This is a genomic window from Bacteroides sp. OF03-11BH, assembly GCF_003604005.1.
In the GTDB taxonomy this organism is placed as follows: Bacteria; Bacteroidota; Bacteroidia; order Bacteroidales; family Bacteroidaceae; genus Bacteroides; species Bacteroides ovatus.
In genome coordinates this window covers 115,343-162,672 of record NZ_QTMW01000012.1, presented here as the reverse complement: position 1 = coordinate 162,672, position 47,330 = coordinate 115,343, and the positions used below count along the sequence as shown (strand labels likewise).

At 42.3% G+C, this 47,330-nt stretch carries 32 protein-coding genes and 2 pseudogenes; 13 read left to right on the top strand and 21 right to left on the bottom strand.

Annotation, left to right across the window (positions count from 1 at the left end; genetic code table 11):
* Positions 1-437 precede the first annotated feature (437 nt).
* The 9 genes from DXA54_RS11750 to DXA54_RS11710 all read left to right on the top strand — a co-directional run bounded on the left by DXA54_RS11750 (position 438) and on the right by DXA54_RS11710 (position 12,550).
* Positions 438-1,028, top strand: coding sequence for a V-type ATP synthase subunit E family protein (locus DXA54_RS11750; protein WP_120079536.1), 591 nt, complete (start codon positions 438-440; stop codon positions 1,026-1,028).
* 11 nt (positions 1,029-1,039) lie between these two features.
* On the top strand, positions 1,040-1,882 hold the full coding sequence (locus DXA54_RS11745; RefSeq protein ID WP_004297637.1) for a DUF2764 domain-containing protein: 843 nt from the start codon (positions 1,040-1,042) through the stop codon (positions 1,880-1,882).
* 17 nt (positions 1,883-1,899) lie between these two features.
* Entirely contained in the window at positions 1,900-3,660 is a 1,761-nt protein-coding gene (locus DXA54_RS11740) for a V-type ATP synthase subunit A (protein WP_004303858.1), read from the top strand.
* A 29-nt stretch (positions 3,661-3,689) separates the two neighbouring features.
* Positions 3,690-5,018 (top strand): V-type ATP synthase subunit B, encoded by a 1,329-nt coding sequence (locus DXA54_RS11735; protein ID WP_004297639.1) that lies wholly within the window; start codon positions 3,690-3,692, stop codon positions 5,016-5,018.
* 107 nt (positions 5,019-5,125) lie between these two features.
* The gene (locus tag DXA54_RS11730) at positions 5,126-5,731 is read left to right on the top strand and encodes a V-type ATP synthase subunit D (RefSeq protein ID WP_004297640.1); all 606 of its coding nucleotides are present in this window, start codon (positions 5,126-5,128) and stop codon (positions 5,729-5,731) included.
* On the top strand, positions 5,728-7,545 hold the full coding sequence (locus DXA54_RS11725) for a V-type ATP synthase subunit I (RefSeq protein ID WP_004303856.1): 1,818 nt from the start codon (positions 5,728-5,730) through the stop codon (positions 7,543-7,545). The genes DXA54_RS11730 and DXA54_RS11725 overlap by 4 nt, the downstream gene beginning before the upstream one ends.
* 74 nt (positions 7,546-7,619) lie before the next feature.
* A complete protein-coding gene (locus tag DXA54_RS11720) occupies positions 7,620-8,084 on the top strand; it encodes a V-type ATP synthase subunit K (RefSeq protein ID WP_004297644.1) in 465 nt (154 codons plus the stop codon).
* A gap of 202 nt (positions 8,085-8,286) precedes the next feature.
* Positions 8,287-9,948: a glycogen/starch synthase gene (locus DXA54_RS11715; protein ID WP_120079534.1), complete on the top strand. Its 1,662-nt coding sequence runs from the start codon at positions 8,287-8,289 to the stop codon at positions 9,946-9,948.
* A gap of 37 nt (positions 9,949-9,985) precedes the next feature.
* A complete protein-coding gene (locus tag DXA54_RS11710) occupies positions 9,986-12,550 on the top strand; it encodes a glycosyltransferase family 1 protein (protein ID WP_004297649.1) in 2,565 nt (854 codons plus the stop codon).
* 210 nt (positions 12,551-12,760) lie between these two features.
* Here the strand turns inward: DXA54_RS11710 and DXA54_RS11705 are convergent, their stop codons facing one another.
* Positions 12,761-13,864 (bottom strand): TlpA disulfide reductase family protein, encoded by a 1,104-nt coding sequence (locus tag DXA54_RS11705; protein ID WP_004308092.1) that lies wholly within the window; start codon positions 13,862-13,864, stop codon positions 12,761-12,763.
* A 138-nt stretch (positions 13,865-14,002) separates the two neighbouring features.
* Here DXA54_RS11705 and potA point away from each other — a divergent pair, with 138 nt between their 5' ends.
* Genes potA through DXA54_RS11685 form a run of 4 tightly spaced genes read left to right on the top strand, consistent with a single transcriptional unit; the run spans position 14,003 to position 18,358 of the window.
* Entirely contained in the window at positions 14,003-15,394 is a 1,392-nt protein-coding gene (potA, locus tag DXA54_RS11700) for a polyamine ABC transporter ATP-binding protein (RefSeq protein ID WP_004297652.1), read from the top strand.
* Between the two features lie 11 nt (positions 15,395-15,405).
* On the top strand, positions 15,406-16,206 hold the full coding sequence (locus DXA54_RS11695; protein WP_004308090.1) for an ABC transporter permease: 801 nt from the start codon (positions 15,406-15,408) through the stop codon (positions 16,204-16,206).
* Positions 16,200-16,994: an ABC transporter permease gene (locus DXA54_RS11690; protein WP_004297655.1), complete on the top strand. Its 795-nt coding sequence runs from the start codon at positions 16,200-16,202 to the stop codon at positions 16,992-16,994. The genes DXA54_RS11695 and DXA54_RS11690 overlap by 7 nt, the downstream gene beginning before the upstream one ends.
* Before the next feature lie 32 nt (positions 16,995-17,026).
* Entirely contained in the window at positions 17,027-18,358 is a 1,332-nt protein-coding gene (locus tag DXA54_RS11685; RefSeq protein WP_008776543.1) for an ABC transporter substrate-binding protein, read from the top strand.
* A 121-nt stretch (positions 18,359-18,479) separates the two neighbouring features.
* Here the strand turns inward: DXA54_RS11685 and DXA54_RS11680 are convergent, their stop codons facing one another.
* The 20 genes and pseudogenes from DXA54_RS11680 to DXA54_RS11585 all read right to left on the bottom strand — a co-directional run bounded on the left by DXA54_RS11680 (position 18,480) and on the right by DXA54_RS11585 (position 47,197).
* Complete coding sequence (locus DXA54_RS11680; protein ID WP_022199559.1) at positions 18,480-19,172, bottom strand: DNA alkylation repair protein; 693 nt, start codon at positions 19,170-19,172, stop codon at positions 18,480-18,482.
* A 124-nt stretch (positions 19,173-19,296) separates the two neighbouring features.
* Positions 19,297-19,956 (bottom strand): DUF4840 domain-containing protein, encoded by a 660-nt coding sequence (locus DXA54_RS11675; RefSeq protein WP_004300189.1) that lies wholly within the window; start codon positions 19,954-19,956, stop codon positions 19,297-19,299.
* 173 nt (positions 19,957-20,129) lie between these two features.
* A complete protein-coding gene (locus tag DXA54_RS11670) occupies positions 20,130-21,827 on the bottom strand; it encodes a response regulator transcription factor (protein WP_004300188.1) in 1,698 nt (565 codons plus the stop codon).
* Between the two features lie 685 nt (positions 21,828-22,512).
* On the bottom strand, positions 22,513-24,066 hold the full coding sequence (locus DXA54_RS11665; protein ID WP_243647653.1) for a BT_3987 domain-containing protein: 1,554 nt from the start codon (positions 24,064-24,066) through the stop codon (positions 22,513-22,515).
* Between the two features lie 27 nt (positions 24,067-24,093).
* Positions 24,094-25,329 (bottom strand): DUF1735 and LamG domain-containing protein, encoded by a 1,236-nt coding sequence (locus tag DXA54_RS11660; RefSeq protein WP_004317800.1) that lies wholly within the window; start codon positions 25,327-25,329, stop codon positions 24,094-24,096.
* Positions 25,330-25,343: 14 nt separating this feature from the next.
* Positions 25,344-26,378 (bottom strand): glycoside hydrolase family 18, encoded by a 1,035-nt coding sequence (locus DXA54_RS11655; RefSeq protein WP_120079530.1) that lies wholly within the window; start codon positions 26,376-26,378, stop codon positions 25,344-25,346.
* A 24-nt stretch (positions 26,379-26,402) separates the two neighbouring features.
* Positions 26,403-27,985, bottom strand: a pseudogene (locus tag DXA54_RS11650) (RagB/SusD family nutrient uptake outer membrane protein).
* Between the two features lie 16 nt (positions 27,986-28,001).
* Positions 28,002-31,338, bottom strand: a pseudogene (locus tag DXA54_RS11645) (TonB-dependent receptor).
* Positions 31,339-31,482: 144 nt separating this feature from the next.
* Complete coding sequence (locus tag DXA54_RS11640) at positions 31,483-32,469, bottom strand: FecR family protein (RefSeq protein WP_004308082.1); 987 nt, start codon at positions 32,467-32,469, stop codon at positions 31,483-31,485.
* Between the two features lie 56 nt (positions 32,470-32,525).
* Positions 32,526-33,077, bottom strand: coding sequence for an RNA polymerase sigma-70 factor (locus DXA54_RS11635; RefSeq protein WP_061447568.1), 552 nt, complete (start codon positions 33,075-33,077; stop codon positions 32,526-32,528).
* 242 nt (positions 33,078-33,319) lie between these two features.
* Entirely contained in the window at positions 33,320-34,630 is a 1,311-nt protein-coding gene (fucP, locus tag DXA54_RS11630; protein WP_004300178.1) for an L-fucose:H+ symporter permease, read from the bottom strand.
* A gap of 19 nt (positions 34,631-34,649) precedes the next feature.
* Positions 34,650-35,042, bottom strand: a complete 393-nt coding sequence (locus DXA54_RS11625; protein ID WP_008999654.1) for an L-rhamnose mutarotase — start codon at positions 35,040-35,042, stop codon at positions 34,650-34,652.
* A gap of 6 nt (positions 35,043-35,048) precedes the next feature.
* Positions 35,049-36,479, bottom strand: coding sequence for a rhamnulokinase (locus tag DXA54_RS11620; protein ID WP_120079528.1), 1,431 nt, complete (start codon positions 36,477-36,479; stop codon positions 35,049-35,051).
* Positions 36,480-36,496: 17 nt separating this feature from the next.
* Entirely contained in the window at positions 36,497-37,135 is a 639-nt protein-coding gene (locus DXA54_RS11615; RefSeq protein ID WP_004308079.1) for a class II aldolase/adducin family protein, read from the bottom strand.
* 128 nt (positions 37,136-37,263) lie between these two features.
* Positions 37,264-39,039 carry an L-fucose isomerase gene (fucI, locus tag DXA54_RS11610; RefSeq protein WP_120079526.1) on the bottom strand — a complete coding sequence of 592 codons (1,776 nt, stop codon included), beginning with the start codon at positions 39,037-39,039 and terminating at the stop codon, positions 37,264-37,266.
* A 67-nt stretch (positions 39,040-39,106) separates the two neighbouring features.
* Complete coding sequence (locus tag DXA54_RS11605; protein WP_004300173.1) at positions 39,107-40,102, bottom strand: GntR family transcriptional regulator; 996 nt, start codon at positions 40,100-40,102, stop codon at positions 39,107-39,109.
* Positions 40,103-40,279: 177 nt separating this feature from the next.
* On the bottom strand, positions 40,280-40,831 hold the full coding sequence (locus DXA54_RS11600) for a 30S ribosomal protein S16 (RefSeq protein WP_004325681.1): 552 nt from the start codon (positions 40,829-40,831) through the stop codon (positions 40,280-40,282).
* Positions 40,832-40,937: 106 nt separating this feature from the next.
* A complete protein-coding gene (locus DXA54_RS11595; RefSeq protein WP_120079524.1) occupies positions 40,938-42,239 on the bottom strand; it encodes a Na+/H+ antiporter NhaC family protein in 1,302 nt (433 codons plus the stop codon).
* Positions 42,240-42,286: 47 nt separating this feature from the next.
* Complete coding sequence (locus DXA54_RS11590; RefSeq protein ID WP_120079522.1) at positions 42,287-45,445, bottom strand: ATP-binding protein; 3,159 nt, start codon at positions 45,443-45,445, stop codon at positions 42,287-42,289.
* Between the two features lie 147 nt (positions 45,446-45,592).
* The gene (locus DXA54_RS11585) at positions 45,593-47,197 is read right to left on the bottom strand and encodes a GAF domain-containing sensor histidine kinase (protein ID WP_120079520.1); all 1,605 of its coding nucleotides are present in this window, start codon (positions 47,195-47,197) and stop codon (positions 45,593-45,595) included.
* Positions 47,198-47,330: the final 133 nt, after the last annotated feature.

Sequence of the window (47,330 nt, the reverse complement as noted above, 5' to 3'; positions counted from 1 at the left end):
ATTCATTTTGAGTCAAGGGGCTTCTGTCATTTGGTACTTTGCGAAAATTATCAATCTTCAGTCTTCCGGTAAGTCATTGTCGAATAGATCTCCCCGAAGTTTTAGTTTTCTATGAATTTGGTGAAATACCGATAGCTTTTGTTATTTAATCTTGTATTAGTATCCTGTTTGTCGTTTTAAGTATATACATATTTCCAAATGTCTTTTAGATTCCTTATATTTGTTTACCGGCTTGAAAGATTCGGTAAATCTGTCATTTAGTAATAAAAAAGGGGAAAAAGCGGAATAAAATAGGTGTAGGACTGTGATTTTTTTGCAAACAAATCTTTTTCTTTTCTTCTTTCTCTTTTTTATCAAATTGATTTTTGTAAATTTGGCGAGAATCTGACAAAGGACACATAGTTAATATAGTAATAATACTAAATACTCCTGTTAATATGGAAAACAAAATTCAAGAGTTGACCGATAAGATTTATCGTGAAGGCGTGGAAAAAGGAAACGAGGAAGCGCAGAGACTTATCGCGAATGCTCAGGAAGAAGCTAAGAAAATCATTGAGGATGCCCGAAAAGAGGCAGAATCAATTGTAAACTCCTCTCGTAAATCTGCTGATGAGTTAGTAGAAAATACTAAATCAGAGTTAAAACTATTCGCCGGTCAGGCTGTGAATGCGCTCAAATCAGAAATCGCTACAATGGTAACTGATAAGTTGATAACCGCTTCCGTGAAAGATTTCGCTCAGGATAAAGATTACCTGAATGCGTTTATCGTAGCATTGGCATCCAAATGGAGCATAGATGAACCTATCGTCATCTCAACAGCCGATGCGGAATCACTGAAAAAGTATTTTGCAGCTCATGCAAAAGCTTTATTAGACAAGGGGGTGACCATTCAGCAAGTAAATGGTATCAAAACTCTGTTCACTGTTTCTCCGGCGGACGGTTCGTATAAGGTGAACTTCGGAGAAGAAGAATTCATGAATTACTTCAAAGCGTTCTTGCGTCCTCAATTAGTAGAAATGCTATTTTAAAAGAAGCGACTATGAGTAGTAAGTACTATTACTTGGTAGCAGGTTTGCCGGAACTTTCGCTGGAAGACAGCAAACTGAGCTATACAGTAGCCGATTTTAAAACTGAAATCTACGATGGATTGTCTGCTTCAGACCAGAAGTTGATTGACTTGTTTTATCTGAAGTTTGATAATGCAAATGTGCTGAAACTTCTCAAAGATAAAGAAGCGGAAATCGACAAACGGGGAAACTACTCTGCTGATGAACTCTCTGAATATATTTCTATTCTGAGAGAAGGCGGAGAAATCAGTCCTAAAGAATTTCCGGTCTATCTATCCACTTTTATTACTGATTATCTGAATACTCCGGCTGAAAGTACGGTTTTACACGAGGATCATCTGGCTGCTCTATATTATGAGTATGCGATGAACTGTGGGAATAAGTTCGTTTCTGCCTGGTTTGAATTCAACCTGAACATCAATAATATTCTTGTTGCATTTACTAGCCGTAAATTCAAATGGGATATTGCTTCCAACGTTGTGGGAAATACGGAAGTATGCGAAGCATTGCGTACATCGAGTGCCCGCGATTTCGGATTGTCCGGTGAGGTGGATGTGTTTGAATCGTTAGTGAAAATCAGTGAGATTACAGAACTGGTGGAGCGTGAGAAGAAGTTGGATGCTTTGCGGTGGAATTGGATGGAGGATGCTATTTTCTTCGACTATTTCACTATCGAACGTATTTTCGCTTTCCTGCTGAAGCTGGAAATGATTGAACGGTGGATTTCACTGGATAAGGAAAGAGGTAATCAGTTGTTCAGAAGCATTATCGAATCGCTGAAGAACGAAGTGCAGATTCCTGCAGAATTCAGATAATAAAATAAAAAAAATATATGGCAACAAAAGGAACTGTTAGTGGCGTTATTGCCAACATGGTGACCCTCGTCGTTGACGGACCGGTAGCTCAGAATGAGATTTGTTATATCTCGACCGGTGGTGATAAGTTGATGGCGGAGGTGATTAAGGTTGTAGGTTCACATGTATATGTCCAGGTGTTTGAAAGCACACGTGGACTGAAAGTGGGCGCCGAAGCCGAATTTACAGGACACATGCTTGAGGTGACATTAGGCCCGGGTATGCTATCGAAAAACTATGATGGTCTGCAAAATGACCTCGACAAGATGGATGGAGTTTTCCTGAAAAGAGGACAATATACATATCCGTTGGATAAAGAACGTGTATGGCACTTCGTACCCTTAGCGAATGTAGGTGACAAAGTGCAGGCTTCTGCATGGTTGGGACAGGTGGATGAAAACTTCCAGCCGCTGAAAATTATGGCCCCGTTCACTATGAAAGGAACGGCTACCGTAAAAACAATCATGCCGGAAGGTGATTATAAGATAGAAGATACAATTGCCATCCTGACAGACGAAGAAGGAAATGATATTCCTGTGACTATGATTCAGAGATGGCCCGTGAAACGTGCGATGACGAATTATAAGGAGAAACCGCGTCCTTTCAAATTATTGGAGACTGGTGTACGTGTGATTGATACGCTGAATCCGATTGTGGAAGGTGGTACGGGATTTATCCCCGGTCCGTTCGGTACTGGTAAAACAGTGCTTCAGCACGCTATCTCTAAACAGGCGGAAGCGGATATCGTTATCATTGCGGCTTGTGGTGAACGTGCCAATGAGGTGGTGGAAATCTTTACCGAGTTCCCCGAACTGGTAGACCCGCATACGGGACGTAAGTTGATGGAACGTACTATCATCATTGCGAATACTTCCAACATGCCGGTAGCTGCCCGTGAAGCATCTGTATATACAGCAATGACACTGGCGGAATATTACCGTTCCATGGGATTGAAAGTCTTGTTGATGGCAGATTCTACTTCCCGTTGGGCACAGGCTTTGCGTGAGATGTCCAACCGTATGGAAGAATTGCCTGGGCCGGATGCTTTCCCGATGGATATTTCGGCTATTATCTCCAACTTCTACGGTCGTGCGGGATATGTAAAACTAAGTAATGACGAAACGGGTTCTATTACGTTTATCGGTACGGTATCTCCTGCGGGTGGTAACTTGAAGGAGCCGGTGACTGAAAATACGAAGAAAGTAGCCCGTTGTTTTTATGCTTTGGAACAGGATCGTGCGGATAAGAAACGTTATCCGGCAGTGAATCCGATTGATTCTTATTCAAAATATATCGAATACCCGGAATTTGAGGAGTATATCAAAGGTCATATCAACGATGAATGGATTGGAAAGGTAAACGAACTGAAAACCCGTTTACAGCGCGGTAAGGAAATTGCCGAACAGATCAATATCCTCGGTGATGATGGTGTACCGGTAGAATATCATGTGATTTTCTGGAAATCAGAATTGATTGACTTTGTTATTCTGCAACAGGATGCTTTTGATGAAATTGATGCGGTAACTCCGATGGAACGTCAGGAAGATATTCTGAACATGATAATCGACATCTGTCATACGGAATTTGACTTTGATAACTTCAACGAAGTAATGGATTACTTCAAGAAGATGATTAATGTCTGTAAGCAGATGAACTACTCGAAGTTCAAATCGGAACAGTATGAAGGATTCCAGAAACAACTGAAGGAATTGATTGCCGAAAGAAGTGTCAATTCATAATCTTTAATTTATAATTTTAATTATCAAAGATGGCAACAAAAGCTTTTCAAAAGATATATACCAAGATTACTCAGATTACCAAGGCTACTTGTTCGCTGAAAGCGACAGGAGTAGGGTATGACGAGCTTGCCACTGTGGACGGTAAACTGGCACAGGTGGTTAAGATTGCCGGTGACGATGTCACTTTGCAGGTATTTGAAGGTACGGAGGGTATTCCGACCAATGCCGAAGTAGTATTCCTCGGCAAATCGCCTACATTGAAAGTGAGTGAGCAGCTGGCCGGACGTTTCTTCAACGCTTTCGGTGATCCGATTGATGGAGGTCCGGACATTGAAGGACAGGAAGTGGAAATTGGCGGTCCGTCTGTGAACCCGGTTCGACGTAAACAGCCGTCGGAACTGATTGCAACGGGTATTGCCGGTATCGACTTGAACAATACACTGGTATCGGGTCAGAAGATTCCGTTCTTTGCCGACCCCGACCAGCCTTTTAATCAGGTAATGGCAAACGTAGCCTTACGTGCTGAAACGGATAAGATTATCCTTGGAGGTATGGGTATGACAAATGACGACTACCTGTACTTTAAGAATGTGTTCTCTAATGCAGGTGCGCTGGACCGTATCGTGAGTTTCATGAATACGACCGAAAATCCTCCGGTAGAACGTTTGTTGATTCCGGACATGGCATTGACTGCTGCAGAGTATTTTGCAGTAAATAATAATGAGAAAGTGCTGGTGCTATTGACGGATATGACGAGCTATGCGGATGCGTTGGCAATCGTATCTAACCGTATGGACCAGATTCCTTCGAAAGACTCTATGCCGGGATCGCTTTATTCGGATTTGGCAAAGATTTACGAAAAGGCGGTGCAGTTCCCTTCCGGTGGTTCAATCACTATTATTGCGGTGACTACTTTGTCTGGTGGAGATATTACGCATGCTGTACCTGATAATACGGGTTACATCACTGAAGGTCAGTTGTTCCTGCGTCGTGATAGTGATATCGGTAAGGTAATTGTTGACCCGTTCCGTTCATTGTCTCGTTTGAAACAGCTGGTAACCGGTAAGAAGACACGTAAGGACCATCCGCAAGTGATGAATGCCGCTGTACGTCTGTATGCCGATGCCGCTAACGCTAAGACGAAGATGGAAAATGGTTTCGACCTGACCAACTACGACGAACGTACGTTGGCTTTTGCGAAGGACTATTCCAATCAGTTGTTGGCTATTGATGTCAATCTTGATACTACTGAAATGCTGGACGTTGCCTGGGGCTTGTTCGGTAAATATTTCCGTCCGGAAGAAGTGAATATCAAGAAAGACTTGGTGGATCAATACTGGCCGAAACAAAATAATTAGACAATTAGACGATTTGCTATTAGGATGATAGTGGACGGATTATATATGTTTATAAGAAGTAATTTCAATCGTCTGGTCGTAAATTGTTAAATTAGTAAATCAACGAGATGGCTATAAAGTTTCAATATAACAAAACCTCTCTTCAGCAGCTCGAAAAGCAACTGAAAGTGCGGGTGCGTACGCTTCCTATCATTAAGAATAAGGAAAGCGCCCTCCGCATGGAAGTGAAACGCTGTAAAACGGAAGCTGCCGATCTGGAGGATAGGCTCGAACAACAAATTCAAGCCTATGAAGCCATGTTCGCCCTTTGGAATGAGTTTGACGCTTCATTAATAAAGGTGAATGATGTTCATCTTGGCGTGAAAAAGATTGCGGGTGTGCGCGTACCGTTGCTCGAGAATGTAGAATTCGAGATACGTCCGTACAGTATGTTTAATGCTCCCAAATGGTATGCCGACGGTATCCATCTATTGGAAGAGCTGGCTCATACGGCAATTGAACGTGAATTTATGCTCGCCAAGCTGAACTTGTTAGAACATGCAAGGAAAAAGACCACTCAAAAGGTGAACCTTTTTGAGAAGGTGCAGATACCGGGTTATCAGGATGCATTGCGAAAGATCAAACGATTCATGGAAGATGAAGAAAACTTGTCGAAATCTTCGCAAAAGATCATGAAGTCCCATCAAGAAAAAAGGAAGGAGGTAGAGGCATGATTACAAAAATGAAGAAACTCACATTCCTGGTTTATCACAAAGAGTATGAAGAATTCCTGAACAGTCTGCGTGAACTTGGGGTAGTCCATATTGTGGAGAAACAACAGGGGGCTGCTGATAACACGGAGTTGCAGGAGAATATTCGTCTTTCCAATCGCTTGGCGGCTACCTTGAAGTTGCTTCAGAATCAGAAGCATGAAAAGAATGCTGTAATTGCTACGGAAGGTGGAACGGCTGCCCGTGGTATGCAAGTGCTGGACGAAGTGGATGCCCTGCAAACAGAGCATGGAAAGCTGTCGCAGCAGTTGCAAAGCTATGCCAAAGAGAAAGAAGCGCTGGAAGCCTGGGGTAACTTTGAACCGGATAATGTTCAGAAGCTGAAAAATGCCGGTTATGTAATCGGTTTTTATAGCTGTTCGGAAGGAAATTACAAGGAAGAGTGGGAAACGGAATACAATGCAATGATTGTGAACCGTATCTCTTCTAAAGTATTCTTCGTGACTCTGACGAAAGGCGGGCAGGAAGTGGATTTGGATGTAGAACAGGCGAAATTACCTGCATACTCTTTGGCACACCTTGAAACGCTTTACAATACGACCGAACAGGCCGTTGAAGAGAATGAAAAGAAGCTGGTTACGTTTTCCGAAACAGAAATTCCTTCCTTGAAGGCTGCTCTGAAAGAGTTGCAAAGCCAGATTGAGTTCTCTAAGGTGGTGTTAAGTTCCGAACAGACTGCCGGTGACAAACTGATGTTAATTGAAGGATGGGCACCTGCATTCAGTCAAGTGGAAATAGAGGCTTACTTGAATGACGCACATGTATATTATGAGATTACCGATCCGATGCCGGGCGATAATGTTCCTATTCGATTGAATAATAAGGGATTCTTTGCCTGGTTCGAACCGATCTGTAAGTTGTATATGCTTCCGAAGTATAATGAATTGGACTTGACTCCGTTCTTTGCCCCGTTCTTTATGGTCTTTTTCGGACTTTGTCTGGGAGATTCCGGATATGGGGTGTTCCTGTTCCTGGGAGCTACGGCCTATCGGTTGATGGCGAAGAAAGTGACTCCATCGATGAAGTCGATCATTTCATTGATACAGGTATTGGCTGCTTCAACATTCTTCTGCGGTTTGCTGACAGGTACGTTCTTCGGAGCGAATATCTACGATTTGAACTGGCCGATTGTTCAACGTCTGAAACATGCCGTCTTGATGGATAACAATGATATGTTCCAATTATCGTTGATATTGGGAGCTATTCAGATACTATTCGGTATGGTGTTGAAGGCGGTGAATCAGACTATTCAGTTTGGTTTCAAATATGCAGTGGCAACTATCGGATGGATCATCCTGCTGGTTTCCATGGCAGTTTCGGCTTTGTTGCCGGAGGTAATGCCGATGGGAAGTACAGTGCATTTGGTTATTCTGGGTGTTTCGGCTGCTATGATCTTCCTTTATAACAGTCCGGGAAAGAATGTTTTCCTGAATATCGGACTGGGATTATGGGATTCATATAATATGGTCACCGGTTTGCTTGGCGATGTATTGTCTTACGTTCGTCTGTTTGCCCTCGGACTTTCCGGAGGTATTTTGGCGGGAGTATTCAACAGCCTGGCAGTAGGTATGAGTCCGGATAATGTAATAGCAGGCCCGATTGTTATGGTACTGATTTTCGTTATCGGTCATGCCATCAATATCTTTATGAATGTGCTGGGTGCAATGGTTCACCCGATGCGTCTGACGTTCGTTGAGTTCTTCAAGAACTCCGGATATGAAGGAGGCGGTAAAGAGTACAAACCGTTCAGAAATTGAAAATTTGAAGATTAAGAATTAGAAATTGAGAATTAATATTTTAAGAATTAAACAATAAAAAATAGAATAAGATTATGGAAATGAATTTGTTTATCGCCTACATTGGCATCGCGATTATGGTTGGTTTGTCGGGCATCGGTAGTGCTTACGGAGTAACTATTGCAGGTAATGCTGCTATCGGAGCATTGAAGAAGAATGATAGTGCATTCGGTAACTTCCTGGTATTGACAGCTCTTCCGGGTACACAGGGTCTTTATGGTTTTGCAGGTTATTTCATGTTTCAGACAATCTTCGGTATTTTGACTCCTGAAATTACACCTATCCAGGCATCAGCAGTGCTTGGTGCAGGTATTGCTCTGGGATTGGTTGCTTTATTCTCCGCTATCCGTCAGGGACAAGTTTGTGCAAACGGTATCGCAGCAATCGGACAGGGACACAATGTATTTAGCAATACGTTGATTCTTGCCGTATTCCCCGAACTCTATGCAATCGTTGCTTTGGCTGCAACCTTCTTGATTGGTAGCGCACTCGTTGCATAATTTTTAGCAAGAATATTTCCTATAAAGGACTTTCAATCCCCTTGTACATGCTGCTTTGCATGTGCAAGGAGATATTCTTTTTTCATTGTTAGACAACGTTTCTTTCCTCTTCTTAACTCATATTTTTTGTATAAAGTATTATTTTTCAAAGAATAATGTGTACTTTTGCACTCGCATACTAAAAAGAGTTTTAATATATTATATGGTAAAAGATTTATTAACCCCCGATTATATCTTCGAGTCCAGCTGGGAAGTATGTAATAAAGTGGGAGGGATATATACCGTCTTGTCGACACGGGCAAATACATTACAGGAAAAATTCCGCGACAGAATTTTCTTCATAGGTCCTGATGTGTGGCAAGGAAAGGAGAACCCTCTATTCATCGAGTCGGATAACCTATGTGCTGCCTGGAAAGAGCATGCGCTTGAGAAAGACGAACTTTCTGTCCGTGTGGGACGATGGAATATCCCCGGTGAACCCATAGTCATTCTTGTTGATTTCCAACCTTTTTTTGAAAAGAAAGACGATATATACACAGAAATGTGGAATCGTTATCAAGTAGATTCGTTGCACGCCTATGGCGATTACGACGAGGCTTCTATGTTTTCCTATGCCGCAGGAAGAGTGGTGGAGAGTTTCTATCGCTACAACCTGACGGAAACGGATAAGGTGGTATATCAGGCACATGAATGGATGACTGGAATGGGAGCACTTTATGTACAGGAAGCTGTGCCGGAGGTTGCTACTATTTTTACGACCCATGCTACGTCTATCGGTCGTTCCATTGCCGGCAATAATAAGCCGTTGTATGACTATCTGTTTGCTTATAATGGCGACCAGATGGCGCAGGAACTGAACATGCAATCGAAACACTCGATTGAGAAACAGACTGCACATTATGTAGACTGTTTTACTACGGTGAGTGAAATAACCAATAATGAATGCAAGGAATTACTGGATAAACCGGCAGATGTTGTTCTGATGAACGGTTTTGAAGATGATTTTGTGCCGAAAGGAAGCACGTTTACCGGCAAGCGTAAGCGCGCACGTACCTTGATGCTTAGTGTTGCCAATAAATTATTGGGAACAAATCTGGGTGATGATACGTTAATTGTCGGAACCAGTGGGCGATATGAGTTTAAGAATAAAGGTATTGATGTTTTTTTGGAATCATTAAACCGCTTGAACAGGGATAAGAAACTGCATAAGAATGTGTTGGCATTCATCAATGTACCCGGTTGGGTGGGAGAGCCTCGCGAGGATTTGCAGGCACGTTTGAAGAGCAAAGATAAGTTCGACACTCCCCTCGAAGTACCGTTTATCACTCATTGGCTGCATAATATGACTCATGACCAGGTGTTGGACATGTTGAAATATCTGGGAATAGGCAATCGTCCGGAAGATAAGGTAAAGGTGATTTTTGTTCCTTGTTATCTGGATGGTCGTGATGGTATCATGAATAAAGAATATTATGATATATTGCTGGGGCAGGATTTGAGTGTCTATGCTTCTTATTACGAACCGTGGGGATATACTCCGCTGGAAAGTGTAGCTTTCCATGTGCCGACAATCACTACGGATCTGGCAGGATTCGGACTTTGGGTAAACAGCCTGAAGAACCAGCATGGCATTAATGATGGAGTGGAAGTGCTGCATCGTTCGGACTATAATTATTCGGAAGTGGCGGATGGTATCAAAGATACGATTACGTTGTTTGCGGATAAGACTGATAAAGAGGTGAAGGAAATCCGTAAGCGTGCTGCTGAAGTTGCAGAGCAGGCTTTATGGAAGCACTTTATACAATATTATTATGAAGCTTATGATATCGCTTTGCGTAAGGCAAGGATACGTCAGTTGAGTTAAGAAAGAAATTATTTATCAATAAGTAAACGAAAACATTATGAAAATCAAAGTTAGTAATGTGAATACTCCCAACTGGAAAGAGGTTACTGTGAAATCACGTATACCGGAAGAGTTGGAGAAGTTGTCTGAAATCGCACGCAACATTTGGTGGGCATGGAATTTTGAAGCGACTGAACTGTTTAGAGATCTAGATCCGGAACTTTGGAAAGAATGTGGACAGAATCCAGTACTGTTGTTGGAACGTATGAGCTATGAGAAGCTGGAAGCGCTGGCAAAAGACAAGGTGATTCTAAGAAGAATGAATGAAGTTTATACGAAATTCAGAGATTACATGGATGTGAAGCCGGATGAGCAACGCCCATCTATAGCTTATTTCAGCATGGAATATGGCTTGAGCAGCGTCCTGAAAATATATTCCGGTGGTCTGGGCGTATTGGCTGGTGACTATCTGAAAGAGGCTTCCGACAGCAATGTTGATTTGTGTGCGGTAGGTTTCTTGTATCGTTACGGCTACTTTACTCAAACGTTGTCTATGGATGGACAGCAGATTGCCAACTACGAGGCACAGAACTTCGGTCAACTTCCTATTGAACGCGTAATGGATGCCAATGGTCAGCCGTTGATAGTTGACGTTCCTTATCTTGATTATTTTGTTCATGCAAACGTATGGCGTGTGAATGTTGGACGTATTTCTTTGTATCTGCTTGATACGGATAATGAAATGAACAGCGAATTCGACCGTCCTATCACTCACCAGCTTTATGGTGGTGACTGGGAAAACCGTTTGAAACAGGAAATCTTGTTGGGTATCGGTGGTATCCTGACTCTGAAAGCTCTGGGTATCAAGAAAGATGTTTATCACTGTAATGAAGGACATGCTGCATTGATTAATGTTCAGCGTATCTGCGACTATGTAGCTACTGGATTGACTTTCGACCAGGCTATTGAGTTGGTTCGCGCTTCTTCTCTTTATACTGTTCATACTCCGGTGCCTGCAGGTCATGACTATTTTGACGAAGGTTTGTTCGGCAAATATATGGGTGGTTATCCTTCCAGAATGGGTATCTCATGGGATGACTTGATGGATCTAGGACGTAACAATCCGGGCGACAAGGGCGAACGTTTCTGTATGTCTGTTTTTGCTTGTAACACTTCACAGGAAGTGAACGGTGTAAGCTGGCTGCACGGAAAAGTTTCTCAAGAAATGTTCTCTTCTATCTGGAAAGGTTATTTCCCGGAAGAAAGCCACGTAGGATATGTAACGAATGGTGTTCACTTCCCAACTTGGAGTGCAACAGAATGGAAAGAATTATACTTTAAATATTTCAACGAAAACTTCTGGTTCGATCAGTCTAATCCTAAGATTTGGGAAGCTATCTACAATGTGCCCGATGAAGAGATTTGGAAGACTCGTATGACTATGAAGAATAAGTTGGTTGACTATATCCGTAAGTCATTCCGCGATACATGGTTGAAGAACCAGGGAGATCCTTCTCGTATCGTTTCACTGATGGATAAGATCAATCCGAACGCATTGCTGATTGGTTTCGGCCGTCGTTTTGCTACTTACAAACGTGCACACTTGCTGTTCACCGACTTGGATCGTCTTTCTAAGATCGTGAACAATCCTGATTATCCGGTACAATTCCTGTTTACAGGTAAAGCTCACCCGCACGATGGAGCAGGCCAGGGCTTGATTAAGCGTATCATTGAAATCTCTCGTCGTCCGGAATTCCTGGGTAAGATTATCTTCCTCGAGAATTACGATATGCAACTGGCTCGTCGTCTGGTTTCCGGCGTTGATATCTGGTTGAATACTCCGACTCGTCCGTTGGAAGCATCCGGTACATCTGGTGAAAAAGCTTTGATGAACGGTGTTGTCAATTTCTCCGTATTAGACGGATGGTGGCTGGAAGGTTACCGTGAAGGTGCAGGTTGGGCGTTGACTGAAAAACGTACTTACCAGAATCAGGAACATCAGGATCAGCTGGATGCTGCTACTATTTACAGTATTCTTGAAACTGAAATCCTTCCGTTGTATTATGCACGTAATAAGAAGGGATATTCTGAAGGCTGGATCAAAGTGGTGAAGAATTCTATCGCACAGATTGCTCCTCATTATACCATGAAGCGTCAGTTGGATGATTACTATAGCAAGTTCTATTGCAAACTGGCAAAACGTTTCCAGACTTTGGCTGCTAACGATAATGCAAAAGCAAAAGAAATCGCAGCTTGGAAAGAAGATGTGGTTGCTAAATGGGATTCTATTGAAATCGTATCTTGTGACAAGGTAGAAGAGCTGAAGAATGGTGATATCGAAAGCGGAAAAGAATATACTATTACTTACGTTATCGATGAAAAAGGCTTGAATGATGCAGTGGGACTTGAATTGGTTACTACTTACACAACTGCAGACGGAAAACAACATGTTTATTCTGTAGAACCGTTCAGTGTAGTCAAGAAAGAAGGCGACTTGTATACATTCCAGGTTAAACACAGCTTGTCAAATGCAGGTAGTTTCAAGGTGTCTTACCGTATGTTCCCGAAGAATCCGGAACTTCCACACCGTCAGGACTTCTGCTACGTACGTTGGTTTATCTAATTGCTTGAGTAAAAGTAGGGGAGTATATCTCCCTCACTTTCATACATACATTCAGCCCCTGTATTCTTTGAGAATGACAGGGGCTGAATTTTTTATCTGTTTGGAGAGTGGGGCGTAAAGTCTCGCAAATAAAAAAGACTGTCTCATTTTCTATTTGAGACAGTCTTGTATAAATTTCAAGGCCTTTGGAAAAGCCTTTCTTTGGATCTGTTATTTAACAGCTTCTGCAATTTTAGCTTGAAGTTCTTCTCCGTGCAGACCGCGAGCAATAATCTTACCGCTACCATCGATCAATACAGTGTGAGGAATGCTGTTTACAGCATAAAGCTGTGCACCTTCACTTTGCCAGAATTTCAGGTCGGACATTTGCGGCCAAGTCATGTCTAGCTTCTTGATTGCTTCTTTCCATGCAGCACCATCCTGATCGAGAGATACACCTACGATTTCGAAGTTTTTGCCTTTGTACTTAGCGTATGTTTCTACTAGGTTAGGCATTTCGCGACGGCAAGGACCGCACCAGCTAGCCCAGAAGTCAACCAATACCACTTTTCCTTTGCCTACATAATCAGACAACTTCACTGTCTTTCCTTCCGGAGTCTGCATTTCGAAATCAACAAATTGAGTACCTACAGCAGTCTTTTTCTGCTTGTCAGTCATCTCTTTGATTCTTACGATTGTTTCGTCATTCTGGAAATTCGCAGGAATTTGTTGCAACAAAGCTTCATTTTCGTCCGTAGAGTTATTGTAGAAAGTTTGTTTAAACAAGAATACTCCAACCGGGTTGGTGATATTCTTTTGTACGCCTTCTTTGATTGCTTTGTCATATTGTTCTTCCAGCTGAGCACCTTCTTTTTGTTTGGCCTCTTTTTGCTCATCACTTAAAGATGTATTACCCATTGCCTCATAAATGGCATTCATTTTTTTGCTGATGTCATTGATTTGAGCTCTGATTTCCTGGTATGCATCGTTGTTGGGAGTACCGGTAACAGCGTCATTATCCTTGGTCAGGGCAACGTTGATTTTTCCGTTTTCCAGGAAGAAGTCGATCATCAACGGTTCTCCGTTCACTTCACAAGTGACATAACGGCTAACCACAGAATCTTGTGTGCCTTCAAAGGTAAAAGTACCTTTGGTGATAACGGCTGTATCTAGTTTGGTCAGATTTCTACCATTGGCTTCCTGAAGATAAACGGTGTCACCATCGCTTGCACCTTCTACTGTACCTGTAATAGTGTATCCGGCTTTGTTTCCGCCAGTACAAGCTACCATGCTTAACGCTGCCGTTGCAATAACTAAATAAGTAAACTTTTTCATGCTTTTGTAAAATTGGTGAATAAATATTTATGCAAAGATAGATTTTTTTTCTGTCGGGCATCGAAAAACACTGTTATATTAGATTAACACGTAGGTGGAAACCGCAGAAATGTGTACCTTTGCAGCCCAAACTTTAGTATGAATATGCAAGAAGATAAATCCATCATTGAGGTGAGCCATGTATCGAAGTACTTTGGCGATAAAACAGCATTGGATGATGTGACTCTGAACGTGAAAAAGGGCGAGTTTGTGACTATCCTTGGTCCTTCCGGTTGCGGTAAAACCACGTTGTTGCGTCTCATTGCTGGTTTTCAGACAGCTTCGGAAGGCGAAATCCGAATTTCGGGGATGGAAATAACACAAACTCCTCCCCATAAGCGTCCGGTGAATACGGTATTCCAGAAATATGCCTTGTTCCCGCACTTGAATGTGTATGATAACATCGCTTTCGGCCTGAAACTGAAAAAAACACCGAAACAGACCATTGAGAAGAAGGTGAAAGCTGCTTTGAAAATGGTAGGCATGACGGATTATGAATACCGCGATGTGGATTCTCTTTCCGGTGGTCAGCAACAACGTGTAGCTATTGCCCGCGCCATCGTGAATGAGCCGGAAGTGTTGTTGTTGGATGAACCGCTGGCAGCGCTCGATCTGAAAATGCGTAAGGATATGCAAATGGAGCTCAAAGAAATGCATAAATCTTTGGGAATCACGTTTGTGTACGTCACTCACGATCAGGAGGAGGCACTTACGTTAAGTGACACGATTGTCGTAATGAGTGAAGGAAAGATTCAGCAGATCGGTACGCCGATTGATATTTATAATGAACCTATCAATGCTTTTGTTGCGGACTTTATCGGAGAAAGCAATATCCTCAACGGTACCATGATTCATGATAAACTCGTACGTTTTTGCGGTACGGAGTTTGAATGTGTGGATGAAGGATTTGGCGAGAATGTTCCGGTGGACGTAGTCATTCGTCCGGAGGATCTTTATATTTTCCCCGTTTCGGAAATGGCACAGTTAGTAGGAGTGGTAGAGACTTCTATTTTTAAAGGAGTACATTATGAAATGACGGTGTTGTGCGGCGGATATGAATTCTTGGTGCAGGATTACCATCATTTTGAAGTAGGGGCTGAAGTCGGTCTGTTGGTGAAGCCTTTCGATATTCATATTATGAAGAAAGAGCGTGTTTGCAATACATTCGAAGGAAAATTGCTGGATGCTACTCATGTGGAATTCCTGGGCTGTAACTTTGAATGTGTTCCGGTGGAAGGAATTGCTTTCGATACGAATGTCAAAGTGGAAGTAGACTTTGAAAAAGTGATTCTTCAGGATAATGAAGAAGACGGAACGCTGACGGGTGAGGTGAAATTCATCCTTTACAAGGGTGACCATTATCATCTGACTGTATTGTCAGATTGGGACGAGAATGTATTTGTAGATACGAACGATGTATGGGATGACGGTGACCGTGTAGGTATTACCATCCCTCCAGATGCTATTCGTATAGTTAAAATAACCGATTAACAGGAAAGGAAGTGAATAAGAGGTTTATAGTCTTTTTGTCATCACGTAAGAGTTGGACTCTCCCTTACATTATTTTTTCGGCGATCTTTGTGATTATACCGTTGTTCTTAATTGTCGTATATGCCTTTACCGATGATAGCGGCCATTTGACACTCGCCAATTTTCAGAAGTTCTTCGAACATCCCGAAGCAATCAATACCTTTGTCTATTCGATTGGTATTGCCATTATTACCACCCTTGTTTGTATTTTACTGGGTTATCCTGCTGCCTGGATATTGAGTAACAGCAAGCTGAACCGTTCCAAGACGATGGTCGTACTGTTTATTTTGCCGATGTGGGTAAATATTCTGGTGCGTACCCTTGCTACTGTTGCCTTATTCGACTTTTTCAGTGTGCCGTTGGGCGAGGGAGCGTTGATATTCGGTATGGTATACAACTTTATCCCTTTCATGATTTATCCTATCTACAATACTTTGCAGAAGATGGATCATAGCTATATCGAGGCGGCGCAAGACTTGGGAGCCAATCCTGTGCAAGTCTTTCTGAAAGCAGTCCTTCCGCTTTCCATGCCGGGGGTGATGAGTGGTATCATGATGGTGTTCATGCCGACTATATCGACATTTGCCATTGCCGAGTTGCTGACGATGAATAACATCAAACTCTTTGGTACGACGATTCAGGAAAATATCAATAACAGTATGTGGAACTATGGAGCGGCACTTTCGCTCATTATGTTGCTATTGATAGCTGCTACTTCCCTGTTCAGCACCGATGATAAGGAAAACTCAAATGAAGGAGGCGGGCTATGGTAAAGAAGATATTTGCACAGACTTATTTGTGGATATTGCTGCTCTTGCTTTATTCTCCGATCGTGATTATTGTGATCTACTCATTTACAGAGGCGAAAGTGTTGGGTAACTGGACGGGATTTTCTACCAAACTTTATTCTTCGTTATTCACTACCGGTGCTCATCATTCTTTGATGAATGCATTGATTAATACGATCACTATCGCTCTACTGGCTGCAACAGCATCTACGTTATTAGGAAGCATCGCTGCTATCGGTATATTCAATCTGAAAGCCCGTTCACGCAAAGCGATCGGATTTGTGAACAGCATTCCTATTCTGAATGGTGATATTATCACCGGTATATCCTTGTTCCTTTTGTTTGTATCTCTGGGGATCACACAAGGCTACACAACCGTAGTGCTTGCTCATATTACTTTTTGTACCCCGTACGTTGTTTTAAGTGTATTGCCCCGTTTGAAGCAGATGAATCCGAATATTTATGAAGCTGCCCTCGACTTGGGAGCTACTCCTATGCAGGCCTTGTGGAAAGTCATAATTCCGGAGATTCGTCCGGGAATGATTAGCGGCTTTATGCTTGCACTGACACTATCCATTGATGATTTTGCCGTAACTGTATTCACTATCGGTAATCAAGGTTTGGAAACGCTTTCTACTTATATCTACGCCGATGCCCGCAAGGGAGGTTTGACCCCGGAACTTCGCCCGCTTTCGGCTATCATTTTTGTCGTGGTACTGGCGTTATTGGTTGTAATCAATTACCGGGCAGGAAAAACGAAGAAAAAAGATTAATAGACTATCAAATGTGCTACTACGTAAATAATATGAAAAGAATAATTCCTGCTATCCTGCTCTTATTGGCTTTGACCGGGTGTTATAATTCCGGTGAACCTCGTGAGCGGGTTCTTAAAATCTACAACTGGGCGGATTACATCGGCGAAGGTGTACTTGAGGATTTCCAGGCATATTATAAAGAACAGACCGGTGAGAATATCCGTATCGTTTACCAGACATTCGATATCAACGAAATCATGTTGACGAAAATTGAAAAGGGGCATGAAGATTTTGATGTTGTTTGTCCTTCGGAATACATCATCGAGCGTATGCTGAAGAAGCATTTGTTGCTACCTATCGACACGAATTTCGCACATTCTCCCAATTACATGAATAATGTGGCTCCATTTATTCGTAAGCAGATTAATAAATTGAGTCAGCCGGGTGAAAAAGCCAGCCGCTATGCTGTATGTTATATGTGGGGGACGGCAGGTATTCTGTATAACCGGGCTTATGTGCCCGATTCGGTAGCCCTGTCCTGGGATTGCCTTTGGAATAAAAAGTATGCCGGAAAGATCCTGATGAAGGATAGTTATCGTGATGCTTATGGAACAGCCGTGATTTATGCGCATGCAAAGGAACTGAAGGAGGGAACGGTAACAGTGGAAGAGTTGATGAACGACTATTCTCCACGTGCGATGGAGTTGGCTGAAAAATACTTAAAAGCCTTGAAACCGAACATTGCTGGCTGGGAAGCGGACTTTGGCAAGGAAATGATGACGAAAAATAAAGCTTGGCTGAATATGACTTGGAGCGGTGATGCAATCTGGGCGATTGAAGAGGCCAATGCGGTAGGAGTGGATTTGGATTATGAAGTTCCCGAAGAAGGAAGTAATATTTGGTATGACGGTTGGGTGATCCCGAAATATGCCAGGAATCCGGAAGCAGCCAGTTATTTTATCAACTTTATGTGTCGTCCGGATATAGCCTTGCGGAATATGGATTTCTGCGGATATGTAAGTTCCATAGCTACTCCCGAAATACTGGAAGAGAAGATAGACACCACTCTTCATTATTATTCCGATTTAAGTTACTTTTTCGGACCGGGTGCAGACAGCGTGCAGATTGATAAAATACAATATCCGGATCGTAAGGTGGTGGAACGATGTGCCATGATTCGTGATTTTGGCGATAAGACAAAAGAAGTTCTTGATATTTGGTCGCGTATTAAAGGAGATAATTTGGGAGTGGGTATTACTATTCTTATTTTCGTCGTTGTTGCATTGATGAGTGGTTGGATGATTTATAAGAAGTGGCAGCGTTATAATCGTCAGAAACAACAAAGACGTAGAAGCAGAAGGAAAAAGGTCAGGAGGAATTAGTGTTTCTCCGGATTGCAAACAAAAAATAAATTAGGTGGAAAATAAAAGCGGTATCTACGGTAAGAAATAAGAAGCACGGTGAACAGAATGCTGATGGCAGGATGTTCGCCGTGCTTGGTATTTATCGTCTTTTCATTTCTCGGAGAATGTCCTTGGTGTCCTTATCTACCCGGAATGACTCAATTGTTTTTTGCAGTGCCTTGTTGTAAGTCCAGTTATCCAGTGTGCTATGTTTCAGATACTCCATTGTCTTTTGGGGAAATTTGATAAAACACAATGATATCATCCATGCCATAGCCATGCGTGCATAATAGGCATCATGATTGAATGAGTCGGCATATTTCAGTAACGAATCGATATGCGCGTCATCTACATAATGGAAAAGCATCACAATTCCGAAACGTATTTCAAATTCTTTAGAGGATTTCAGATAGGGTTGGATAAATTGCCATACGTTTTCTTTTCCTTTTTTCACAGAAGTTTTCAGTTCACTGCAGAATATGTCGCATACAGCCCAATTATCTATACGGGGAATGAACATCGTTACGTATTTCATTTGTTCTTCAAGTTCCATTTTTGCCAGTCCGATAATCATTCCCTGAAGCATTGTTTCTTCATAATAAATCGTATCGGTTGATTCGACAAATGTACGCCAGTCTTCTTTCTTAATAATTTCTTTGGCCATTGTCCGCAGTTGGGGGATGCGTACGCCGAGAATGTTGTTTGCTCCCGGGAGGAGGGAAGAATGAAATTCCTGATATTTGGAATCTGCTAATGTTTGTAATTCTTTCCGGATATTTTCAGTTGTAGTCATTTTCATATCGTTGGTTATTTCACAAAGGTATAAAAAAAGAGTATGCGCGCTGTGTGCAGGCATACTCTTTTTGGAGGTAATTCCCATCATAATGAAAATACGTTGGGAAAGTTTATCCGATCAGTTACTTTTTGACCATGTCGAAACTGAATGTGGTAACCGAAAAGTTTTCAAGCGGCTCTCCTTCTACTTCCACTTGGGTGGCTTTGATTACAAAGGTGAGTTTTTTATCTTTATATGTATATTGACCCTTTTCTTCCGCTTCTATAGTTACTTTTACAGTAATTTGAGGAGCTTCCTCTCCCTCTGTTTGTACTTGGGTAGGGATCGTGTATTTTATTTCCAAAGGTTCAGGTTTTAATTGAAGTAGAATGGAGCCTTTGCTATCATCATTAAAGGCTGCAGTATAAGGAATGTTGTAATTGATATCACCCAAAGTCTCAATGATAATTTCGCCTATTTCTTCACCGACAATACTTTTAATCAGATCGTCAACCGGAAGTTTTTTTATCATAATCTGATTGTCTTTTACTTCAGCGGTAACTGTGGCTCCTTGCGGCTGTTCTTCTTTGAAGGAATAGTTTTGTGGATTGACGGATGGAGCAGTTTCTGTCAGCATATTACCGGAATAATTACCTTCCACATCTTTAAGTGAATATACGGGAATATCAGAATCGTTATCACTACTACATGCTGTAAAAGTGGCTATCAGGCCTAATGACATTACTAAGAAAGCAAAACGATTAAAACAACAAGCTTTTTTTATTTCAGTTATAATTTTCATACTGTTTTAAATTAGATTATTAATTTCAAAATTAAGGTGTACGTACATAAAGTAAATGCCGGTACTTGTGAAATACTGCATAAGGAAATAAAAATAGAATATTTTTTTTATATGAGTATTGCCATGAAGATCCCTGTTCATGGGATCTTCAATTATAAAATATTCTTTTTATTTTATAGCTTTTTCGTAATGGACTTGCTTGGAGTTATCCCGAAATACTCTTTGTATTTATGGCGGAAATTCTTAAGATTTTTCAATCCAATCATTTCAGGAATAACCTGGACAGAGTATTTTCCACTCTCCAATAACTCACGTGCTTTTTCCATACGAATACGATAAATAAAATACTTCGGTGCTTCTCCCGTCAGTGCTTTCCATTTATTAAAGAAAGCAGTTCTGCTCATATACAGTTCAGAGGCAATTTCATCTATCGTCAGATTTTCCTTATCTATATTTTTTAGAATAAATTCTTTTACTTGATTGATGAATGTGTAATTACTATCATCTAAAACTTTCTCTTCTTCCTTTTCCAAGAACTGCTTTCCGAAAACTGTCTGCAAGAATGATCTTCTTAGAGAACGGTTGTTTTTGATAAGTACATTCATTTCTATCTTTAAATCTTCGATGTGGAAAGGCACATATAAAAAGATGTCGGCCAGAGAACTTTCTCTTTTGTTGCGTTGTCCTATATCTATACGTGAACCGTAAAGGATGATAGGAATAACGGATGTTTCTCCTGATGTCTTTAGTCTTGATGACAGTTCATAGCCATACATTCCATGCAGCATAAGGTCGCAAATCACTAAATCAGGATATTTCTCTTTTATACATTCTAAAGCTTCAGAGCCATTCCCGAAACTTTTCACATCAAAATCCTTTGATAAACATTCTTCCAAATAAGACTTGAATTCTTCATTACTGTCAGCGAGAACAACAGTAGGCTTGATTGAACTTTTTTTATGAGCAATCTTACCCAATGAAGTATCAGTCTTTCTTTCTTCCGACTTTTTTGCGGAGTGTATGATATTATATCCGGATACCTTTCTTTCTGAATTTGTTGTAGGAAATCTTAGTGAGACAGTGTGGGTTGAATGATTGATAAGAATATTCCCATCACATAGTTTCATTAATTTTTTGCAGAGTACACTTTTGGCAAATGCATATTTGAACTCTGATTTATGTTTAGGTTTAATCAAGTGATACTTTTGGCGCCTATAACATGTTAGCAATTTGCCCTTGTTGGCATCGAACGTTTTAAGTTCCCAGTGTTCGGAATTAGAAGAAATTGAAAAGATAATCCTTTTATCTTCAGGTTTCGAATGTTCTATTGCGTTTTTTATGAATTTATCAATGATGGGAGAGATTTTACTTTGATCGAACCAAACGCTGGCATAATTAAACTCTGTTTTTATTTCTAACTTAATCCGCTTGTCCGTAGCGAAATTTTTCAATGAATGGACTCTGTTATTAATGAAGTTTCCCAGTTCATATTCGGCAATATCCATCTGTTTGGAGTAGATAAGCAGATGTCGCAGATTCATTAATTTGGTTAGGTGTTCATCAAGACAGTCTATATTACGAATGACTAGTGATAACATTTTCTTTATGTCTTCGGGGCAACTATCATCACAAGCAGCTCTTAGAGGGGTATGAACGAGTGTGATAGGGTTGCGAATGCTTTGAAAAGAATCCATGAAATATTGGTGCTCTTCTTTTAAGATTTTGATTTCCTTATGGAGGGTAAGAAAATGAGATAAGAGCCAATATAATGAAATTCCTCCGGCTGTAAGTAGTAAGAAGAAGTGAGACTGGTGAAAGATATTTGCATCTATAATAGAGACAAATAGTGACGTTATCATTAAGTATTTCATATTTATTTTTTGTTGAGGTCACTTGGACTGTATACCTCTGTTCCTTTTTAGTTGAGGGGGGATGAGAAAATGCACAACGAGTGTGATTTAGGGCATTACTAAACTCAAACAGTCTAATCTCAAAATTATTTGTTCTTTGAAGGTCAATATTAAGAAAGCGAGTTCCGTATGCAGATTTAAATCCTTACGTCTTGAATCATTCTTTAAGGAATATCTATTTCCTCCAAGTGACAATAATTAATAGATCATTTTTTCTGAATATATAATACTAAATAGAGATTCTTTGACGGTGGTGGGCGTATCTTGTATTTGATACTGTAATCTTTTGGGGCTATCAGTATCACAATATGCTTTTTCATATGTAATTCCTAAGGTAAAGTAAACATATTTTCTTTATTGAAATATAGTTTGTTTTTGCGGAGTAAAAGTAATGATTTGGTATAATAAATAAATGATGAGTTATTGGCAAATGGTGTATTGTTATTGTTTGGTGTTGTTTTGTAGGTGATAAGTGTTGTGTTTTTGTATTATTTTAATTGATGATATTTGGTGGAAATAGTGAAACCGGAACTTTAACCAAATAGATGGTTAAAATTCCGGTTATATTATTTTACTGATAATAGGCGCATAAGCTCCTGTTAGTAAGGAAAGGATTTGTTTTTCCTCCCCTGTTTAATTGATAATTCTACATCTCGTAATAGTTTTTATCCCCTTTCATATCCTTGTATTTACCATTATGCAAATAGTTGATGTCCGGTTCATATTTATGGCCTCCTTCCACTCTATAAAAGGCTGCTGCCCCTGCATTTATGTTAGCATGATATGGTGTTGCTTCCAGTGCGTCCGACCAGAAAGGGATATTACGCATTATGTAAAGTTTGCCAAGACCTTTGTCATATAACTTTTCTCGTAACGTTTCCGGATACGATTCGTCATTTTCATAATCGAACGTATATTCGTCGGTGCTGAAACCGCCATATTGAGATTTGTCCAGTCCTGCTATTGGTTTTTCGATCGAGCTATCCTCCCATGGATTCATAATTTTGGTATTTATCCATGTCCAGGCATAATCAATATATTCACCTGCTCTGATACCCGCAGCCTCGGAGGCTAGTGAACCGGCCGGATCACCCGTTATGGTAACTGTAATCAGTTTGGTCTTGCCTAAAGATTCCCGTAGTGCTTTGATGAGCTTCGGATACGAGGTCGCATTGGCAGCCGGATGTCCGTTTATCCCATATTCGGCACCTTCGTCCATGAGATTAATGCCATCTACACGGTAGTTGGCGAGCTTCTTGACTTCCGCTACAAAGGCTGTAATCTGCTCATCTGTCAGGTTGCAGAATCCCAAGCCGGTCCCTTCTGCTTTAAGGGTGACGCAACGCTTTATACCATAGCTGGAGAGTGACGACATATTGCTTAACTGCTTTTTGAAATTGGCTGATTGGTTCAGAGTCACTTTTCCATTCGCATATCCCAGTGTTGCGGCATTCACATTAATGATGTCATATAAATAGGCATACCACGACGTTTCCCATAACTCATAATGTCCGGGACCGAATGTTTCATTATCATATAATACCATGATAAATTCTTTGGCAATGGAGGCGTTGACTTTTTCGCCATCAATAAACCCTACCATCTTGTACTTTTTCATATCAGCTTTCATCGGGCTCAACCACGGATAAGTAGAGCGTTTATAATAAATCTTGTAATAGATTTCATTACTATCCCGTGACGGACGAATTCCGCTTTCTTCCGGTAGTTCTACGGTAATAGGGAGCAAAGAATAATCATGCAATGTGCCTAGCGGATTCAGGCGTACCATGATAGTATCCGACATTGTATCTCCTGCCTTAATAGTCATTGCACCATCGTTACTGATGCCCTCAATGCTGATAGTAGACATTTTCCGGTATTCCGTACCGTGTTCTTCATTGTATTTGTCTACTAAGTCGAGGTCGATTTTCATTGTGATTCGGGTGTCCTGTGCCACCGGCTTCACCGTTTGGTAGAAGAATGCAAAATCGGGAGTCTTGGTATTGGTCATGGTGATTTCCAGGTCACTGGTTGTCATATCACATTTTAGCATGCCAAAGTTATTGTCTAAAGCCGTCTCGTTAGGTAATTTACCTACGGGAGTGGCAATGGAATTATCTTCGCAGCCTCCTAGCATGCCGGTTACTAATGTAATGGCAGCCATGCAGAGAACATTTTTGAAGTTTATATTTCTTTTCATGTCCATGGTTATCTTTAAAGTGAATGATTACTTGTTGATTTGTGGAATTTCGATTCCCGTCGGCCACACAAGAGGTTCGGCAGATACTGCATCGAATCCGTGTTTCGAATGGTCCTTGACGATGTTTCCCTCACCTTCATTAAATTTCCAGTAAGCAAGCAGGCTTTCTTCGTTTTCAGGATCTTCCACTTTATACATATTCGTCCAGATTTCTTCTTTCGTACGGCAAGTGTTCCAGATACGTATCTCTGCGATGTTACCGTTGAGTTGCCGTAGCTCATCTTCATAAGAGCGTCCTATCTGGAATTCGCAATCCGGCGTTCCACAGATATCCACAGTAGCTCCTTTTCCATAAGAGATATCCTGACTTTGCAGTTGTCCGTTCACATAATAGGCAATAAAATGTTCCTTGGCGTTGTACACCAGCGCTATATGATACCATGTCATTGCATTCAGTGACTTAGCCCTGTCGGCGGCGGGGAATTTGACTCCGTCCGGTCCCTGCATCTGCAACTGTTGGCGTGGGAAACTTGTATCACCTATACGCATTAAGAAATGCTGTTCTACTCCCATGATCGTACTGATATCCGATGCACCGGCCGTATTGCTTGGTCCGCTGTATGTAAAGTCCTCTACATATACCAGTGCTTCCATGGTAATCTGACCTAATTCTTTCAGACAGGCATTTTTCTCTTCGTCGAGGAAAGTAGGCACTTCCAGATAATTGTCTTTCAGGTTGGCGGCTACCGTGATAGCGCTTGAACGGCGCACCAGATAGAACAATGTTTTCGAACCGTTCAATAGATGAACGCCACCCGACGTTTCAGAGATGGTGAGCGGAACCAGATAAGTTTTATCAATCTCCAGATCTAACAGGTTATTAAAATAGATCGTATCAATCAATGATTCACTCTTTTCGGCTTTGATAATCAGTTCGCTGTTCGACAGGCTATAATATTTACTATCCAGCATTCCATAATCAGTCCCGTGCCGGGCATTGAATTCGTTTATCAGCCCGGGATCCGCTTTCAGCTTCACTACGATGTCTTTTCCTGCCGGGTAAGTCAACTTGGCGCTGAAGGCACGTTTCTGTTCATTCAGCGTATTTCGGAAAGTCACTCTTTCTGAATTGCTGTTACTGGCTTCCTTGATATAGACCATGTTGTCGAATGGTGCTTTATTGCTGTAATCCGTATTGTCACAGGCAATCATCAGTCCGCAGATGATTGCAGCCAGAGAGATGATTATTTTATATCGTTTCATAGTTCCTCCTTTCATTAATTAATCGGTGATGGGTTCAGTTTTTGGATAGCATCACGTATACGGCGGTAGTTAGTCACCCCATCGGTGGCGAGATAATCTTCATTGGCATTGTAGATAGAAACTCCTGCCAGCGGACCATTGTTACCCAGTCCTGTGATGAAATGATTGATGATGTAGGCCATCCCTTCCGAGGTTTGTATAACATCCAAATCTTCCCGGCTGATGATACCGGTTTTACCGTCATCGGTCGGAGGAGTGGCTGTCGTTATCACTTTCTCTTTGGGCATTTTCCCATAGAAACCTACAGGTTGGCTCATATTCAGTTTTATTTCGAGTGAGCTTTCAAGCAACACAATTTGCCCATCCACGAAATAGTCTACCAAATCGATGAACGGCTCTTCGTATCTTCCGCTATAATCCACTGTAAATGTGACGATGCCATCAAAGAAAACCAACTTTCCATTATTAGCTTTCGGACCGCCGATAGCGGCAAGTTTTTCCCGGATAGCCGTCGTTACCTCATTGAAGAAATCGACATGCATCATACTTCCGGCACGACCAAACTGCACATAATAACCGTCAAATTCATCACTCTCCCCGTTTTTCAATGCCGCATTCATTTTCGTTTTGAATTCTTCCAGGTTTTCTGTTGCTTCGCATTGGTCGTAGAATTCGGATAAATTCTTGTAATAGAGAAATTTGGTGCCAGTCCGTTTGAGTTTGGATATGTCTTCCTTATCATAAACGGACAGATTATCAGCGTTGGTCAGCACCACAAAATCTACGCTATCGGGCAAGGAACGCAAGAAATCCTGTTCGCCCAATGTCGTACCCGGATTGTTGGCAAAACGTATTAACATTAACGTATGCTTCCGGTTTTTGTATTCTTTCAGACTTTGCTCGTATTTTTCATGCAAGCTGGGGTCTTGTTCGTCGGGAAATATAGGGTTGTAATCAACCGGTGTCGGTTCTGTCCAGTCGCTACAGGCAACGAACATCAGTGAGCAGGCTACGGTCAATATGACACTTATGAATGAATTCAGTTTCATTGTATCTTGGGTTTAAGTTCCACATTATTTTACATTCGGATTGCAGTCCCACCATAAGCGGGTAGCGCCGTTATCTTCTCCATTGAGCTTTCGCAGGGCACCGAGCATATTTTCCGCATTCAGCTGATATTCTTCAGCAGGATAGGAGAGACGTCGTATTCCCAGTGTCAGGTTAGTGATTCCCACTCCCTTGTTGTCCATTATCGGAAGGAATTTAGGATACCCTGTGCGGCGATGTTCGCACCAGGCTTCAATGCCCAGAGGAAACATGGCAATCCATTTTTGAGTAATGATACGTTCCAGGTTTTCTTCGAAACGGGTATTCTCCTTGTCCTCGTTCCAGGCAATGGTGATGCTGCTCGGAGATTGGGCGCTGTATGTACCTCTCGGGTCTTTGTAAGCCCCCGGCACCAATGCTTTATTCTGGGAGTATCCGCTTGCTCCGCTTGCGCCCCATTGCTCAAAGGAAAGGGTGATCGCCTTCTCATATAGCTGTTGGGCATCTCCGCTCATTGCCCATCCCCGCAGGGCACCTTCGGCGCGAAGGAACGTGACCTCGGCGGCAGTCATCCACATATACGTATCATTGGCAGTCATCAAACGGTTGGAATAGGTTTGTATCAACTCGTCGTCCGTCACTTTGGAAGGAAGAATACCAATGCGTAGCCCATAGTAATCGGTATCATCCTGATACTTTCCCTGGGTGAAGTATTTTTCCAAACGCGGATCGTTATATCCCTGCATATAGGAAACGATTTCCGCAGCTATCCGGTGATCCTTCCAATCATTGAAACAGAGAGCCGAACGATTCTCCTCCACATGCAGTTGCGCGTTGTCCTCATTGTTCTCTATCACACCTGCGGCTACGGCTTTCTCGGCTATTTCCCTGGCCAGTTCCGGTTTCACATAAACGATACGCATGGCCATGCGAAGCTGTAACGAGTGAAGGTATTTATACCATTTCCGCACATCTCCATAATAAAGATTATCCAGTTTCTTAAATCCTTCCGCACTTAGACCTAGATTCTCCTTCAGAGCTTCATCTGCTTCTTCCAATTCCTTGAACATAGCCACATAAACCTCCTCTTGAGAGTCATAAGGAGCACTAAGGCCGTCACCTTCCGTTTTATCTCCCAATACTTTGGTATAGGGAATCGGCCCGAACATATCCGTAGACCGGTGCATGATAGCGACTCGCAGAATCTTGGCGAATGCCAGTGCGACGGGGTATTGGTACGGTTGATAATATCCCGGTAGGAAGGATACATTTCCGAGATAGGATCGGAGAACGAAGCCTTCAGCCAGTCCGACTTGGGATTATAAGTCGAGTATTTTTCAGTCCAACCCACACGAGTCTCTCCAAAATAACGCCCGTAGGCTCCTCCGCACATCGCTTCCACAAATTGATAAAGATGCTCTTGTGTGGGGACCACCAATGCTTCCATGCTCTTTAGAGACGAGCCGATGATATGGTTTTCGCGCATCAGTTCATCCTGCGTTGTCTCGTAAGGATTACGATTGATATCCATATCGATACAACTTCCCGTCCATAGCATCAGCGTTAGCAGGTATGCCAGTCGGAGGGTTGCTTTTCTGTATTCTTTCATTTGAGTATTCATAGTTTTAGAAGTTAATCTTTACATTAAAACCAAAATTGCGTGTACTGGGCATCATGAAGTAGTCGATTCCCTGATAGAAATTGTTTGTTGTAGCAATCGCTTCCGGGTCGAAAGGTGCTTTGCAATAAATCATCCACAGGTTACGTCCCACTACAGAGACGTTGATGTCGCAGATATTACCCAACCATTTGCGGGGGATGGTGTATCCGATGTGCGCTTCCTGCAAACGCAGATTTGTGGCACTATACGTATAATATTGCGGCAGCCCGCTTGAGGTAGCTACAATCTCGTAATACTGCTGTGCGTTCACCCAGCTACGTCCGTTGACGAGTACTCCGCCACGGTCACGGGCGGCAGCAGATGCTTCGGATACGCCATATTGGTCGAGAGCAGCCTGTGTGGCTGAATAAACAATACCTCCCAGGCGGGCACTTAATTGGAATCCCACATAAATACCTTTGTAAGAAAAGCTGTTGTTCCATGCCAGGTTTGCTTTAGGAAATACGCTGCCTAATTTGATGTCAGGTAGATTATCCGTTTTGGCGACATCCCCATTTTTGTCTATCTGGATATATCCTTTATCGTCACGTATGAAGTCGGCATTCGTGTACAGGTCTCCCAGTGTGCCTCCTTCTTTCAGGATAAATTTGGTATATCCCAGTCCTTTTAGTTCAAGGCGGTCTTTGTTGACGATTTCTCCGGTTTCAGGATGCACATAGTCCTTAACCAACTCCACAATTTTGTTTTTATTCCAGGAGAAAGTGAAATTACTGTTCCATCCGAAGTCGCGCCATGTATGTCCGTAAGAGAGTAGCCCCTCGACACCGAGATTGCGTACATAACCGGTTTGCACATAAAGAGTCGAATAGCCGGAAGATACGGTGATTTTCGGGTCGAATGTCTGGTTATAGGTATTGGCATAGTAGAATGAACCACTGACTTTGAAATCCTTGAAGAAAGTTCCGTCCACACCTATTTCCCAAGAGTCGGTACGTTCCGGTTTCAGTTTGCCGATAGGATAATGGGTTTTGGCGTTCCAGTCCTGTTTGGTAGGGTCATAGCTGTAAGTCGGTTGTACCAGAAAACGCGGGTAGGGGGTACCCACAGCACTGAATGATCCGCGTACTTTCAGGTAATCAATCGCTTTGGGTAATGTCACCATTTCGCTGATTACTGCCGAAAGACCTACCGATGGATAGAAGAAAGAAGTAGGATTCGAGCCTTTCAACTGGGAAGCCCAGTCGTTACGTCCGGTCAACGTCAGGTACAGCATGCTTTTCCATCCTATTTCCGCACTGGCAAAAATAGACTGCGTCATTTCTTCCCAACCCTCCTGTGTTGCCCGTTTCTTGGCATTATCCAAATCAAATACATTGAATACGTTGGGCACTCCCGTGTCGCGAATCGGACCACCGTAACCCAGTAAATCACTGGAGTTGTCGCTCAATGAAGTACCGGCATTGACTACTACCGTGAAGTCGTCAATGCGTTTATTGATATTCACCATGAAGTCGGCATACGTCTGTGTCTCGTTCACCTTTTGGATGGTGTAATGTCCCTGGGTACTACCTTCGGTCAGTGTAGAGATCGTACTTGCGTATAGCTTTTGCTGATAAGTATTGTCGGTGTTATCCACGCGGATACGTGCCGATACATTCAGCCAGTCCAAAATGTCGTATGTCAGTCCGGCATTCAGCATATAACGCTTTTTCTCATTCGTGCGGACGTTTCGGTAAGCAATCCAGTAAGGATTCTGCATACGCAAATCCCCTTCACCTTGCGGCCAGTAAGCCACATTGATTTTACGTGCTTCGTCATAACGTTCGAAGGCTTTTACTAGAGAAAAGTCATCGCCGCGTGGAAACAGGTAAGCCGAAACCAATGGATTGGAATAAACTCCCTGATTGGTCATGTTGCGGTCATTTTGTATGATATAACTGGCTCCTACATCCAATTTCATCTTGTCATTCAGGAAATGAGTCGTATTGCGAAATGTGAAATTATATCGGTTGTACCTATTGTTCGGAATCATCCCTTCTGAATTGACTGCTGCGGCAGAAAAGAACGTTTGGTTCTTGTCCGTACCTGTCGAGAGGGTGATGGAGTTGCTGTAAGCCGCTCCCGTATCAAAGAAGTCGGTGGGTTCATATCCTGTTTGGTTGGCCGGATTCAGTTTAGGCCCCCAACTTAATATGGGAGAACCTTCCGCATCGCCCCGTGTACCGGTTCCATATCGATTCTGAAACTTGGGCAATACAAATGGGTTCATAAATTCCATGCTGCTTGAGAAAGTAGCCGGCAGTTTTCCTATCTGTCCCCGCTTGGTAGTCACTACAATAGCGCCGTTGGCAGCGTTGCTGCCATACATTGCGGCTGCTGCCGCACCTGTCAGGAAAGAGATGCTTTCAATATCGTCGGGATTAATATCCGCAATGGCTTCCGTAGCACCTTTGGAGTCAAATTCAGTACCGCCTCCACCGCCGAAGTTATACATCGGAATACCGTCAATGACGTATAGCGCATTACTGCTCTGCTCGATAGACTTTGTACCACGCATCACCACTTTACTGGCACCTCCCACACCGGAAGAAGAAGCATTAATGACAACGCCGGCAGCCTTTCCGCTCAAACTGTTGATAAAGTTGGCGTTTTTTATTTCCGGCATCTTGTCTGCTCTGATTTGCTGGACGTTGTAGCTCAATGCTTTTTGCTCGCGTTTGATGCCGAGAGCAGTTACTACAACTTCCGATAGCTGTTGCGTATCGGCTGTCAGTTGAATGCGGTAATTATTCTGGTTGGTGACTTTAATGCTTCCTGAAGTATAACCGATATAAGTAAATGTCAGTGTATTTCCGGTGGAAGCTTCGATCAGGAAGTTCCCGTCGATGTCTGTGAGATCCGGCGGCAGTGCCTTCCACTTTGATGTTCACTCCGATCAAGGGATCGTTGTTTTCATCAACTACCTTACCGGTGATCTTTTTGGTCGGGTTACTTTCTTTCTTTTGTTCCGGAATAATCATGATATATTTCTCTTTCAGTTGATAGGTGAAACCTGTACCTTTGAGAATTTGAGCGAGCGCATTTTCCAACGAAGCCGCCTCTATATTGAGGGTGATGGCCGGTTTGTTTTTCAGTTGGGAATCGTTGTAGCCTACGGACATACCGGATTGTTTTTCAACTTCTTTCAGTGCTTCAATCACAGATATACTATTCTTTTTAATAGTGATTTTAGCACCATTTTGTGCAAGGGAAACTGTTGTGGCGAGCATCAAACAGAAAAAAAGCATAAAACTTCTTCCCTTTGTCTTCTTGTCTACTATAAATTTATAAATTTGTAGCATTTTCTTAGTATTAGGTTATTGACTAAATTATTTCGAGGTAATTTGTAGAGTAAACTCTAATATTGGGAATTCAGATTTCATATCCGGGACGGAGTGAGGCCTCTGTTCCGGGTATTTTTTTGCATGGCATATAAGGTTAAAAAGTTATATTCTTGTCAGATAGCACTTGTCTTCTACTATTCTATAGTCCATTTGTCCGACCACGTTCACGATGATTTCCATCACTTCTTCGAGTGGTGCGTTGTCCTTGAAACGAAAACTGAACCTGTCGTTTTTGAGGTTCTTGATACTATATACAAAGGCATAAGGATATTTTCGCTCCAATACGTTGATGATGTCCGTCAGCGTCATCTTTTGCAGAACCAGTTCTCCGCGTTGCCAGGCTGTCACATCGTCCATATCCGGATTGGAGAGATCATATTTCTTATTGTTTCTGTTATAGGCAAACTGTTCGTTGGGATGGAGAATGACACTTGTTGTCAGATTGTTATAATCTACACGGATACTGCCTGAAATGAGGGTCGTTGCTATTTCCTGGCTTTCAGGGTAGGCAGATACATTAAATTCCGTACCTAAAGCAGTAATCTGTAAATCATTGGATTTCACGATAAACGGACGTTTCTTGTCCGGCTTAACCTTGAAGTTGGCTTCGCCTAACAGGAATACACTACGACTATCTCCGGTAAACTCCTGCGGATATAAAAGTGTACTTTTCGAGTTGAGTTGCACTTTTGTTCCGTCGGGCAGCGTCAAACTTCTCATTTCTGCTATCGGAATATATTGCTGTAACAAGTCGGTTTCCGCTTTTGTGCCTACAGTCGATAGATAGACCGAAGAGGCAAGCAGGAGGAATAAGATAGCGGCTGCGGATTGCCATATATGTATTGGGCGAATTCTTCTCTCTTTGGGTACGGTTGGAATACCTTCCTGTTTTTTCAGGCGCTCGTAAGACTTCTGCATTCCTTTCACGTTTTTTTGCCGTTGCGCTTTGTTCCATAGCTCTCTCAAAGCATCTTCTTTCTGGGATGCATGATCCTCATCTACCAGCCATTGATAGAATTCATTTTGGGTAGCTTCCGGATAGTTATTGCCGGTAAATAATATCAGTATTTTCTGAAAAAAGTTCCTCATTTGCGCTGTTCTTTTTAGTGGTTACACTATTAGCACAATCGAAAATGGGGGATTACTTAAAAGAAACACAAGAAAAATGCAATAAAAATAGTTTTTTTTATTTCGAGCAGGGTCAGATAGATTTGGTGTTCCACAGTTCGTACGGAAATATTGAGTGCTTGTGCTATCTCCATATTACTCATATTGTTGATGCGGCTCATTTCAAAAACTTTTCTGCGGCGTTCGGGAAGGCGGTCGAGAATTAGGCGGATGATTAATAGTGCTTCTTTATAATAGATAGGGTCGAGAGTATCTTCGGATTTTAGTAAGTCTTCGATTAGATATTTCTGCGATAATTGTTCCTGATAGGATTGTTCCAGTCTTTTGCGTTTGATGAAATTGAAAGTTGTGTTTTTAGTCATGGCGTAGATATACTGGCCTATGTCTTTGTTTTCCAGCCAGACCTCCGGTTGTGTCCATAATTTAGCGAACACATCCTGAATGATATCTTCTGCGTCCTCTTCAGATTTGAGCAAGTTTATAGCGAAATATTTAACAGCGGAATAGTGCGTGGTAAATATAATTTCGAATTGGCGGGCTAGATGAATAGGGTCTTGGTTTTGGCTCATAGGTTTATCAGGTCTGTTGGTATGAGACAAATGTATGTAAATAATTCAACAATACTAAGAAGCCAAGATTAGTATGCGAAAAAGGAAACTAAAAAAACGACTTCAAGTTCTGTGTTTTTATGAACTCTTAACTGTGAAAAGGAAAAAAATAGTGACGCTATCCAGTAGGGATGGCGTCACTATTCGAGTGAGATGGTGACGGTATACCAATGTGATACCGTCACTATTTTTAGATATGTATTTTACCAGTTTCTTTTCACTGTGCGGTAACCGTAGCCGATAATTACAAGAAAACAGATGAACGGAAGAATAAATGAAACATTGACAGCCGGTAACCACGCTATTTGTTCCAAATCAATGATGCTTGCCTGTAGCGGTGGAAGAACAGAACCTCCCAGGATAGCCATAATAAGGCCGGCAGCTCCGAACTTCGCATCATCTCCCATACCTTTCAAGGCAATACCGTAGATGGTAGGGAACATCAATGACATACAAGCCGATACTGCTACCAGACAATACATTCCGAAGATATTTTGAAGGAAGATTACACCTAAAGTGAAAATACCTCCAAAGATAGCAAGAATCATCAGCAATTTACCCGCATTGAGATAGCGCAGAATGAACGTACAGATAAAACGGCTAATACAGAATATCACCATTGCTATGATATTATATTGTTGAGATAGTACTTCCGCACTTTTCTCGTCCATACCTTGTGACATGAACAAGCGTGTTCCATACTGAATGATGAAAGTCCAGCACATAATTTGTGCACCTACATAGAAAAATTGGGCAATCACACCTTCACGATAACGCGTTTGGGTGAAAATACGTTTCAGTGTAGGGAAGAAGTCTATTCTATGATTCTGATCTCCATTCTTAGGCATCTTGACGAATCGTATCAGAAGCAACATGGCTACGATAATCAGTCCGATAATGAGATAAGGAGCAATCAGGACGCTAAGGTCGCTTTCTTTGATTGCTTGAAATTCGCTGTCGTTAAGCAATGCGCGGTCTTCGGTACACATCGGATGCAATTTCGCTTGAATGAACTGCATGGCTACATACATTCCGAGAAGTGACCCCATCGGGTTGAAAGACTGTGCAAGGTTCAATCGCCGGGTAGCTGTTTCTTCCGTTCCCATGGAAAGAATATACGGATTGCAGCTTGTTTCGAGGAAAGATAATCCGCAGGTCAGAATAAAATAAGCAATCAGAAACGGATAGTACTCACCCGTCATTTTGGCGGGGAAGAATAAGAAGGCTCCGAAAGCATACATACCCAGTCCTAACAAAACACCTGCTTTGTAGGAATATTTGCGGATGAAGATGGCAGCCGGGAAAGCCATTGCAAAGTAGCCTCCATAGAAGGCAACCTGTACCAATGCCCCGTCGGTGGCACTCATCCGGAAGATTTTAGAGAATGCCTTTACCATCGGATTGGTAATGTCATTGGCAAATCCCCATAACGCAAAACAGGAGGTAATGAGAATAAAAGGTATAAGATAACTGATGCCATCTTTCGAAATGATGGACTGCTTGGTGTGTTTCATGGTTGTTTCTGGTATTTTTTTAAGTATTATACAAATGGAACATTCTTTCCATCGGTTTCCATTTCTCGGCGGAACTCATTCCGGGTGCGGCTTGTTGGAAGATAGCCATATATTCTTCCCACTCCTGTTGGCGGGGAAGGGTGTTCAGGCGTTCCATTGCCTTGTCCCAGTCAAAATCAAGGGGAGTTTCGACGATCATAAACAGTCGGGTTCCCAGGATATAAATTTCCATTTCCAGGATGCCAACTTCCCGGATACCGGCAAGAATTTCCGGCCATGCTTCCGCCTGGCTATGTCTTTTCCGATATTCGGCGATTAGTTCCGGAGAATCGCGTAAATCAAGGGTTTGGCAATATCGTTTGACGGGAACGTCATAAGATTGAACCTGATAACCGGTTTTAGATGTTTCCATATACTTTTATTTTTTAGGATAATATACTTGTGGTGTAACGCTGCGAGTGACAATTTCCCGCAATTCACGAAGATCGGCAATTTCTCCTTTAGCCATTGCCTGCGTCAGGATGTTTCCCATTGCAGTGGCTTCCACCGGACCTGCATAAACAGGAATACCGAGTTCGTCAGCTGTCAGTTGGTTGAGCAACTTATTTTGTGATCCTCCTCCGATGATATTTAACTGACGGATTGGAGCGGGGAGGCAACGGTTGAGCTGTTCCACAGCCAGCCGATATCTGAAAGCTGATGACTGGAGCACACATCGTACAGTCTCTGCCTTGTTTTGGGGAATTTGCAAAGCATGATTCCGGCAATAATGAATAAGCGCGTTCTCCATATTTTCCGGATTCATGAATATGGTGTCGTCTACAGGGATGATTGTATCAATCTCGGCTTCGGCTGCTTGCGGGATGATTATATCATAATCTTGTTCCTCGCCACACGCTTTCCACTCGCTCATCAAGCGTTGCAGAATCCATAATCCTGTTATATTCTGGAGGAAACGGATTTTGCCGTCTACACCTCCTTCATTGGTGAATTGAGCTTTTCTTGCTTCTTCCGTTAATATGGGTTCGTCCACTTCAACTCCCAGTAACGACCAAGTGCCGGAACTAAGGAAAGCGATAGGACTTTCTGTGGCAGGAACTGCGGCTACGGCACTGGCTGTATCATGTGAACCTACGGCAATAACGTCTACGGCACCCAGTCCGGTTTCGCGTGCAATATCCTCTTTCAGAGTGCCTCTGATTGTTCCGGGAAGAATGATTTTACCGAACAGATGTTCGGGAAGACCTAAGCTATGTATGGTATCGAATGACCAGTTGCGTGATTTGGCGTTGAGTAATTCAGAGGTGGAGGCGATACAATATTCATTATTGGCTACCCCTGTCAGGAAATAACTGAAGAGATCGGGCATGAATAAAAGTTGCCGGGCAACTTCCAACTGTGCATCTTGATTTTGCTTCATGCTGTAAAGTTGAAACAGCGTATTGATAGGCATCACCTGAATACCGGTTTCGGCATAATGTCGATGTTCATCCATGCACTTGAATACTTCTGCCGGCATTCCCTCTGTTCTTGCATCCCGGTAACAGACTGGATTTCCTAATAGGTTTCCATGTTTGTCAATCAGTCCGAAATCCACTCCCCAAGTGTCAATACCAATACCTTTTACGGCATATCCTTTTTGTGCAGCCAGTTTTAGTCCGGTTTTCATATCTTCGAACAGAGCCGGGAAGTCCCAGTAAATATGATTGCCTAGTTTGACCTGCCGGTTGGAGAAGCGGTATATCTCTTCCAATTCCAGCCTGCCGTTAAGAAGAAAGCCGGCGATGATTCGCCCGCTGCCGCCTCCGAAGTCTGCTGCTAAATAAGTGTGTTTGATGGTATCTTTCATGGTAATATGCCTGGATATTAGTTGGTTTTCTTTCCTAATACGTAGATTTCCAGGTCTTCAATTTCTGCCGGTGTGAGCACTGAATAATCACCGCCGGATTGAACAATGATGCGACAAGCCATTTCGAAAAAAGTAGCCCGTTCATATACTTGGTCGAAGTCTTTTCCGCACACCACTTGTCCGTGGTTGGTCAGTAAAACCGAGTTATGCTTTTGCATGGCTTCTACCACGGCTTTCGCCAGTTCCGGTGAGCCGGGACGATAATACGGAATCACAGGTATTTCTGAACCTACATGGCAAGGAATTTCTGCTGTTACGTTGAAATTTGCCGGCTTGTTCTTCATGCAGGAGACAGCGGTGGCATATTCCGATTGGAAATGGAGAACGACATTGACGTCCGGACGTTCACGGAGAATACCCAAATGGAATGTACTTTCCATAGAGGGTTTTACACCATTAGCAGGAATGCCGCTGGCAATATGGCAGATTGAAACCTTTTCTTTGCCAAGTGTGGGAACCCAGGAACCCGTACCGGAAATCAATGCTTCTTCGCCGATTCTCCAGGAAAGGTTACCGCTGCTGCAAAGCATTAACTTTGCATCCCCGTAACGATGTGCTTGTGCAATGAACTGTTCAATATGTTCGTTAGTAATCATAGTCTTACTTATTTAAGTCGCTGTAGGGGGCGGGGCTATCCCGACATTTGTTATGTGTCGGGTGGGGGACCCGTCCCTACGAACGGCAAAGTTAAAATATTTATTTATACAGGACGAAAAAAACTTGTTTATTTATAAATAGGACCATAAGTTGCACAAGCTCTGTAATCTGATCCTTCTTTGTCCATGCCGAAAGCATTCCAGGCAGCCGGGCGGAACATCTGATCTTCTTCTACATTGTGCATGCATACCGGGATGCGGAGCATGGAAGCAAGAGTGATTAAGTCCTGGCCGATGTGTCCATAGCTGATGGCGCCATGATTGGCTCCCCAGTTATTCATGACTGAATATACGTCTTTGAAAGCCGGTTTATCACACAAACGGGGCACAAACCAGGTGGTAGGCCATGTCGGGTCTGTACGCATATTGAGTTTCTGATGGATTTCCGGATCAATTTCCACTGTCCAACCTTCTGCGATTTGCAGGACAGGGCCTAAGCCTTTAATCAGGTTGAGGCGCATCATGGTAACAGGCATTCCGCCTTTTGACAGGAAGTTGGACGAGAAGCCACCCCCACGGAAGTAGTCACGGTCTGCCGGATACCAGGTCGTTGCTTTGAGACAGTTCTCTACATCAGCGTCCGTCAGGTTCCATGGTTCTTTCATAACCGGATTGCCTGCTGCGTCTAATGATTGGCCGGAACCGTCGAGAGTCGTTGCACCGGAATTGATAAGATGGATGATACCGTTTGCTGCCAATCCGCTCAACTCTTTGCCGGTTACACGTTTCACGGCTTCAGGACTCCAGTAAGTACGTACGTCGGAGAATATTTGTGCACGGTTGGTCAATAGATGTCCGAACAACATGGCTACACCGTTGCAGGTATCGTTCTCGGTAGCTACGACAAATGCTTCACGAATACCGTTCCAGTCAAAAGAGGTATTGAGTAAAGCTTCCGGATAGTCACCGTTAGGATAGAAGTCTGTCCATTGGCGTTGTCCCTGGAAACCGGCTGCAATGGCATTGTGTCCCAAAGCCTCTTCCTTGAATCCCATTTCTTTCAATTTGGGATTTCCGGTCATCAAGTCGCGCATGATAATCGTCATCTTTACAATGAATTCCCAATCAGCATCTTTCTGTTCACGGGTTTTACGTTTTTCAGGACGGTTCTTGAAGTCTTCACCTTCGTTTGTCTTGCAATTTTTTTCAGTCCAGGCCATGGCTTTGGCGTAGTCTTCGTGGTCATAGATGCCTTCGTCCATTCGACGGATGATTTCTGTGAGGTCTATTGACTCATTACGCATTCCCAGATACTCCTGGAAGAAATCAGGATTAACGATAGAACCGGCGATCCCCATAGATACACTACCCATTGACAGGTAAGATTTGCCTCTCATCGTAGCTACTGCCTGTGCAGCGCGTGCAAAACGAAGAATCTTTTCCGATACATCTTCAGGGATTGTATTATCGTCCAGATCCTGAACATCACGTCCGTAGATACCGAATGCAGGAAGACCTTTTTGTGCATGTCCTGCCAATACCGCTGCCAAATATACAGCTCCCGGACGTTCTGTACCGTTAAATCCCCAAACAGCTTTCGGATAATGAGGATTCATATCCATTGTTTCTGCGCCGTAGCACCAACAGGAAGTAACGGTAATGGTAGAACCGACCCCTTCTCTTTCAAACTTCTCCGCACAAGCAGCGCTTTCGGCTACGCGTCCGATCGTGCTATCGGCAATGACACACTCCACCGGACTTCCATCACCGTTTTTCAGGTTGTTGCTGATTAGCTCGGCTACTGCTTTTGCCAAATTCATTGTTTTTTCTTCAAGGCTTTCGCGAACGCCACCTTGGCGACCATCAATTGTGGGACGAATCCCGATTTTCGGATACTTTTTCATGGTTTCTATCTATTAAAGGATTAATTAATATCTGTGCTGAACTGTGCTGATATATTCGCAAAAAAAATTAAAGTGACTTTCGAAGCCTTACTTCCGTTGGTAAGAACTTCTGAACCGGTACATTATTAAGAACGAAATTGGCCGCTTCGTTTCCCATCATTTCCCAATCAATACTCAATGAGGTTATTCCTTCGTCAATCACTTCGTAGGAAGGAATATCATTATACGCTAACAGACCGAAATCTTTTCCGCATTTCAGCCCTTCCAATCTTCCTTGTTTCACCACTTTTACTACATCTTGTTGCTTGATGGCGATATAGGCAACTCCCTTACGTACGATCAGATTCTCAATATCCTCCTGTATTTCACAGAGGAATCCTTGCTCCTGACAGAAACGGGTAAAATAGACCTTACTGCTTTGGGGATGTTTCAGGCTTTTGGGAAACAAAAAAACGAGCTGGTGATAGTTCTTCAATCTTTCCTTGAGCAGATTCAATGCCTGATAGAAAAATTCATCAAAATCCTGGCAGATATATGAATACTTTTCTTTTTCGAATTTGCCGAAATCAAGGAGTAGTAATCTTGAAGGATTAATTTTATTGAGAACAGTGCTGAATTTTTCGTTATCGAAATTCATCACGATGTATTTGTTGTATTTTCCGATAGATTCCCGGAGGATCGTATTGAACAATCGTTCGTTGTATTGATGAAACAATAAGTCCACCTTATAGTTAATGGGCAGATGTCTGACGAAACTATTGTATAAAGCTTCTTTGAAAGGAGTATATTGGTCGAGCAGTAGTAAGACATTGGTCACCTGGCTCGTCACATAATAGCCCTTGCCGGGAGTGGAGTCGATCAAGCCTCGTTCGCGTAAATCAAGGAAAGCCTTGAAAACGGTGTCGCGTGATACTCCGTATTGAGCACTCAACTGATTGATGGAAGGCAAAGAATCTCCTTCAAGAAATTCTTTTCTGGAAATCGCCTGGCTAAGTGCGTCCGCTAGTTGCGTAACCTTGCTTGCCTGTTGTCCGAATGTTGCCTTTTTATCAATTCGTTTCATATTCGAAAAATAAATAACACTATGCTGAACTATGCTGATGCAAAGAAAGGCATTTTATTCTGAACGGAATAAATAATTTGATATGTTTTATAGCAGAAAACAATAAAAAAATCCCCTCCGGCGGACCGGAGAGGATTTATAGCTTTTCCTGATTTCTTGTTCGGAATCTGCTGAAATTTATTCAGCAGCAGCTTCTGTTGCAGGAGCTTCTTCAGCCGGAGCTGCAGCTTCCTCTGCAGGTGCTTCAGCAGCAGCTTTTTCAGCAGCTTCAGCAGCTTTCTTTTCAGCGAGTGCTTTTGCTTTCACTTCGTTGATCTTCTTTTCTGCTTCCAGACGTGCTTTTGCTTCAGCTTTCTTAGCTTCGTCTTGTTTAGCCTTCAAAGTAGCCAAACCTGACTGTTTGTTGTTTTTCCAAGCTTCGAATTTAGCTTCAGCTTCTGCTTCTCCGAATGCGCCTTTTGCTACACCGCCCAGAAGATGTTTCTTCATGTAAACTCCTTCACGAGAAAGAATGTTACGTACAGTGTCACTTGGTTGTGCACCTTTCAGTACCCATGCCAATGCAGCGTCGAAATTCAAATCTACTGTAGCAGGATTGGTGTTAGGGTTGTAAGTACCAATCTTCTCAATAAATTTACCATCACGTGGTGCTCTGCTGTCTGCAATTACAATTGAATAGAACGCGTAACTTTTACGTCCGTGTCTCTGCAATCTGATTCTAGTTGCCATTTTTAATAATTGTTTTTAATGATTGATTTGAATTATGCTATTATCTCGTAATAGCGGGCACAAAGATACGGCTTTTCTTTTGATTGACAAATATTTCGCCTCTTTTTTACGAATACCGTTTCGGATAGCGGAACAAGATTGCGAGCAGGGCGCATGCTCCCATTGTAAATGGATAATAGAGATTGCCGATGATACTGATAGGGGAGATGCTGGCAAGTCCCGCTGCAATCAGCATCTGTGCTCCATAAGGGATAATTCCTTGTATCAGGCAGGAGAAAGTATCGAGGATACTGGCTGTTTTTCTCCGGTCGAGATGGAATTTTATGGCAATATCTTTGGCAATCGGTCCGGTTGTGATAATGGCAATCGTGTTGTTGGCTGTACATAAGTTGGCGATACTTACCAGGGCGGCAATGCTTAGTTCGGCTCCTCTTTTACCATTGACGTGGCGGGTGAGTTTCCGGATAATGAAATCGATACCACCGTTATAACGGATGGTTTCGAGCATCCCTCCGGCCAATAGAGTGATAATAATCAGTTCTCCCATTCCTGTAATTCCCATTCCCATGGCACCAAACCAGTCGAAAATTCCAAAGCTGCCGGTCGCGATGCCAATGATGCCACTTGTCAATATACCTATTATGAGTACGAGCATCACGTTCATTCCGGCGATGGCTGTTCCTAATACTATTATATAAGGTATAACTTTGATCCATTCAATGGTCTGTGTTTGGGCGGGAGCGGTAATGGATAGTCCCTGAAATATGTAAATTCCCAACACAATGATGGCTGCCGGTACGACAATCATAGAATTTACCCGGAATTTATCGCGCATTACACATTCCTGGGTTTTTGTCGAAGCGATGGTGGTGTCGGAGATAAAAGATAAGTTGTCTCCGAAAAAAGAACCGCCTACTACGACGGCTACCATAAAGGGGAGAGCTATTTCTGTCTTTTCTGCCAGTCCTACGGCAACGGGAGTAAGGGCGACGATAGTTCCTACGCTGGTTCCGATGGATAAAGAGATGAAACAGGCGGCAATGAAGATGCCTGCCAGTAACAGGTTATCCGGCAGAATATGCAGTGTCAGATTGACAGTGGCATCGATTGCTCCCATTTGTTTCGCACTATGAGCAAAGGCTCCGGCAAGAATGAATATCCATATCATCAGGAGGATATTTTTATTGGCAGCTCCCACGGAGAACTGATAGATGCGTTGGTCTAGTTTCAATCCTTTGGTAATAGCAATGGCGTAGCAGGAAGAAACAAGGAAAGCCACCGTGATAGGCACTTTATAAAAGTCGTTGGCAAGAATGGAAGTTACCAGGTAAAGGCATAAGAATACGAGCAACGGACTTAATGCCCACCAACTTCCGGTGCGGTTTTTATGTATTTTTTCTTCAGTCATAAATGGAATATGTAGATATTCGTTTTTTGCTTTTGGTTCTCTGTCTCTTAAAGTAAAATAATACGCTTCTGCATGATTTCCGTCAGTTGTGCTTTCAACAGGCGGGCATTGATCGGTTTAGGCATATAACCGTCAAAACCGCTTTCCATCACCCGTTGTTCATCCGAAGCATAGGCAAAAGCCGTAATGGCGATAATAGGTACCTTGGCAGAATATTTGCGTATTTCTTTAGTTGCCTCGTAACCGTCCATGACCGGCATATTGATGTCCATCAATATAATCTGCGGATTATATTGCTTGAACATTTCCACCGCCTCTTGTCCATCCCAGGCATGAATTAATTGATACTCTCCCTTTAGTATGGATGCGAACAGTTTGTAGTTACTTTCATTATCCTCGGCAATCAGAATGGTAAACTTGTTTTTTTCTATACTTATCGGCTGAATTTCCTCTTTTTTTATGCTTTCTTCTACGGCTATTGCGGCTTTATATGGCAGCGTGAACCAGAATGTTGAACCTTTGCCCTCTTCCGAGTCTACTCCGATGGTACCTCCCATGTGTTCTACCAGAGTCTGGCAGATAGAAAGTCCCAGGCCGGTGCCTTGTTCGAAACTATTTAATTTGACGAAGCGTCCGAAAATGCTCTTTTGCTTGTCTTTGGGAATGCCACAGCCAGTATCGCTGACATAAAAATAGATCTCTTTGCCGCGGAGTTCATAACCAAAACGAATGTATCCTTCAGTGGTGAATTTGATGGCATTGCTTATCAGGTTGATGAGCAATTGTGACAGCCTGTTCTTCTCTGTATGGATAAAGCAGTTTTTCTCTGCCAGATGGCAGGTTAACTGTACTTTTTCAGATTTTATTTTTAATTGTAATGAGCTCGTTAACTCGTTCAGCATTTTGTTCAAGTCTATGTTGGAATATTGAAATTCCAATGTTCCGGCTTCAATCTTTGATAAATCAAGAATGTCACTGATTAATTGCAATAACAAGGTATTATTGTTTTCAATGATGCTCACATATTCCTGCTTTTCCTCTTCCTCGTCTGTTGAAGCCAATATGCCGGAGAAACCGACAATAGCGTTGAGGGGAGTACGGATTTCATGGCTCATATTGGCGAGGAAGGCAGACTTCAGACGATTGGATTCTTCTGCCCGGTCTCTGGCTGTGGTCAATTCCATTTCCATCTTTTTCCGTGTGGTGATGACTAGTGAAGAACCGACCAGGGTGAGCGGCTTGCCGTTTTCGTCACGGGTCTCTACAGCGGCTTGAGCTTCCACCCATTCGATCCTGTGAATGTTATTCTGTACATTGATAACCCGGTATTCTTCCTTGACTTTATCCGATCGACCTTCTATCAGGTCATCGTAGGCTTTTTCTACCCGTTTGCGGTCTTCTTTGAATATCTTTGAGAAATATTGTGAATCGGGCACTGCCAATTGTTCCTCATTCACGTCTTTATCGTTTGTGCTAAGCTCAATAGGTCTATTGATGTCGCAAAGTATGGTTTTGCTTCGCAAATCCCATTTCCAGGGCACAATATTGGCTACGTCCAGTGCCATTGCCAGTTTATTGTTAGTAGCGCTTAGCTTTTGTTGGGCTTTGTGCAGTTCGGTGCTATCCAGGCAGAAAATATCGACAATATTGTTGTGGTGAGTTCCTTTCAGTACTACATCATAAAATGTATCTACCCGTTTGAAATAGTATGGGAAAGTGATAGCCCTGTTTTCCGCAAGTGACATTTTTGTGAAATGCAGGAACTCCGGCATGGATTCAGGGAATATTTCACTGGCTTTCTTGCCTACTACATCTTCTTTACGGAAAAAACTTTTCTCGAAATGAGCGTTGACATTCCGGTATACAAGTTCTATAGGGGTACCTTCTTCATTCATGATTAACTCTTCTTGCATATACAATATAGGCATATTGTTAATCAGGTTTTTGTAAGAAGTCATTGTGTCAATCTCTTTCTGTTGTATTTTCTTGAGCTTATTCAGATGACTGATGCGGTATTGGAAGAATAGGGCAAGCAGTATGAAGCAGACTATGGTTCCTAAAATAAAGTATCCGTACTGTTCCCAAAACGTAGGCGGCTTGTTAAAGAAAATAGTGCCCGGGGGACATAAGTATGGCGACATTCCTTTACGTAGCAAAACATTGTAGTTGATAGTCGGAGCGGCATCTGAAGGCTCGTAAAAAGGTATCTCGGATGCTTGTTTGCCATTCAATATTGATCGGATCGTTTGTATGATTTTCTGGCTGTATGCATGTTGATCGTAGATGTATCCGCCAATTATTCCTCCTGCGTTGTCCTTGATTGTCATCATCCCAAGGCTGAACAGAGGTGCGGAAGTCGTTGAGACTAACAGGTGTGAATTTGTAACTAGCGAGGTGTTGCCGGCAAAGGTGTGTTTGTAAAACCATGAAGAGAAAAGTATTCCTGTTGTTTTAGGATCAACGGTGTAAAGGGTGTCCAGCAAATGATTGGTTTGCATCTTCCGGGGCGATATGAATTGATAATTGATGTCGGGATGGCTCTTTTTCAATTCTTGTTTGATAACCATATTGTAAGTCTGGTTGTTTTGCCGTTCATCACCGATAAATATGAAATTTTTAATATCGGGAGTCATTCGGCAAATCAGGTCTATATTTTCTTTAATATAGAAATTGGAATGTAGGAAAGTGAGATTGTAAGGCTGCGCCATATCTGCAATCGGGGTTCTTGCAGTCAACTCAACAGGCTTCTTTTGGAGATAAAATTCCTTCGGGCCGATGTAATCTTCTTCAGCACATAGTATAATCGGAATATTTCCCCACATCTTTCTGAAGTCGTCCCGTAATATCATGCTGGAGTTTCCGAGTAATATCAACATACGTGGGGAATGCTGCTTGTATTTTTCCAGAACTGTCTGTCTGAATTCATTTAAAGTGGAGTCTGTGTCCATCATTAGCATGTTCATGTGTTCGGTATAGAGTGCTAATTGAGGCGAATTCTGGGCATATTCGGTAATGGCTGAAATCATTCTGAAGCTCCAGGGAGCTGCTTCTGTATATGAATTAATGATTAAAAGATAATTTGACGAGTTCACTGAATCTTTTTGAGCTAGAATCGGTGATATGTAGGAAAAAGCTAATAGACAGAAAGACAAAAATAATTTTATTATATATGAGTTAATTATTTGGGTTTGAAAAAGAGTTGTCATTTTTAATTTAATTTTCTGGTGGCTTATTAAGTTTATGCATTGGCAAAAGTATTAATAATAAATGAATTAAACTTGATTCTGACCATAAAAAATGAATGAAAAAAAGACTTCAGGTCTTTTTCTGATTAACGGGCTTTTTATTCAATTTTATAGGGATACGCTTTTGTAGGGATGAGTAAACCAAAAACGCGAGCCGGTTCCCATCTCGGATTCCACTCCAATAGTGCCGCCGAGATGTTCGATAATGCTCCTGCAAATAGACAGCCCTAAGCCTGTGCCTTTTGAGAATGAATTGAGTTTCACAAAGCGGTCGAATACCCGGTCTACTTTGTCCGGTTCAATCCCCATTCCTGTATCAGCTACGGAAAATTCAATTTCACAGGTATCTTCTTTCAGATGATATTCAAGAAGAATCTGTCCCTTATTTGTAAATTTGAGGGCATTGTTGATAAAGTTTGTGATAACCTGCATCAGACGTTTCTTGTCAGTATAGATATAAAAAATGGGTAGGGTGGGGGCTAGTAATACAGGTACCGGCTTATCTTCTTTTATATCATAATTGCGTATGATATCTTCACAGAAGCTCTTGATGTCCAGATAATCCATGGTGAAGTCGAGTGTTCCGGCTTCTATTTTTGATAAGTCGAGAATGTCGGATATCAGTTGTAAAAGAAGTTCGGTGTTTTCTTGCATGATATCGACATAATCCTGGCGTTCCTTTTTGTCATCCGATTCGACCAGTAAACTGGCAAAGCCGACAATCGCATTGAGCGGAGTACGGATTTCATGACTCATATTGGCGAGGAAGGCTGATTTTAAGCGGTCCAGGTTTTCCGCTTTTTCTTTGGCTATCCTTAGTTCTTCTTCTATTGTTTTTTGGTGGTCAATATCAACGCTGGTAATCACATGTGCCATCTGTCCGTCTATCCAGGCAAATGCTGCACTGAATACCCGGAACCAACATTTGTCGAACGGGCGTTGGTAATCCCAGGAATATACCTTGGTTGGCAGCCCGTTTTCATCTATCAAATGTTTCTTAGGGCAAAACTCACATTCTCCGGTTTTATCTTTATATAGAGCCTGCCAGCATTTTTTTCCTTCAAAGTGTTCGATACCTCCATAAGGAGCGGCCATAGATTCATTGGCATATAGCATATCATGGGAATCAAAAGAGTTTACGTAGATGTCAACCCCCATATTATTCATGATGCTGCTTAACGTCTTGCTCGCCCGTACTTCTCTTTCTTTATATTCCCGCACTGCTATTTCCTTGGAGAGGGAGCCTAAAATGAGATGAATCATTTGCAGTTCTTCATCGGTGAAAGATATTGCATGTTCTCTGTCTCCAAATCCGATGAATCCGATAATTTTTCCTTCGGAGTCTTGAATTTGCCGGATTAGTAATGAATCGACTTTATAGAAATCCACGATGTCTACATCATCCCAAGAAGTATTTTGGTTTCTGCAAGCATAAAAAGGTTTGTTCTTTCCATTTGCACGGACAACATGTTGATTGGTCATTTCGCTGATTTCAAAACGTTGTCGCAAAACGTTGTCGTTATTTCCGACAGTTTCCTTTAGATAGAAGTAGCGAAATCCGTCAGTTTGATAAATGAATCCTCTTTTAAAGCCATAGTATTCGCAAATATCCGTAAGTGATTCTGTGATTTTTTTCTCAATAGAGTCACAGCTATTCAGTCTTTCTAAAAAATGAAGTAAAAATGCATTGTAATTCTCTCTTTCTCTAATCATATTGTTTTAGGCATCTTGTTTGGTTATTTAAACTCGGAAGGAGTATGCTGTTTATCTCTTTCAAGTCTTCAAGCTGCTAATATACGGACTTTTAAAAAATGATGAACGCTGTTTCAGATTTTTTGTAATGTTC

What these genes read in the sequence shown, in the direction of transcription:
- DXA54_RS11585 (WP_120079520.1), bottom strand. Translation starts at nt 47,197, where the DNA reads ATGATTAGAGAAAGAGAGAATTACAATGCATTTTTACTTCATTTTTTA.
- DXA54_RS11685 (WP_008776543.1), top strand. Translation starts at nt 17,027, where the DNA reads ATGAAAAGAATAATTCCTGCTATCCTGCTCTTATTGGCTTTGACCGGG.
- DXA54_RS11730 (WP_004297640.1), top strand. Translation starts at nt 5,126, where the DNA reads ATGGCTATAAAGTTTCAATATAACAAAACCTCTCTTCAGCAGCTCGAA.
- DXA54_RS11750 (WP_120079536.1), top strand. Translation starts at nt 438, where the DNA reads ATGGAAAACAAAATTCAAGAGTTGACCGATAAGATTTATCGTGAAGGC.
- fucI (WP_120079526.1), bottom strand. Translation starts at nt 39,039, where the DNA reads ATGAAAAAGTATCCGAAAATCGGGATTCGTCCCACAATTGATGGTCGC.
- DXA54_RS11675 (WP_004300189.1), bottom strand. Translation starts at nt 19,956, where the DNA reads ATGAAAATTATAACTGAAATAAAAAAAGCTTGTTGTTTTAATCGTTTT.
- DXA54_RS11660 (WP_004317800.1), bottom strand. Translation starts at nt 25,329, where the DNA reads ATGAAACGATATAAAATAATCATCTCTCTGGCTGCAATCATCTGCGGA.
- fucP (WP_004300178.1), bottom strand. Translation starts at nt 34,630, where the DNA reads ATGAAACACACCAAGCAGTCCATCATTTCGAAAGATGGCATCAGTTAT.
- DXA54_RS11635 (WP_061447568.1), bottom strand. Translation starts at nt 33,077, where the DNA reads ATGAGCCAAAACCAAGACCCTATTCATCTAGCCCGCCAATTCGAAATT.
- DXA54_RS11735 (WP_004297639.1), top strand. Translation starts at nt 3,690, where the DNA reads ATGGCAACAAAAGCTTTTCAAAAGATATATACCAAGATTACTCAGATT.
- DXA54_RS11620 (WP_120079528.1), bottom strand. Translation starts at nt 36,479, where the DNA reads ATGAAAGATACCATCAAACACACTTATTTAGCAGCAGACTTCGGAGGC.
- potA (WP_004297652.1), top strand. Translation starts at nt 14,003, where the DNA reads ATGAATATGCAAGAAGATAAATCCATCATTGAGGTGAGCCATGTATCG.
- DXA54_RS11600 (WP_004325681.1), bottom strand. Translation starts at nt 40,831, where the DNA reads ATGGCAACTAGAATCAGATTGCAGAGACACGGACGTAAAAGTTACGCG.
- DXA54_RS11605 (WP_004300173.1), bottom strand. Translation starts at nt 40,102, where the DNA reads ATGAAACGAATTGATAAAAAGGCAACATTCGGACAACAGGCAAGCAAG.
- DXA54_RS11745 (WP_004297637.1), top strand. Translation starts at nt 1,040, where the DNA reads ATGAGTAGTAAGTACTATTACTTGGTAGCAGGTTTGCCGGAACTTTCG.
- DXA54_RS11740 (WP_004303858.1), top strand. Translation starts at nt 1,900, where the DNA reads ATGGCAACAAAAGGAACTGTTAGTGGCGTTATTGCCAACATGGTGACC.
- DXA54_RS11690 (WP_004297655.1), top strand. Translation starts at nt 16,200, where the DNA reads ATGGTAAAGAAGATATTTGCACAGACTTATTTGTGGATATTGCTGCTC.
- DXA54_RS11640 (WP_004308082.1), bottom strand. Translation starts at nt 32,469, where the DNA reads ATGAGGAACTTTTTTCAGAAAATACTGATATTATTTACCGGCAATAAC.
- DXA54_RS11595 (WP_120079524.1), bottom strand. Translation starts at nt 42,239, where the DNA reads ATGACTGAAGAAAAAATACATAAAAACCGCACCGGAAGTTGGTGGGCA.
- DXA54_RS11625 (WP_008999654.1), bottom strand. Translation starts at nt 35,042, where the DNA reads ATGGAAACATCTAAAACCGGTTATCAGGTTCAATCTTATGACGTTCCC.
- DXA54_RS11665 (WP_243647653.1), bottom strand. Translation starts at nt 24,066, where the DNA reads ATGAAAAGAAATATAAACTTCAAAAATGTTCTCTGCATGGCTGCCATT.
- DXA54_RS11590 (WP_120079522.1), bottom strand. Translation starts at nt 45,445, where the DNA reads ATGACAACTCTTTTTCAAACCCAAATAATTAACTCATATATAATAAAA.
- DXA54_RS11670 (WP_004300188.1), bottom strand. Translation starts at nt 21,827, where the DNA reads ATGAAATACTTAATGATAACGTCACTATTTGTCTCTATTATAGATGCA.
- DXA54_RS11710 (WP_004297649.1), top strand. Translation starts at nt 9,986, where the DNA reads ATGAAAATCAAAGTTAGTAATGTGAATACTCCCAACTGGAAAGAGGTT.
- DXA54_RS11725 (WP_004303856.1), top strand. Translation starts at nt 5,728, where the DNA reads ATGATTACAAAAATGAAGAAACTCACATTCCTGGTTTATCACAAAGAG.
- DXA54_RS11680 (WP_022199559.1), bottom strand. Translation starts at nt 19,172, where the DNA reads ATGACTACAACTGAAAATATCCGGAAAGAATTACAAACATTAGCAGAT.
- DXA54_RS11720 (WP_004297644.1), top strand. Translation starts at nt 7,620, where the DNA reads ATGGAAATGAATTTGTTTATCGCCTACATTGGCATCGCGATTATGGTT.
- DXA54_RS11615 (WP_004308079.1), bottom strand. Translation starts at nt 37,135, where the DNA reads ATGATTACTAACGAACATATTGAACAGTTCATTGCACAAGCACATCGT.
- DXA54_RS11655 (WP_120079530.1), bottom strand. Translation starts at nt 26,378, where the DNA reads ATGAAACTGAATTCATTCATAAGTGTCATATTGACCGTAGCCTGCTCA.
- DXA54_RS11715 (WP_120079534.1), top strand. Translation starts at nt 8,287, where the DNA reads ATGGTAAAAGATTTATTAACCCCCGATTATATCTTCGAGTCCAGCTGG.
- DXA54_RS11705 (WP_004308092.1), bottom strand. Translation starts at nt 13,864, where the DNA reads ATGAAAAAGTTTACTTATTTAGTTATTGCAACGGCAGCGTTAAGCATG.